At 48.1% G+C, this 41,852-nt stretch carries 37 protein-coding genes, 1 other RNA gene and 2 pseudogenes; 22 read left to right on the top strand and 18 right to left on the bottom strand.

The features are described from left to right. Nucleotides 1-89, bottom strand: a pseudogene (locus tag AKG43_RS12800) (IS1595 family transposase); the annotation flags it as partial. 152 nt (nt 90-241) lie between these two features. On the opposite strand from AKG43_RS12800, the gene AKG43_RS08615 reads away from it, so the two are divergent. The 15 genes from AKG43_RS08615 (at nt 242) to tssE (ending at nt 18,999) form a co-directional block, all read left to right on the top strand. After that, complete coding sequence (locus AKG43_RS08615) at nt 242-760, top strand: RNA pyrophosphohydrolase (protein ID WP_054600166.1); 519 nt, start codon at nt 242-244, stop codon at nt 758-760. Nucleotides 761-850: 90 nt separating this feature from the next. Next, nucleotides 851-1,555, top strand: coding sequence for a YafY family protein (locus tag AKG43_RS08610; protein WP_054600163.1), 705 nt, complete (start codon nt 851-853; stop codon nt 1,553-1,555). An 82-nt stretch (nt 1,556-1,637) separates the two neighbouring features. Next, nucleotides 1,638-2,228 (top strand): glutathione S-transferase family protein, encoded by a 591-nt coding sequence (locus AKG43_RS08605; RefSeq protein ID WP_054600162.1) that lies wholly within the window; start codon nt 1,638-1,640, stop codon nt 2,226-2,228. A 222-nt stretch (nt 2,229-2,450) separates the two neighbouring features. Then, the gene (locus AKG43_RS08600) at nt 2,451-4,433 is read left to right on the top strand and encodes a DNA topoisomerase IV subunit B (protein WP_054600161.1); all 1,983 of its coding nucleotides are present in this window, start codon (nt 2,451-2,453) and stop codon (nt 4,431-4,433) included. Nucleotides 4,434-4,845: 412 nt separating this feature from the next. Further along, nucleotides 4,846-5,568 carry a hypothetical protein gene (locus AKG43_RS08595; protein WP_054600160.1) on the top strand — a complete coding sequence of 241 codons (723 nt, stop codon included), beginning with the start codon at nt 4,846-4,848 and terminating at the stop codon, nt 5,566-5,568. A gap of 290 nt (nt 5,569-5,858) precedes the next feature. Further along, nucleotides 5,859-6,146 carry a co-chaperone GroES gene (gene groES / locus AKG43_RS08590; RefSeq protein ID WP_054600159.1) on the top strand — a complete coding sequence of 96 codons (288 nt, stop codon included), beginning with the start codon at nt 5,859-5,861 and terminating at the stop codon, nt 6,144-6,146. 78 nt (nt 6,147-6,224) lie between these two features. After that, a complete protein-coding gene (gene groL, locus AKG43_RS08585) occupies nt 6,225-7,868 on the top strand; it encodes a chaperonin GroEL (protein ID WP_054600158.1) in 1,644 nt (547 codons plus the stop codon). Between the two features lie 352 nt (nt 7,869-8,220). After that, the gene (locus AKG43_RS08580) at nt 8,221-8,484 is read left to right on the top strand and encodes a PAAR domain-containing protein (RefSeq protein WP_054600157.1); all 264 of its coding nucleotides are present in this window, start codon (nt 8,221-8,223) and stop codon (nt 8,482-8,484) included. Next, on the top strand, nt 8,484-9,659 hold the full coding sequence (locus AKG43_RS08575; protein WP_054600156.1) for a hypothetical protein: 1,176 nt from the start codon (nt 8,484-8,486) through the stop codon (nt 9,657-9,659). The genes AKG43_RS08580 and AKG43_RS08575 overlap by 1 nt, the downstream gene beginning before the upstream one ends. Before the next feature lie 291 nt (nt 9,660-9,950). Beyond that, the gene (locus AKG43_RS08565; protein ID WP_082403038.1) at nt 9,951-13,208 is read left to right on the top strand and encodes an ImcF-related family protein; all 3,258 of its coding nucleotides are present in this window, start codon (nt 9,951-9,953) and stop codon (nt 13,206-13,208) included. After that, a complete protein-coding gene (gene tssA / locus AKG43_RS08560; protein WP_054600153.1) occupies nt 13,205-14,839 on the top strand; it encodes a type VI secretion system protein TssA in 1,635 nt (544 codons plus the stop codon). The genes AKG43_RS08565 and tssA overlap by 4 nt, the downstream gene beginning before the upstream one ends. A 9-nt stretch (nt 14,840-14,848) precedes the next feature. Next, the gene (tssF, locus tag AKG43_RS08555) at nt 14,849-16,621 is read left to right on the top strand and encodes a type VI secretion system baseplate subunit TssF (RefSeq protein WP_054600152.1); all 1,773 of its coding nucleotides are present in this window, start codon (nt 14,849-14,851) and stop codon (nt 16,619-16,621) included. Continuing rightward, nucleotides 16,585-17,688, top strand: a complete 1,104-nt coding sequence (tssG, locus tag AKG43_RS08550) for a type VI secretion system baseplate subunit TssG (RefSeq protein ID WP_054600151.1) — start codon at nt 16,585-16,587, stop codon at nt 17,686-17,688. The genes tssF and tssG overlap by 37 nt, the downstream gene beginning before the upstream one ends. A 351-nt stretch (nt 17,689-18,039) precedes the next feature. After that, a complete protein-coding gene (gene tssJ, locus AKG43_RS08545; RefSeq protein ID WP_054600150.1) occupies nt 18,040-18,585 on the top strand; it encodes a type VI secretion system lipoprotein TssJ in 546 nt (181 codons plus the stop codon). Beyond that, nucleotides 18,586-18,999: a type VI secretion system baseplate subunit TssE gene (gene tssE, locus AKG43_RS08540; protein WP_054600149.1), complete on the top strand. Its 414-nt coding sequence runs from the start codon at nt 18,586-18,588 to the stop codon at nt 18,997-18,999. 765 nt (nt 19,000-19,764) lie between these two features. On the opposite strand, the gene AKG43_RS08535 is transcribed toward tssE, so the two are convergent. From AKG43_RS08535 to AKG43_RS08520, 4 genes are all read right to left on the bottom strand, one after another. After that, nucleotides 19,765-21,288 (bottom strand): DHA2 family efflux MFS transporter permease subunit, encoded by a 1,524-nt coding sequence (locus tag AKG43_RS08535; protein ID WP_054600148.1) that lies wholly within the window; start codon nt 21,286-21,288, stop codon nt 19,765-19,767. 244 nt (nt 21,289-21,532) lie between these two features. Continuing rightward, a complete protein-coding gene (locus AKG43_RS08530; protein WP_369799573.1) occupies nt 21,533-22,711 on the bottom strand; it encodes an efflux RND transporter periplasmic adaptor subunit in 1,179 nt (392 codons plus the stop codon). 397 nt (nt 22,712-23,108) lie between these two features. After that, on the bottom strand, nt 23,109-23,780 hold the full coding sequence (bioD, locus tag AKG43_RS08525; protein WP_054600146.1) for a dethiobiotin synthase: 672 nt from the start codon (nt 23,778-23,780) through the stop codon (nt 23,109-23,111). 175 nt (nt 23,781-23,955) lie between these two features. Then, entirely contained in the window at nt 23,956-25,332 is a 1,377-nt protein-coding gene (locus AKG43_RS08520) for a sodium:alanine symporter family protein (protein ID WP_054600145.1), read from the bottom strand. A 296-nt stretch (nt 25,333-25,628) separates the two neighbouring features. On the opposite strand from AKG43_RS08520, the gene AKG43_RS13550 reads away from it, so the two are divergent. Then, entirely contained in the window at nt 25,629-25,754 is a 126-nt protein-coding gene (locus AKG43_RS13550) for a hypothetical protein (RefSeq protein WP_255351196.1), read from the top strand. 145 nt (nt 25,755-25,899) lie between these two features. Here AKG43_RS13550 and apaG read toward each other — a convergent pair whose 3' ends face one another. The 4 genes from apaG to AKG43_RS08500 form a co-directional block, all read right to left on the bottom strand. Continuing rightward, nucleotides 25,900-26,268, bottom strand: coding sequence for a Co2+/Mg2+ efflux protein ApaG (gene apaG, locus AKG43_RS08515; RefSeq protein ID WP_054600144.1), 369 nt, complete (start codon nt 26,266-26,268; stop codon nt 25,900-25,902). Nucleotides 26,269-26,296: 28 nt separating this feature from the next. Continuing rightward, nucleotides 26,297-26,785 (bottom strand): phosphatidylglycerophosphatase A, encoded by a 489-nt coding sequence (locus AKG43_RS08510; protein ID WP_054600165.1) that lies wholly within the window; start codon nt 26,783-26,785, stop codon nt 26,297-26,299. Then, the gene (thiL, locus tag AKG43_RS08505; protein ID WP_054600143.1) at nt 26,778-27,737 is read right to left on the bottom strand and encodes a thiamine-phosphate kinase; all 960 of its coding nucleotides are present in this window, start codon (nt 27,735-27,737) and stop codon (nt 26,778-26,780) included. Before thiL ends, AKG43_RS08510 begins: the two co-directional genes overlap by 8 nt. A gap of 351 nt (nt 27,738-28,088) precedes the next feature. Beyond that, nucleotides 28,089-28,829, bottom strand: a complete 741-nt coding sequence (locus AKG43_RS08500; protein WP_054600142.1) for an OmpA family protein — start codon at nt 28,827-28,829, stop codon at nt 28,089-28,091. 455 nt (nt 28,830-29,284) lie between these two features. Here AKG43_RS08500 and AKG43_RS08495 point away from each other — a divergent pair, with 455 nt between their 5' ends. Continuing rightward, on the top strand, nt 29,285-30,235 hold the full coding sequence (locus AKG43_RS08495) for a CysB family HTH-type transcriptional regulator (protein ID WP_054600141.1): 951 nt from the start codon (nt 29,285-29,287) through the stop codon (nt 30,233-30,235). A 114-nt stretch (nt 30,236-30,349) separates the two neighbouring features. Here AKG43_RS08495 and AKG43_RS13660 read toward each other — a convergent pair. From AKG43_RS13660 to AKG43_RS08470, 7 genes and pseudogenes are all read right to left on the bottom strand, one after another. Beyond that, nucleotides 30,350-30,511, bottom strand: a pseudogene (locus tag AKG43_RS13660) (signal peptidase); the annotation flags it as partial. A 74-nt stretch (nt 30,512-30,585) separates the two neighbouring features. Then, nucleotides 30,586-30,978, bottom strand: a complete 393-nt coding sequence (gene rpsI, locus AKG43_RS08490; protein WP_054600140.1) for a 30S ribosomal protein S9 — start codon at nt 30,976-30,978, stop codon at nt 30,586-30,588. Nucleotides 30,979-30,987: 9 nt separating this feature from the next. Beyond that, nucleotides 30,988-31,416, bottom strand: a complete 429-nt coding sequence (gene rplM / locus AKG43_RS08485; RefSeq protein ID WP_054600139.1) for a 50S ribosomal protein L13 — start codon at nt 31,414-31,416, stop codon at nt 30,988-30,990. A 251-nt stretch (nt 31,417-31,667) separates the two neighbouring features. Beyond that, nucleotides 31,668-31,845: non-coding RNA, 6S RNA (gene ssrS, locus AKG43_RS12380), on the bottom strand. A gap of 13 nt (nt 31,846-31,858) precedes the next feature. Beyond that, a complete protein-coding gene (locus tag AKG43_RS08480; protein WP_054600138.1) occupies nt 31,859-32,155 on the bottom strand; it encodes a cell division protein ZapA in 297 nt (98 codons plus the stop codon). Nucleotides 32,156-32,171: 16 nt separating this feature from the next. Further along, nucleotides 32,172-32,555: a hypothetical protein gene (locus AKG43_RS08475; protein ID WP_054600137.1), complete on the bottom strand. Its 384-nt coding sequence runs from the start codon at nt 32,553-32,555 to the stop codon at nt 32,172-32,174. Between the two features lie 120 nt (nt 32,556-32,675). After that, complete coding sequence (locus AKG43_RS08470) at nt 32,676-33,665, bottom strand: NAD(P)H-dependent glycerol-3-phosphate dehydrogenase (RefSeq protein WP_054600136.1); 990 nt, start codon at nt 33,663-33,665, stop codon at nt 32,676-32,678. Nucleotides 33,666-33,961: 296 nt separating this feature from the next. Here AKG43_RS08470 and AKG43_RS08465 point away from each other — a divergent pair, with 296 nt between their 5' ends. Beyond that, nucleotides 33,962-35,119, top strand: coding sequence for a cytochrome-c peroxidase (locus AKG43_RS08465; RefSeq protein WP_054600135.1), 1,158 nt, complete (start codon nt 33,962-33,964; stop codon nt 35,117-35,119). Nucleotides 35,120-35,197: 78 nt separating this feature from the next. On the opposite strand, the gene metK is transcribed toward AKG43_RS08465, so the two are convergent. Then, a complete protein-coding gene (gene metK, locus AKG43_RS08460; RefSeq protein WP_054600134.1) occupies nt 35,198-36,367 on the bottom strand; it encodes a methionine adenosyltransferase in 1,170 nt (389 codons plus the stop codon). Nucleotides 36,368-36,594: 227 nt separating this feature from the next. Between metK and AKG43_RS08455 the strand changes: the two genes are divergently transcribed. From AKG43_RS08455 to AKG43_RS13545, 4 genes are all read left to right on the top strand, one after another. Beyond that, nucleotides 36,595-37,476, top strand: a complete 882-nt coding sequence (locus AKG43_RS08455; RefSeq protein ID WP_054600164.1) for a lysophospholipid acyltransferase family protein — start codon at nt 36,595-36,597, stop codon at nt 37,474-37,476. Between the two features lie 15 nt (nt 37,477-37,491). Continuing rightward, complete coding sequence (gene rfaQ / locus AKG43_RS08450) at nt 37,492-38,589, top strand: putative lipopolysaccharide heptosyltransferase III (protein ID WP_054600133.1); 1,098 nt, start codon at nt 37,492-37,494, stop codon at nt 38,587-38,589. 178 nt (nt 38,590-38,767) lie between these two features. Continuing rightward, on the top strand, nt 38,768-39,607 hold the full coding sequence (locus tag AKG43_RS08445) for a GNAT family N-acetyltransferase (protein WP_054600132.1): 840 nt from the start codon (nt 38,768-38,770) through the stop codon (nt 39,605-39,607). A gap of 18 nt (nt 39,608-39,625) precedes the next feature. Beyond that, nucleotides 39,626-39,757: a hypothetical protein gene (locus AKG43_RS13545; protein ID WP_255351195.1), complete on the top strand. Its 132-nt coding sequence runs from the start codon at nt 39,626-39,628 to the stop codon at nt 39,755-39,757. A gap of 237 nt (nt 39,758-39,994) precedes the next feature. Here the strand turns inward: AKG43_RS13545 and AKG43_RS13595 are convergent, their stop codons facing one another. After that, nucleotides 39,995-41,662 carry a calcium-binding protein gene (locus tag AKG43_RS13595; RefSeq protein ID WP_054600131.1) on the bottom strand — a complete coding sequence of 556 codons (1,668 nt, stop codon included), beginning with the start codon at nt 41,660-41,662 and terminating at the stop codon, nt 39,995-39,997. Nucleotides 41,663-41,852 lie beyond the last annotated feature (190 nt).

The following is a 41,852-nucleotide window of genomic DNA, read 5'->3' as shown; positions in this document are numbered from 1 at the left end:
GCAGCAGAACGTGCGGTTACTTCCAATACAAAATATTCAAGCAGTTTTCTTTGCAGACTCTTCTTTAACTTACAGTGGGTTATCTTCATTTTGGCAGCCTATCATGACTGCTAATCTACGTCAGCCCCTAATTTTTTCAGACGGCCCCGAACGGGAGGCACCGCTTGTGGATAAATTTGTCAAACCGCTCGCATTTATGGGAAAATCACGCGATTGGATTTTACGCAAAGGGCGACACAAAATGCTGGATAGAGAAGGATATCGCCCCAATGTCGGTATTATATTGACCAACGACCGCAACGAAGTGTTCTGGGGCAAACGGGTGCGCGAGCATTCGTGGCAGTTTCCGCAAGGCGGCATCAAGCCGGGCGAAAGCCCCGAAACGGCGATGTATCGGGAGCTTCTGGAAGAAGTCGGCCTGCTGCCGCACCACGTTAAGATACTCGGCCGCACGCGCGACTGGCTGCGCTACGACGTACCTACCCATTGGGTGCGACGGGAATGGCGCGGCTCGTACCGCGGGCAGAAGCAGATTTGGTATCTTCTGCGCTTGGTAGGCCGCGAAAGCGACGTGCATCTGCGCGCGACCAGCCACCCCGAATTCGACGGCTGGCGTTGGCATCAATATTGGGCACCGATAGACGAAGTGATTGATTTCAAACGCGGCGTGTACGAAGGCGCATTGAGCGAGCTTTCCCGCTTTTTGCGCGGCTTGGAAACGCTGGAAGAATTTACCCGCCGCCAATTGGAACTCAAATAATCCCTCCAAACGCTTTCAGGCCGTCTGAAAGCGTTTTTTATGTTCAGACGGCCTCACTGATTAAAACCTGCCACAAACATACCGCCCGCCATGACCCGCTCCGAACGCCTGCTCAACCTGTTGCAACTGCTGCGCAACCACCGCCTCCCCGTTACCGCCGACACACTGGCGGAAACGCTTTCCGTGAGCGTGCGCACCGTATACCGCGACATCGAAACCCTGTGCCGTCAGGGAGCAGATATACGCGGCGAGGCGGGTGTCGGTTTCATTCTCCACAAAGATTTTCTGCTGCCGCCGCTTTCGTTCAACGCCAACGAAATCGAAGCCCTCGTGCTCGGCATGCGTTGGGTACTGGCTTATACCGACAACGCATTGGCACAAGATGCCAAATCGGTGTTGGCGAAAGTACAGGCCGTGCTGCCGGAAAACATGGCGGATTTATTGGACAGCCAAGCCTTGTTTCCCGTTCGCGATCATGCGGAATACGGCGAACACGAGCAGCATGTTCTCAACACCATTCGCGCCGCCATCCGCAGCAACCGCAAACTCGAATTCGACTACACCGATGCCGAAAACCGCCCGAGCCGCCGCACCGTGTGGCCGTTTTCCATCGGCTATTTCGACGACGCACGGCTGGTGTCGGCTTGGTGCGAACTGCGGCAGGATTACCGCCATTTCCGTTCCGACCGCATCGGCAAGGCTGTGATCGGCGACATTTATCCCACCCCGCGCATGCTTTTGTTGGACGAATGGCGGCGCAGAGAAGGCATCGACCTGCACCCGTTCGATTTTTGAGGCCGTCTGAAACCCTGCTGACAAAAACTGACACGCGCCGCCCGTAAAATCTTTCTACCCTTCCCGATACTTGGAGAACGACATGAAAGACTTTACCCTCTACACCGTACCCCAATCACGCGGCGGCATGGCTTTGTGGATGCTTGAAGAATGCGGCGCCGATTACGATACCGTGGTGTTGTCTTACGACAGCGTCAAATCCCCCGACTATCTCGCCGTCAATCCGATGGGCAAAGTGCCTGCCTTGAAGCACCGCGGCCAAGTGCTGACCGAATCGGCCGCCATCGTTACCTACCTTGCCGAACAGTTTCCCGAAAAAAATCTGATTCCCGCCGCCGGCAGCGAAGAGCGCGGGCAATATTACCGCTGGCTCTTGTTTGCCGTTCATCTCGAATATGCCGGCGTGGACAAAATGCGCGGTTTGGAAAGCGATGAAAACATCCGCCGCGCCATCGGCTACGGCGACTTAAACACCGCCGTAAACACCTTGCGCCAACACCTCGACGGCCGCGAATATATGGTCGGCAACCACTTTACCGCGCTCGACCTTTACTACACCGGTTTGCTGGATTGGACGGTCAACCACACCGGCGCGCTGCCTGCCGATCCCGTGTTCACAAACTACATCAACCGCCACGCCCAACGTCCCGCGGCGGTGCGTGCTGGGGAATGAAATAGTTGATTTGCTGTCGAAACAGCTTGAGGTCGTCTGAAAGCGTTTTTTATTTTCAGACGGCCTCATCTGCTTCAATACCCGCGTTGCTTTTCCGATGCCGTCTGAACCCCGTTTAAATCATGTTAAAATCCCGCCCGATTGCAAGATTTTCTTATTTTTCAGACGGCCTGCCGCAAGAGGCCGTCTGAAACCGCTTAAACATTTGACTGCGTAACCCTCATGACCACACCCCAATACAGCGAATCCAGTATCACCGTCCTCAAAGGCTTGGAGCCGGTAAAAGAGCGACCGGGCATGTACACCCGCACCGACAGCCCCACCCACATCTGCCAAGAGGTGATCGACAACGCCGCCGACGAAGCGCTCGGCGGTTTTGCCGATGAAATCAAAGTGGAAATCCATGAAGACGGCTCGCTTTCCGTGCGCGACAACGGGCGCGGCATTCCGGTGGGGCTGCATCCGGTGGAAGGTTTGCCGGTGGTGGAGCTGGTGTTCACGCAGCTTCATGCGGGCGGTAAGTTCAACAAGAAAGACGGCGGCAGCGCGTATGCCTTTTCAGGCGGCCTGCACGGGGTGGGCGTATCGGTAACCAATGCGCTTTCCAAACGCCTCGAAGTGACCGTGAAGCGCGAAGGCAAAATCCACCGCATCGTGTTTGCGGGCGGCGCAGTGGTGGAGCCGCTGGCCGAAGTCGGCAAATGCGCAGTGAAAGACAGCGGCACCGAAGTGCGCGTGTGGCCGGACGGCAAATATTTTGAAAGCCCGCAATACAGCATCGCCGAACTCGAACGCCTGTTGCGCGCCAAAGCGGTGCTGCTGCCGGGCGTTACCGTGTCGCTCACCCGCCCCGTCAAAGGCCAGCCCGAGCCGCACGTGCAGACGTGGCATTACCCCAACGGCCTGAAAAGCTATCTGCTCGACTTAATCAGCGAAGCGCAGGAAGCCGTACCGGTGTTTGCTTCGGAAAACTATATTTCAGACGGCCACGACAGTGATTTCAGCACGGGCGAAGGCGCGGCGTTTGCGCTCACTTGGCTGGAAGAAGGTTCGTGCAACAGCGAAAGCTATGTGAACCTGATTCCCACCCCGCTCGGCGGCACGCACGAAGCAGGCTTGCGGCAGGCGGTGTTCCAAGCGGTGAACAACTTCATCAACCACCACAACCTGCTGCCGCGCGGCGTGAAAGTGCAGAGCGACGACGTGTTCGGCCGCGTGGCATTCGTGTTGTCCGCCCGCGTGCTCGACCCGCAATTCCAAGGCCAAACCAAAGACAAGCTCACCAACCGCGACGCGCTCAAGCTCGTCGCCGCCGTGTCGGGCGATCCGCTGGAATTATGGCTCAACCAAAACGTCGAGGCCGGTAAAAAAATCGCCGAACTCGCCATCAAGCAGGCGCAGGCGCGAATGCGTTCGGTGAAGAAAATCGAGAAGAAAAAAGGCAGCGGCGTGGCCGTGCTGCCCGGCAAGCTCACCGATTGCGAAAGCGAAGACATCCGCGAAAACGAACTCTTCTTAGTGGAAGGCGATTCGGCAGGCGGTTCGGCCAAACTAGCCCGCGACAAAGCCACCCAAGCCATTTTGCCCTTGCGCGGCAAAGTGTTGAACAGCTTTGAAGTGCATCAAGACCAACTGTTCGGCAATGCCGAAATCCACGACATCGCCGTCGCCATCGGCGTTGACCCGCACGGCGCGAACGACAACCCCGATTTAAGCGGCCTGCGCTACGGCAAAATCGCCATCCTTTCCGATGCCGACGTGGACGGCTCGCACATCCAAGTGCTGCTGCTCACCCTGTTTTACCGCCACTTCCCCAAACTGGTTTCAGACGGCCATATTTATGTCGCCCAACCGCCGCTGTTCCGCGTGGATGTCAACGCACAAGGCAAAAGCAAACCCGCGCGCAAATTCTACGCACTCGATCAGGGCGAATTGGACGGCATTTTGGAGCGGCTGCAAAAAGAAGGCGTGAAAGAAACCGCCTATTCCATCAGCCGCTTCAAAGGCTTGGGCGAGATGAACCCCGACCAGCTCAAAGACACCACCATGCACCCCGACACCCGCCGCCTGTTGCAGGTGCAGATTCCCGAAGCGGCGCACGAACAAACCCACAGCATTTTCGTCAAACTGATGGGCAAAGGCGAAGCCGCCAGCCGCCGCGCGTGGATGGAAGCCGAGGGCGATACGGCGGAAGTGGATATTTAAAGTTTTCGCCTTAATAAATAGAATCAGCTTTGATAAGCAAGCAGGCCGTCTGAAAAAAGGTTTTCAGACGGCCTTGTTTGTTGATTTACTCTCCAAAATTCAAGACTATTTCGAATGTTCAGCAAAAACACTCTGTAAATTCAATTAACAAATTTCTGTCTTCATTGTTGAGATTTTCTATTAAACTACTAAAGTAAACAGCTTGATTAATAACTTTTAAAGTTTTTTAAACGGATTTATAATTTAAAAATTGCTTTCCAGTTTTGGAGAAAACGTCTTTTTATTATCAATACAAGGGATTATTTAATATGCTATCAATATATTGCTTTTCTATATCTATAATTCATAAGTCATTTGAAAAAAAACATTTGAAATTTATTCAAACGGCTTACCTTAAAAAGGAAATACCGATATGAACCCAGTACGAATATTTATTTTGTCTGCGTTATCGGTTTTATTACTGAACGCTTGTGAAGAAGGTATGGGTGTCAATATCACTCTGAAGTCAAAAGATAAAGAAAAAGACGCTAGCTCTGCCGTATCGCTCGATATAGACGGAAAAGACGTTAAAGTAGGTACTTCTTCGGTAGAGTCGTTTGTGTCGGACGGTAAAAAGATTACGGTTGAATCAAATGATTCCGTTAAACTTAGCCCGAATGAAGCAGACCGTTCAAATAACCGCACTCGTGAACAGACTGCCGATTGGACGCCGCTGTTCCGCGCTTGGGAAAGCACAGGGTGTATAGATATGCCTTCCGAACCCGACCGTTTTTTCAACGGCTTAAGTTCAGGGGTTATCAATCTTCCATATCCTTATTCTGAATACGTTACTTCTGCAATCCATACGGAGCGCGACAAGGAATATGGGGAATATGAAACATATAAACTCGGCATTACGGGCGAATATTACGGCTTGCCTGTTAAAGAAGTATCCAGAACTGTGGGAATTGGAATGGGTGCCAACCAATATGCTTTAATATTAGACGTTCCGGTGGAAACAGCACGCCAAACCCTACAACGGGAAAAAGTAATATACCGTACTCAAGTTGACCCGTTGCTTGACCCCGATTTCGGTAAAGCAAGCATCATCGGAAACGGCGGGAAAACGGTTATCGTATGTGATGCTTCCATGTAAACAACCGTATGGTGGTAAACACACCGCAGGCCGTCTGAAAAATATTTTTCAGGCGGCCTGTATGCGTTTTTAAATTAAAAAACTTCATTCCGTATTGCCTGAATAAGCGGACATGAAAGAAATTTGTACAAAAGCACGCAACAGGGCTTGAATTTACCGTTTACAGCCTTATTTTGCCTTTCGTTCATACTGGAAAATGTTGGGCTTACCCTTCATGCACAACATTTCATTTTTTAACAGCCTGAATATTCAGGTATTTGTTTGACTATTTATGATATTGGAGCATACACATGACCATTCGTCCCTTACACGACCGCGTAGTTGTGAAACGCTTGGAAGCTGAAGAAAAAACCGCATCAGGCATCGTATTGCCGGGCGCGGCCGCCGAAAAACCCGACATGGGCGAAGTGATTGCCGTAGGTGCGGGCAAAGTCGGTAAAGACGGCCAACGCCGTGCGCTGGATGTGAAAGTTGGCGACAAAGTGATTTTCGGCAAATACAGCGGCCAAGCCGTTAAAGCCGACGGCGAAGAGCTGTTGGTAATGCGCGAAGAAGACATCTTCGGTATCGTGGAATAATCGACAAACAATCCCATTCAGGCCGTCTGAAACGGTTTCAGACGGCCTCGTAAAGCATTCATTATTTGGAGAATCAACATGGCAGCAAAAGACGTACAGTTCGGCGCAGACGTGCGCCAAAAAATGGTAAACGGTGTCAACGTATTGGCCAACGCCGTTAAAGTAACTTTAGGCCCGAAAGGCCGCAACGTCGTGGTAGACCGCGCATTCGGCGGCCCCCACATCACTAAAGACGGTGTTACCGTAGCCAAAGAAATCGAATTGAAAGACAAATTCGAAAACATGGGCGCGCAAATGGTGAAAGAGGTAGCCTCTAAAACCAACGACGTGGCCGGCGACGGTACGACTACCGCAACCGTTTTGGCACAAGCCATCGTAGCCGAAGGCATGAAATACGTTACCGCCGGTATGAACCCGACCGACCTGAAGCGCGGTATCGACAAAGCCGTGAACGCTTTGGTTGACGAGCTGAAAAACATTGCCAAACCTTGCGACACTTCTAAAGAAATCGCCCAAGTGGGTTCGATTTCTGCCAACTCAGACGAGCAAGTAGGCGCCATCATTGCCGAAGCGATGGAAAAAGTGGGCAAAGAAGGTGTGATTACCGTTGAAGACGGCAAATCATTGGAAAACGAATTGGACGTAGTAGAAGGTATGCAGTTCGACCGCGGCTACCTGTCTCCCTACTTCATCAACGATGCCGAAAAACAACTGGCTGCTTTGGATAACCCGTTTGTATTGCTGTTCGACAAAAAAATCAGCAACATCCGCGACCTGTTGCCGGTATTGGAGCAAATCGCCAAAACCAGCCGCCCGCTGCTGATTATTGCCGAAGACGTTGAAGGCGAAGCATTGGCCACTTTGGTGGTGAACAACTTGCGCGGCATTCTGAAAACCGTTGCCGTTAAAGCCCCGGGCTTCGGCGACCGTCGTAAAGCCATGTTGCAAGACATCGCCATTTTGACCGGCGGTACTGTGATTTCAGAAGAAGTCGGCTTGTCTTTGGAAAAAGCCACTTTAGAAGATTTAGGCCAAGCCAAACGCATCGAAATCGGTAAAGAAAACACCACCATTATCGACGGCTTCGGCGATGCAGCACAGATTGAGGCGCGCGTAGGCGAAATCCGCCAGCAAATCGAAGTAGCGACAAGCGATTACGACAAAGAAAAACTGCAAGAGCGCGTAGCCAAATTGGCCGGCGGTGTGGCGGTGATTAAAGTCGGCGCGGCTACCGAAGTGGAAATGAAAGAGAAGAAAGACCGCGTAGAAGATGCCTTGCATGCAACCCGCGCCGCCGTTGAAGAAGGCGTGGTAGCAGGCGGCGGCGTTGCTCTGCTGCGTGCCCGTGCCGCTTTGGAAAAAGTGGAAACTTCCAATGCCGATCAAGACGCAGGCGTGCAAATCGTATTGCGTGCCGTGGAATCTCCGCTGCGCCAAATCGTGAAAAACGCCGGCGGCGAGCCTTCTGTGGTTGTGAATAAAGTATTGGAAGGTAAAGGTAATTATGGTTACAACGCGGGTAACGACACTTACGGCGATATGCTGGAAATGGGTGTGCTGGATCCTGCCAAAGTAACCCGTTCAGCCTTGCAACATGCCGCTTCGATTGCCGGTTTGATGCTGACTACCGACTGCATGATTGCCGAAATCCCCGAAGACAAACCTGCTATGCCTGATATGGGCGGCATGGGTGGTATGGGCGGCATGGGCGGTATGATGTAAGAGGCCGTCTGAAAAAGCTTGACCAAACCAAATCCCGCATGCTCGGCATGTGGGATTTTTTTTATGTTGTCTGTTAGGGCATCAAGCCGTCTGAAAGCACGGCATGAACAATAGAGACCTTTACAATCTTTTTGATATGCCTGCACTCGCCACATTGCTACGCCTTGAACTGTATCTATATCGGAGAGTTCCGTAAAGGCATCAGTAATGTGTTGTATTTCTTTCTACTTTTATAGGAAAAAATAAGTGAAAACGAAATAGCCATGGTTTCCGGTAGTGCTGATTTGTGAAAATATGATAAAGCAATGTAGAATGCCGACATTCTATTTATCAGTTTAAAGAAAGATACTATATGAAAGGAATCATCCGTTTGGGTGATGCGACTACTCATGGCGGCAATGTCATCCAAGCCTCATCTCAAATGATTATTGACGGCAAACCGGCTGCTTTGGTCGGCGATATGGTGAGTTGCCCTGTGCCCGGGCATGGCGTAAATCCCATTATCGAAGGAAGCAGTTTTATGTCGTTTCAAGACAAAGCGGTAGCCGTTGAAGGGTGTAAGTGTGCTTGCGGCTGTGCATTGATCAGCAGTATGCCTTCTGTGGGGAGCGACTGATGGATTGGCCGATTCCCGATATTCCCGAAGTGGTGAAGTTGGAAAAATACCGTTTCGATAAGCCTTTATTCTGGTTTTTAGGGCTGTTTGTTTTATTTTTGCTGTGTGTGCCGCTTGTATTGTCTTTATGGCAGGGCAGACCTTATTCATTACTGTTTTGGTGTTTGTTGTTCGGTGTGCCTGTGTTGGTGTGGGGAAGTATACGGCTGATGTTTTTTTCTTGGGAATACAGCCGAAAAAGTCAGTTTGATGCCTGGGAAGTAGAAAAAAACAGAATCCGCCAGCATTGGCAAAATTGGGCTCAAAAAAGTATAGCTGTGGTTGGCTCCGGTATCTATTTGCCCGAAAGCTTAAACATATCCGATATTATGGTTCAACAGGGGGAGTTGAGAAAAGGCAGCCCCGCCGTATTTGACCGTGCGGATAAGGAAAACGAGGAAATTAGGGAAGACATTTTCAGAGGTTTTGTTGAATTTATTGAGAGCACTTTAGCGGTTCTGCCTTATAAGGAATTAACCGTTTATTTGGATTCTGCATCTGAATATTCAAGAAGTGATGATTTTCAAGCTCTTTCTGATTATTTGAATAGTGGCGGTACTTTAGGAGATGTACAAACCGAAGTCGGTTTGTTGGAAAACGGTGCAGATGCCTTAGGTGATTGGATTCAAAATTCATCTGAAAAATTGATTGTGGTTCTATCTTTAGCATTAAATGATGATGAGGAAAATGCTCTGCCTGAAAGTGCAGCGTGGTTTGCATTGGTATCTAAACAATCTGCCGAGAAGCAACAGGCCGGTATTCAAGGCTATGTATCCAGACAGATCGGATTAAGCTATGACGATGATGAGGCCTTGGGCGAGTTGGTCAGAAAAAAATATGCACCTTACGCATTAAAAGGAAAAGAGCCCGGTGCCATGTGGTTGGGTAATATTGCTTCCGATAAACTGCCGGTTCTGTTTGAAAATCTTTACGGAGCAGGGTTGAGCTTTTGGAAGGGAAAAAACAGCATAGATGTTTTTACGGTTGACCGTTATTTTGACGAAGCGGCCAATACCTATTGGTTGGCATTGTGGTTTGCTCTCAACAGCGACACATCGGGCAAAGACATTTTATGGTTGGCCGGCCATGAACAAGGCGCATATTTAGGGCTGATTTCTTTTCCAAATAATGTGTAATCAATTATATCCGGAATATAAAACTAAGTTGTGGTAAAAAGGTTTCAGTAGTTCAATCACGCCAATATCATAAAAATACCGCTTAACATAAACTAATTGATTTTTTCATGCGTGTTGAATAATCTTACGGCTGCGAGGAAAGTTTTTAATCGTTTGTCGTATTGATAAATGGTTGAATAAGCTTGTCTATTAAAGGAATTTTAATAAAGACATTCAAAAAAGGAATCGCAAGATTCCTTTTTTATTTCAGTTTAGTTTTACTCTTGTTGGATTTTTTGGAAATTAAAAATCATGAGACCACTTTTTCTGGGTTTAATCTTGCTTGCTATCAGCATTCTTTCAGGATGCTTGGTTTTCTTTTTCGGAGCCAAAATCGGCCTCGAGGGCTCAATGCAAAAAACAGTTGTTTGGGTATGTTTGGTATTGATAGCCTCATTAATTTTTTTAATGCCGATGGCCATCCGTTATGTGTGGTCCGGCTGGTCGGGAAGATATTCGGGAGCAAGAAAATTAATCACAGAAGAGTTACAAGATGAGTCTTCAGAGTCAATCCGCCTGCTCGGTAATGCGCAACGGTGGGAGCAATTGCAACAGATTTATACTTTGACTACCCAATATAAAAACCACAGAAAACCTTGGATATTCGTTGACGGCTCCGATGAAGTGGTTTTGCAGGCTTTCCCTGAAATTAAACATCACTTATGGGTAGAAAGCCATGCTGCCTTTTGGATTGATATTCATGCACCGGAGCCGCTTGAAGGGTGGGGTGGCCTGCGTGGTAAAGGCGTGCAGCCCGCGGAAGGTATAGTGTATTTATCCAATGACATGAATGAAGCGGAAAATTTTGCCGGAAGCATCAAAACGTTTATGGATAAACTGGGCTGGCTGTTACCAGTAAACATGGTTTATGTGGATAGAAGCAATCAAAATGCCCAACCTTTTTCTATTACTCACAATGTTTTGGAATCGAAACAGGAAAACATTCAGAAAGATTTAGAGAAATTTGCTTTTGAACTATCCGGAATGGGTACTTTTTCGATAGAAGAGCGCCACACATCAGTTGCACCGGCTTTGTTGTCGCAAAAATTGCAGGCTTCAAACGGCATGATTGCGGAAAAACTGTTCTTGAATAAACAAGAAATGGGTAAAACAGACAGTTTGAATACGGTTGCTTTTGTTTATTCAAGGCAACAAGACATGTTGCCCGATTTGATTTATCAGTCTTTTAACAGCATTGTAGGCTTTAACAAAGCCAAAAAGTTGAAATGGACTCAACCGGATAAAATTTATGGCGGATTAAGTGTTTTGGCGGTTTTGGCTGCAACGGGCTTCTCGGTGGCTGCCTACAACAGCCATCAAGATATGGCTGCATTGCAACAGAGCATCGTGCAGTTAAAAGAAAACCCCTCTTCTCTCAATAATCTGGCCGGTTTGATTGATCTGCAAAAACAGATTGTTCATCTTGAAGAGAAAAAATCTACCGTATCAGGAAAAGCACTTGCCGCTGTGGGCTATGATCATTCCCAAGAATTGCTGGATACAGCTTATCTTGAATACGGAAAAGCCGTTAAGGGAGTTGTGGTTGCACCTGTACTGCAGAAATGGACCGAGCATCTGTCTTACTTGGATGAATATTCCAAAACCAATACACATGATAGTGAAGAGTTTTACAATATTCTCAAGGCCTATTTAATGGTAACCGACAGAATAGACAAAGTTGATGCACCATTTCTTGCTTCACATATGCTTCTGATTTTTGATGGATATTTGTCGAAAAGCGAGCAGGTTAAAGAAGTGGTTGCCTTTTTTACACAACGGCTTCCCCAGCAACAGCATTGGATTTCGCCGAGCGATCGCGGCTTGGTAGATAACAGCCGTCAGATTTTGGCTGAATGGATTGGTGATGTACAAACAGAAGAACATGTTTATCGCAAAATTTTGGAAGAAGGAATCCAAAAATTTCCAAGTGTCTCTTTGGCTGAGATTCTGAAAAGAGATATTCAGAACGAATGGATGGTTTCAAAAAAACTGCCGGGTATTTTCACCCCTGAAGCATGGCGTAAATATATTCAACCGGCTTTTGAAGCGGCAGCTAAGAACAATCATGCTGATGATTGGGTATTGGCTGGTAAACTGCCTTCTTCTGAAGTGAATGAGATTGCAATTAATGGTTTGAAAGAAAAGTATTTTTCTGAATATGCATCGGCTTGGTTTGATGTGCTTAACAGTATTTCATGGGTTGGCCGTAACAAGAGTTTGGAAGCTGTTAATCAATTGCATGTTTATGCCGATCCTCAGCGTTCACCTTTGGTAGCTCTGATGGGGGTTATTAAAGAAAACAGCATGATTGATGCGAAAAGAATCCCAATCAATCAAGCGGTGCTCGCTAAAGCCGAGAAAGTTGCCGTAGCAAGAATATCAACCCGTAACCGCCAGTTGGCTTCTGCGGCATTGGAAAGCCAGTCGGAAAGAGTCAATGCTGTTCAAGATCAAGTGCAGGACTACATACAGGGGCCGTTATACGATAAATTTTCGACCTTGTTGCAATTGGTGGATGCCGGAGTGAACCCCAAAAGTGATTTGAGTTTGCAACGCTATTTGGAAAAAGTAACCGCTACCAAGCAAAGATTGATCCAGATTGTAGGCTCATCCGATAGCGGGGGGGCTGCCCGTATAGCCGTCCAAGGAGTTATGTCGGGTGAAGAAAATGAGTTTACCGATGGTTTGCAATATGCACGTTTGGTTGAAGCAGGTGTCGGCGATAAATTGCTTGCCTTTGCAAACAATGTTTTTGTTAAACCTTTCCATGTTTCATGGGGAAGTTTGTCGGGGGCTGCGCAAGAAAATATCAATTCTATGTGGCATCAGAATATCATGTCTGCCGTTGAAGCAGATATGGCCGGTAAATATCCGTTGAGTGCAAGTGAGATTGAAGTGGCTATCCCGGTGCTTGCTAAGTATTTCGAGCCGAATAAAGGAAATTTTGATCAATTTATTCAATCACAATTAAAAGGTATTCTCACCAAGCAAGGGCATCGTTGGGTCGAAGTTCCCGGTCAGGAATTTAGAGTCAATAAAGATTTCCTGAATCAGATTAATAAGATTGGTCAGGTTTCAAATGATTTGTTTGTAAACGGAGAGGCCGGTTACACCTTTGAGTTAAAACCGGCTCCGACTGCGGGCGTCACTTCATTCACTTTAATGCTCGACGGACAGTCATTGAATTACTTTAACCAAGAAGCGGAGTGGAAAGCTTTCAGATGGCCCGGCGATATGGCTGCCTCAGGAGCGTATATTACTTGGGAGAGCGATGCTTCCGGCATCAGAAAAAATATTGAATTCAATGGCCGTTTCGGATTCATCCGATTATTGGATAAGGCTAGGGTAACGCCGATTGATAATGGAACTTATCTGGTTGAGTCGGAAGTGGATCATAATCTTGCCGTTCGCTTCTATATCCGTACCAATACAGGTAAAGGGCCTTTGGGTTTGCTTGAGATGAGAAACATACGCATTCCGAGCCGGATTTTTGAGGTTTCTTCAAAATGATTGTTCCGGATTGGATTAAATCGGTTTTGGGGGACAATCCAAGTTCACAGGCTGAAGAGAGATTGGGGGCTTGGGCAGGCTGGCTGGCTCCTATTTCCGAAGAAGCGCCGGCCGGTAGTGATGTTAGCTACGATGATAACTTTGAAACAGTTAAATCGGAGTTGGCAAAATTAAGCGGGATAGATGTCGAGCTCATTATCCGTTTAAGCCAACAGTTGCTCAAAGAGCAGGCAAAGGATCTGCGCGTAGGAGCTTACTATGCTTACGCCAAGCTGCGTTATGAAGGCTTGCCGGGGTTTTCAGACGGCCTCGAATTGATATGCGGTTTGATCAAGTCATTCGATTCTGACGTTTGGCCCAAGAAACCCCAGCAAAGATATACGGCTTTATCTTGGCTAATGGGCAACAGAACGCTCGATATTTTAGATACGTTGGAGATTAATGATAGAGAGATTTTCAATCGAACATTATCTTCGCTTATTTACTTGCAAAACTTGTGTATGGGCTGGGAAGAAAATGCTCGGCCGGGTTTCGGAGCTATTTTAGAGAAGCTTGAGCAGGCGTCTTTCCGATTCAATAGAGAAACTCCAAACGTTTCAAATGCACAAAAAGCGGAAGAAGGTGACTCTGCTGAGCAACACGCCCAAGTACCCAGCACAGGAGAAAAACAGACACAAATAACACTGCCGTCTGAAACAACAGCGATTAGCTCCAGCAAAATGTTGCTGGATCAAACCCGGGTAATAGCTGTGTTTTTGAGGCAGCAGGAATACGGTTATTGGTCGGCATTTAAAATGGTTAGGGCTGTACGTTGGGGTACTTTAACCAGCAGCCCGCCAGCGGTTGATTCAAAAACACGTTTGAAAGCTCCGAGAACCGATGTTGTAGCTGCCTTGCAAAGGTTAGACAAAGAAGAAAATTGGTTAGATCTGCTGGAAAAGGTTGAAGCGGCTTTTTTAGAGGGCGCAAATCATTATTGGCTTGATTTGCAATACTATGCATGGAAAGCCCAAACTGCTTTAGGCGGTGTTTATGTTAGTCAGACAGCCTCTTTTTTAGCGGATTTTGCTGCTTTTTTGGAAAGATGCAGCGGGTTGTCAGGATTGCTCTTTGATAACGGTATGGCCTTTGCGTCCGATAATGTATTGGAATGGTTGGAGAAACAAGTATTCAAACCAAGCTATGTCAATAGTGCGCAACCATTGGCTCAAGTGATGGAAAGTGCCGTTACAACCGAAAACAACCAATATGATGAAGCGGTAGTGATTGCAGAGGCGTCAGGTATTGAGGCTGCTATGGCATGGCTGTCTGACCACCCCCAGCTTCAACACGGAAAATTTTTATGCCGTAAGCTTTTTTGGATGGCAAAATTGGCCGATGCTTATCAGAAAACCGAATGGTCGTTATATCTGTTGGATAGGGCTGCGGAAGAAATGCAAAGCATGGCCGTAGAAGTTTGGGATAAAGAGTTTGCATTCGATTTGTATAACCTGCAATGCAGTTTTTTACAGGCGAAAGTAAAGCGTAAAGACATGCAGCACGAAAAAAATAAAATCATGGAGCAAATTTCCGATCTTCAAAACAGATTGATCAAAATTGATGCCGCAAAAGCTTTAGCTACCTTGTATTAGGTTACGGATATGTCAGACCCTACCTTAAAATATTTTGAAGAAGAGATGCGTTATCTGCGGGAAGCCGGTTTGGAGTTTTCTAAGTCTTATCCCGACCGCGCAGCGCTGTTGAATATAAATCGTTTGGGAACAAGAGACCCTTATGTAGAGCGCTTGTTTGAAGGATTTGCATTTTTAACAGGCCGTATCCAGCAAAAATTGGATGACGATTTGCCTGAGCTGACGGAAAGCTTGGTAAATATGTTGTGGCCGCATTATTTAAGAATGATTCCTTCGTTAACCGTGCTGGAATTCCAACCTGATTTTAAAACATTGCAAGGTAATCAAACTGTTGCCAAAGGAGTTCCTATCCAATCCGAAGCCGTGAGTATGGAGGATAGGCAAACCCGTTGTATATATCGAACCACCAATGATGTTCTTCTGACACCGCTAAGAATTTTATACAGCACGTTGGATCATGATCTTAACGGTCGCAGCATCATCCGCATACAGTTTAAGTTCGGTGAGCAGATGCAGAGACAGCAATTGGATATTTCCAAATTACGGTTATACATATCGGCTGAGGAACCGGTAGCATTTGCATTACGCCATGCTTTGTTACATAACGTGGATGGCGTAGGTTTGAATTTCAATGGGCATAAATTTTTCCCTGATCACCGTATCACATTCAAATCGGTAGGATTTGGCCCACAAGATAGGTTATGGAATAAAGAGTATAACAGTTTTTCGGGCTATCAAATGCTTTTGGAATACTTTTGTTTCAAGCAGAAATTCTTTTTTATAGATTTGGAAGGCATTAATTTTGAAGATATTCCGGAATCTGCTTCAGAGTTTTCCTTAGATGTAGTGTTGTCTAAAAATTATCCGGTAGAGCTAAAGTTTGATGCGGATGCCTTAAGGCTGCACTGTACGCCTGCTATTAATCTTTTCGAGATGGAAGCAGAGCCGGTAAGGGTTGACCACTTGAATCATGAGTATGTGATAAAGCCTTTGCTTCACGACAGTATGAACGTTGAAATATATTCGGTTGATGCGGTAGACGCGTTTAATCATCATAACGGTGCCCGCTACCAATATGTTCCCTTTTCATCTTTCCAGCATCGGGGCGGTTTAATGAAATACGATGCTCCCGAGCGTTATTTCCATACTAGGGTTAAGCAGGGCGTGGGGGGTAAATACGAAACCTATTTAATGTTGGGCGGACATTCTTGGGAAAAGCAAAATCCTTTGCCGTTTGAAACATTGTCTTTGAAAGTAACCGGCACCAATGGAAAAATTCCCCGCAAAACATTAAGGGAAACACAAATCAGAGACACATCTTCAGGTATTCCCAACATTAGTCAGGTTAGGAATCTGCTGACGCCTACACTATCATGTTATCCGCCTACGGAAGATAGGTTTCAATGGCGTATCTTGTCCCATCTTGCTCCTAACTATTTGTCGTTAATGAACAAAGATACTTTAAAAGGTGCGCTGGCTATATACGATTGGACAGAAGACGAGCTCAATAAACGAAAAATAAACGGCATTTTGGATGTTGCCCATCAGCAAGTTAGAAGGCTTGATAAAGGTGCCGTTCAGCGCGGCGTACACATTACGCTTACGCTGGATGAAGATGCTTTTGAGGGAGATGCAGAGATTTATCTGTTTGGAGAATTACTTAACGAATTTTTTGCCATGTATGCAGATTTAAATCTTTTCACCCGTTTTACGATCAAATCGCTGCCCTCGGGAAAACAATATAAATGGAAAGACAGCAAAGCCACTACCGTTCGGTTTTAAACACGGCTAACTTAGCGGCAGAAGACAATAAAGAAAAGAAAGAGCAAGCCAGTTGGGAAATACCGAATCCCGAAAGAGTATTTCAAAGAAATACCGATAACCTATTTTGCAGCATTCTCGGGCAGAACATAGTTGATGCCGCGGAAAAAATGAATTTTTTCCAATTTTGTTATTTGTTGGAAAAAATGAGCGGAGATGATTCAGACGGCCTCCATCAACATATCAGGTTCCGAAGAGTTAAATCTTTGGCGTTTCCTGCAGGAGAAATTGCAGCCGTAGATACGGAGTCATCTTCAATACCTTCGGTTTATACCACTTTTCTCGGTTTATACGGGGTAGATTCGATATTGCCGGAGTATTTTTTAAATGATATTGCTACCGGAAAAGAAGGATCCGCAAGCCTTGCCGAATTTTTAGATATTTTCAACCACCGAATCAGTGAGTTGTTTTATCAGGCTTGGAAAAAATACCGTTACCCTTTTCAGTTTTTAATTGGAGGTAAAGACAAAACCTCATTAACCTTGCTTCATTTGATAGGGCAAAGTTTAAAAGAAAACAGTAAAGATTTACTCCAACCTTTATTGGATAGCAAGATTTTAGGTTTATTGGGTGTGTTCCACCAGCGTACACGCACGGCAGACGGAATCAAAAGCATCGTGAACTATATTTCTCCGTTTTCAATCGTGGAAGTATCTGAATTTCAGCCCCAATGGATCAATATTGGAAATGATAACAAGTTGAGTAAGGGTGCATTAAAGCTTGATGGAGGAAGTGCAGTAGTCGGGAGTAGGTTTAAAGATTGTAATCATATGATTCATATAGATATTGCACCTTCTTCGTATAAAGATATGGAAGATTTGCTGCCCGGGCAGGATTTACACCGCCAATTAATGGATTTGCTGAAAATTTATTTGGGATACCAAACTGATGCGGCCATATATTTGAATATGAAACGCGAATGGATAGGCCAGACGCGGCTGGGCGGAACACAAATGCTGAAAATCAACACGGGCTTGGGGGCTGCTAAAGAGGATAAGCGCATCAAAATCGGCCACTATACATGCTGATAGAATGTTGATATCCGATTATATGAAATATTGGTATTGCCGGAAAATGCTCCGCTTGCTTGTGACAAACATGACGTTTTTCTGACGATATATACTGTGATTGTGGTGTAAAAACAACTATATATTGCAAAATAAAATACCAAACGCTTTGGAATAAAGGGCTTAAAGGTTGTGTCGGTTTATGTTAAGCAACAGAAGTGTTAAAAAATTATCATCATACGTTAAGCGGCCGAGTCTTGAGCTAAAATATCCGGCTGTTGTTTGCTTAATTAGCTATTGCATCTCCGAATGATAATATAAGCAAACGTTTTACCACTCATTAATTTAAATAATTCAATAACGGGTTAAACCATGAAAGCAAAGCTTAACTTCAAGAAATATACTCAAATCGTTATGTATGGCCTGCTGTTGGCAGGCCTTACCGGCTGCGGTGCATGGCAAACTGTTAAAGACGGAACAGTAAAAACATCCAGCAGTATATTTTTTAGCAAACTCAAAGTGTTAAAGCTGGATATTATTGCACGCCATGGTGTGAACCAAACGGAGAGGGGGCAATCGTTATCTACGGTAGTCAGAATTTACCAACTCAAAGACAATCAAAGCTTTGATGCTGCTGCTTATCGTGATTTGTTGAATCAAGATACTGTTTTATTAGGTGATAATCTGTTGGCCAGCAAGCAGCTGACATTTCGGCCCGGAGAGGCTATCAGCGTAGATGAAGAAATTCATCCGGATACCAAGTATGTTGGTCTTGTGGCGTTCTTTAACCGCGCGGATGACAGCCAAACTTGGAAGGTTCTTATTCCCAAGAAAAAATTCTCCAACAAAAAAGCCTTGGTCATTGAGCTGAAAGAAGTTGGCCTATACATGCAAGACGGAAAGAAAGCCGATAAATAAATGGAAGCCGGCCTGTATGAAAAGTTGACCGGCTATTATTCAGACGGCCAAAGAATGGAAGATTTGCCTGACAGTTTGCAGCTGGTAAAAAGCGTATTAGACAATATGCAGCGTATTCTCAATACGCGCAGCGGAGCGTTAAAGCATATTCCTGATTACGGTATTCCTGATCTCAGTATGGTCTATAAAAATCTTCCTTCAAGTGCTAAAGACTTGCGCAGCCATATGTATGCCACATTGCTTAAATACGAGCCGCGCTTGACCGGATTGGATATTAAACTGACCGAATCTAAAGATAATTTGATGATTTTGTGTTATCAGTTGGAGTGCAGAATTGAAAAAGTAGGTTCGGTTGTGATTGATACTTATTTTATGCCCGAAGGCGTGGTTAATGTGCGGCAAACCAAGCGTTGAGCAAAATATGTGAATGATTGAAAAGTGATCTGTTATCAATAAATAAGGTTGTGGAAAGTTTTATTACGATGAATAATCGCTGAAGCTGCATAAGGTGCTTCAGCGATTTATTTTTGTCTGTTAATGCAATATTGACTTTATTCTTAGAAAAACCTTTGCAAAATTCCTATGGTTAATCAACTTAAGAAAGAGTAAATAAATCATACTCGGGCTTGAGCCGAGCGCAATGTAATTGTTACCGAAATTAAGTTAGTTTGGCTATATGGCTTGCCGTGCTGTGGGTGTGTGTGTGGTGTTGGAAAAGGTCGGGTTATTTACACTTTTTATACCAAACAGCTTTTGTTTTTTGCAGGAATGATGGTTTCGTGATTTTTGAGTATTCTCTAGAACGATGCGGCTTCGCCGTGCCTTTCGGCATTCTTGACAACCCTCAAAAATCCCAAAATGGGTCTGCATGCAAAAAACGGAAAGTGTAAACAACGCTAGAATTTCCTACAAGATGGATCGGGCTGGGCTTGGTTACAGCCGGTGTGCTGGTGTTGGCTTTGAAACATTAACGTGGAAGCTCAAGCCGATAATGTTGTCTTACAGCACTTTATCTGCTCTTGATGGCTTTGTTTCAATATAGTCAGCCAACTTAATTCCACCACGGTATTGCTCGCATTAGCTCAAAGAGAACGATCGGCTATATATCAAAATGACGGCCGTCTGAAAATATGTTTTTCAGACGGCCTTGATGATGCGGCCACGGTTTGCGTTTTCTTGTTAATGATGGCCGGGCGACGAACCGAAAGGCGGTTTGGCCAGCCAGATAACGGCAATCATCGCAATGAATAAAAGGCTTGAAACCCAAAAAATTTCATTGGAACCCATGATAAAACCCTGTTGCGTAATGGCGCGGGTAATGCTTTCCAGGCTTTGCTGTGAAGACATGCCTGTTTGGGCAAGGTTTTCTACTGCAAGGTGGGTTTCGGTTGAATAAGGGGTAATGTGTTCCGTGAGCCTGGTGTGGTGCAAGCCTTCTCTTCGCTCCCACATGGTGGTAACGACCGATACGCCGACCCCGCCCATAAATACCCTTAAAAAATTCGATAAACTGCTGGCAGAGGCAATTTGCGGCCCCTGCATCCGCGATAGGGTAATGGTGGTGAGGGGGAGGAAGAACATGGCCACACCTAATCCTTGCCAAAATTGCGGCCAAATTACGTTCGACATATCCATGCCGGTGTAAAAGTTGGTGCGCCAGTAAAAAGTACAGGCAAAAACCAAAAAGCTTGCGGTAACCAGCCAACGCATATCGATGCGGTGGCCGAATTTTCCGATAATCGGCGACAGCAAAATAGGCAGAAATCCTACCGGTGCGGCAACCAGCCCGGCCCAGGTTGCGGTGTAGCCTAAGTTGGTTTGCAATACCAAAGGCAGCAAGGTAAGCGTGCCCATATAAAGCATGAAGCCCAGCGAAGTGGCGATAACGCCTACGGTGAAGTTGCGGTCTTTAAACAGCGATAAATCAACAATCGGGTGCTTTTCTCCCCATTCCCACACGATGAAATAAGTGAGGCAAACAACCGCGATAACGGCAAGAATGATGATTTCTGCCGATGCGAACCAATCCAGCTCTTTGCCGCGGTCGAGCATCATCTGTAAAGCACCCACACCGATAACCATCAAGGCCAAGCCTGTGTAATCTATGGGCGTTTTTTTGATTTCCGTTTCTCTCGCGCCCAGCTGCCTCCATGCGATCCAGGCCGCTGCAATGCCTACGGGTATATTGATGAAGAAAATCCAGCCCCAATGCCAGTTATCGGAAATCCAACCGCCCAAAATCGGCCCCAGCACCGGCGCAACCACAACCGTCATCGCCCAAAGTGCGAGGGCGAGTGTGCGTTTTTCCGGCGGATAAGAGGCCATCAGCAGGCTTTGGGACAAGGGAATCAGCGGGCCGGACACGAAGCCCTGCAACACTCTGAAAAATACCAACAAGGGCAAGTTGGGAGCGATGCCGCACAGCCATGAGGTAATAACAAAGCCGATAACCGCAGTCAGAAAAATTTTCACTTCGCCAAAGCGTTTGGCGAGAAAGCCGGTGAGCGGCACGGAAATGGCATTTGCTACGGCAAACGAGGTAATCACCCATGTGCCTTGGGTGGTTGCCGCGCCTAAGTCTCCGGCGATAACGGGAACGACAACGTTGGCGATGGTGGTGTCGAGCACTTCCATAAACACCGCCAAACTTAGGGCCAGCGTTACCCATACCAAACTGGCGCCTTTTAAGGGAGGGTGGGTCATCATTTCATAACTTCCATGGCGGATCAGGTTGCGTAAGGTTCAAAACATCTTGAAGTCTGTGCAAACATCTGCGGCGTGCTGCTTAGTGTTAAAAATGCGTTGATTGATTATATTGTAATCGTATGCTTTTTAAGCGAAACCTGAATCCAATGTTGTACATGATTGTGAAAATATGCTGACAACGAGGCCGTCTGAACAGGCTATTCAGACGGCCTCATGGACATGAATGCCGACCATGCCGGCACTACTTGGCATATTTTTCGAAAATCTGCTCAATTAAGGCATCGGCGGCCGACCAATCCACGGCATCCGCTTCTGCGGCAGAAACCTGTTTGTCGGCTGCCTCTGCCATGGTTTTGCCGTTGCCACTGTTGGCGGTATCCACTTTTACCGACATCGACAAACCCACGCGCAAGGGATTGGCTTTTAATTCTTGCGGATTGAGGCTGATGCGCACGGGAACACGCTGAACGACTTTAATCCAGTTGCCGGTGGCGTTTTGCGGCGGCAACAGTGAAAACGCACTGCCCGTACCCGCCGACAAACCCATGACTTTACCGTGATAAACCACGCGGCTGCCGTATAAATCGGCGGTCATGGTAACCGGTTGGCCGATGCGCATTTTACGCAATTGAACCTCTTTAAAGTTGGCATCAACCCACAAATTGTTTAACGGTACGACCGCCATCAACAAAGCACCCGGTGCGATGCGTTGGCCGACCTGAATATTGCGTTTGGCAATTTGCCCCGCCATCGGCGCACGGATTTGGGTGCGCTGTAAATTCAACCAAGCATCTTTGATGTGGCTGATGGCCGTCTGAACGGCAGGTTGCTGGCGGAGGGGAATGTTTTTGCCCAGCAGGGCTTGTGCGGAATCTGCTTCGGCTTCTACGGCTTTCAAAGCGGCTTGAGCCTGTACGACGGCGGCGCGTGCATGGCTGAGTTCTTCGCCTGATACGGCATCGGTTCCCTCCAAGCTTTCGCGGCGGCGCAAGTCGGCCTGTGCTTTAGCCAATTCTGCTTTGCGGATGAGAACTTGGGCTTTTGCTTGGGAAGTTGCGGCGGTTTGCCGTTTGTTTTGGCGGATGGCTTGAATCAGTTCGTTTTGCGCGCGGTCATATTCCAGCTGGAAATCGGTATCGTCCAGCACGACCAGCACATCGCCTTTTTTGACGATGTCGGTGTCGTCAACCGCTACGCGCCGCACCGTGCCGCCGATTTGCGGGGTAATCTGCACCAAATGGCCGGCTACATAAGCATCATCGGTTTTTTCTTCGTGCTGCCACACCAAAAAATAAACCAGTGCAAAGCCCAATGCCAATACGATAAAAAACAGCGTAACCAGAGTGAGATTACGCTTACGGCGGGACAACTGGCGCCGTCTGTTTATATTGTCAGCAATATTTTGCGGAGTATCCATCATCCCGTTCCTGATTTTTGAGCCGATAAGCATTTCAGACGGCCTGTTGCGTCTTGATGCTGCCCCAACAATTTTTCTTTTTAAACAGTTAACTTTTAGAAAGTTATTGATATGGAATCACTATAAAAAGTGTGGGTATTTTATCTCCCAGTCATTTAATCAGGCAAGTGACTGTATTGGTATGGATTAAAGTGTTTAAAGGTATATGAGTTGGATAGAAAAGCCGTAAAAAAACTCAAGTATTGGGTCTTTACCACCGTTATTTGCGGCGTATTGCTGCGTTATATGCTGCTTTGAACTGTATAGGCACTAGAGAATTGTGCAAAGGTTTCAGGCCGTCTGAAAAATTTGCCGGAACATGTGTTTCAGACGGCCTGACGCTCAAGCGTGCAATTCACGGCTACCATAAGCAGGATGGGGAAAAATAGTGTAACAACGCTTGCGGTTCAGCCGAAGGAGCATGGGGAACAACACCCAGCAGCGGCGCGGGAATACGTGCCTTTAATGTGGCAAGGTAGTCTTCAAAGCGGTGGGGAGCCGCATCGACACAGTTGGCTACCCAACCGGCTAAGGGTAAGCCTGCTTGCAAAACGGCGCGTACAGTCAGCATGGCATGGTTGATGCAGCCGAGTTTCATGCCCACAATCACAATAACCGGCAGTTTTTCTGCTGCCACCCAATCTGCGAAATCTACTTGACTGCCCAACGGTGTAAACCAGCCGCCAGCGCCTTCAACCAATATCCAGTCGCCTTGTTGCTTTAAAGCGGCCAAGCCGTTGCTTAATACTTGCGGATGAATGTCCACATCTTCGTCGACGGCGGCCAAGTGCGGTGCGGTGGCTTCGCGAAAGGTGTAACAGTTATGGGCGGTATAAGGCAGGCAGACATTCGAGGCCGTTTGCAGGCTCAACACATCGGCGTTACAGCCGGTGCTGTCGGCTTCGGAAGCCACGGGTTTGAAGCCGATGGCTTTTTTTCCGTTTAGGGCGGCGGCGCGCAGAAGTAGGGTGGAGCAGAGGGTTTTGCCGATTCCGGTGTCGGTGCCGGTAACAAAGTAAACACGAGGTTGCATTAATTTCAGACGGCCTCTAGGCAATATCGGAAGTTCAGGATTATATAGTAAGAGACCTTCGCAAAGGTTTCTGCCTGTATTTGAAAATGCAGATTTCGTATCAAAGACTTCCCCCATCCAGACACGGGTACGATAAAAAAACGACCCGGATTGACCGGGCCGTCTGAAAAAAAGATTAATGCAGCTCGCCGCTCTTGCGTTTGGCTTTAAAGTCTTGTGTTTCTTTCACAATCACGCCGGAAAGCAGAATCAATGCAATCAAGTTCGGAATCGCCATCAAACCGTTGAAGGTGTCTGCTGCCAGCCATACCAAATCCAAGCTCGCTACCGTACCGATCATGACCGTGGCAACATAAATCACGCGGTAAACATTGGCAAAACTGTCGCCAAACACATACGCCGCACATTTTTCACCATAGTAGCACCAGCCTAAAATAGTGGAGTAGGCGAAGAAAATCAGGCCGATGGTCACTACCCAACCCCCGGGGCCGGGGAGCAGTTGGTCGAACGTGGTGGTGGTCAGCGCAGCACCGGTAATTTCAGGTTTGACAAATACACCGTCTGCCCCAATTAAGCCCATGACCAAAATAATGCCGGTGATCGAACAAACGATGATGGTATCCAAGAACGTGCCGGTCATCGATACCAATGCCTGACGGACAGGATGGTCGGTTTTGGCAGCTGCCGCAGCAATAGGCGCCGAACCCATACCCGCTTCGTTAGAAAACACCCCGCGTGCCACACCGTAGCGGATAACGCTGCCGAGTGCGCCGCCGGCCACGGCTTGGCCGGTGAAAGCATCGGTCAAAATCAGTTTCACGGCGGGAATCACCAGCTCGAAGTTCATTAAAATAACCACAATACCGCCGGTTACATACAATACGGCCATTAAAGGCACAATCAGCGAAGAGGCGGTGGCGATGCTTCGGATACCCCCCAATACCACAATGGCGGTCAGGATAGTTAATGCAATGCCCGTGTAGAGCGGGTCGATGTTAAAACTGGTTTGAACGGCTTGTGCCACAGAATTCGATTGTACCGAGCTGCCGATGCCGAAAGATGCAACAGTACCGAACAAAGCAAAAGCATAAGCCAGCCATTTCCATTTGCTGCCTAAGCCACGCTCAATGTAATACATCGGTCCGCCGGACATTTCGCCTTTTTTGTTGGTTACACGGTATTTAACGGCCAACACGCCTTCGCCGTATTTGGTGGCCATGCCGAAAATGGCGGTGATCCACATCCAAAACACCGCGCCCGGCCCGCCTGCAACCACTGCGGTGGCAACACCGGCAATGTTACCTGTTCCGATGGTGGCGGAGAGGGCGGTCATCAAAGCACCGAAATGGGAAATGTCTCCGTCGTGATCGCTGCCGTCTTCTCTTTTGCGGTGCGGCATAAAGGCTTGCTTAAGCGCATAGCCCAACATGCTGAATTGCAAACCTTTTAGCATAACGGTTAGCAATATGCCCGTGCCAACGAGCAATACCAGCATAGCAGGCCCCCAAACCCAGCCGCCTACCGTATCGAAAAAGTTTTTCAAGGCATCCATATTTGCTCCTGATTGTTAACATTTTGTTCTAGTTTGCACATTTCAGCACAAGGCGTAAAGAATTGCAAGCAGGGGTTAAGCCCTTTCAAAGCTTGCTTGAGGCTTGCCGGACGAATAAAAATATTACTTTGGCAAGCAAGAACGAGAGTGCCATGTGGCGTTCGTTTTGAAAACGACAAGCCGAAACCCTTGCAAAACTGCCATCTGTTGCGTATTTTTGCGTTGTGCGGCTTATACAACCGTTTTGTTTGAGCTAAGGTGTATCAACGCTGCAGTAAAAGTGAAGTTGATTGGCTATGATTGTTGCACTTGTTGCACTGCTACTCTTGAAATGTATCTACACTTGGGGTTTCGCAAAGGTAACAGGCCGTCTGAAATATTCAGACGGCCTGTTTGGGCTGTCGGATGATGCAACAGAATAACCGGATTAGATTGATAGCTCATGTATTGGGAATGCTTTAAATGGGTCGGTTTAGTCCTTGCGGAGTAGCGGCTTTGTTACAGTTGTTTCAAACCCGTCGCAGCGTGCCAAACAACATGGCATCACTACACAGCCGTAGAGTTTTTTTAATGCACGACCACGTCGGCCCGCAGATCGAATTTCGGAATCGGCACAGAAAAGCGTTCGCCGTAGCTGTCTTCAAATTCGTAACTGCCTTCCATGCAGCCCCACGGAGTATTGAGATGGGCACCGCTACTGTAATAGTAGTGTTCGCCGGGATAGAGTACGGGCTGTTCGCCAACCACGCCTACGCCGGATACTTTTTCCACTTCTCCGTGCGCGTCTGTAATACGCCAATGGCGGTTGCGTAGGGTAATCACTTCATCGCTGTGGTTGTGAATAGTGATGTCGTAGCTGAACACATATTTGTCTTTGGCGATATTGCTTTGTTCTGCCAAAAAGCTGGGTTCTACAATAATTTCAATTTCATCCATATTTTTATTTCCATGTATTCAGACGGCCTTATATCAGCCATGCTCCGATTTTGAGTGCCCATACAGTAAAAACGGCAGCCACTATGTCGTCAAGCATAATACCCAGCCCGCCATGTAAGCGCGCATCAAGCCATTTTATCGGCCAAGGTTTAACTGCATCAAAAAAACGGAACACTAAAAACGCAGCCAACCACCATGTCCACTTGAACGGTACGAACGCCAAAACCGTCATCATGGCAACGATTTCATCCCACACGATGCCGCCGTAGTCGTGTATGCCCAGTTCACGTTCGGTTTGGCTGCAAATCCGTATGCCCCAGACGAACAATATCGCACAAAATGCCGCCAACCACCACCCTGAGATACCGATTAAATGCAAGATAAATGCAATCGGTAAAGCAGGTAAAGTACCGAATGTGCCGGGTGCGAACGGAGCGAGACCGCTGCCGAAACCAAACCCTAAAAAACACACGGGCCGTGCTTTCAGCCATGCCAAATCCGGTTTGAAGTTAGCCAAAATGATCAAAACCTAAAGTAGTTAAAGTTATGGTATTGCCGTTTGAATCTAAAATGTTCAGACGGCCGCTGTCGTTGATTTTACCGATGCGGGTAACGGTTGTTCCACAGGCATTCCCTGCTTCTATCACGGCATGTCTGCACGCTTGCGGGGCGGTAAACAATAATTCGTAGTCGTCGCCGCCGGCAAAGATGTAATCATACAGTAAAGATGGATCCAATAGTTTGCGCAGTTCGGGCAAAGTAGGAACAGAATCTGCATAAATTTCTGCACCGACGCCGGAAGCTTTTAAAATGTGTCCCATATCTTGCGCCAGGCCGTCTGAAATATCTTGGGCTGCATGGGCAAATGAAAGCAAGGCCTTGCCTAATTCAACCCTCGGCGTGGGGCGTAAACGGATTTTTTCGCATAAAGCAAAAGTTTCATCGGGCAGCTGTATTTTCCGCCAATGATGATTTAAAGCAGCTGCGGCCAAACCGATTCTTCCGGAAACCCAAATATCATCACCAATACGCGCGGCATCACGTCTTAATGCTTTTCCCGAAGGCAGCTCTCCGATTATTGTAACATTGAATACCAAATCACCTTTAGTGGTGTCTCCCCCAATCAAAGTTATACCAAATCGTTTTGCTAAGGCAAACATACTGTCACAAAATGCCGTGAGCCAGTTTTTGTCTAATTGAGGTAGCCCCGCGCTTAACAGAACCCATCTAGGAGTCGCTCCCATGGCTGCCATATCAGAGATATTTACAGCCAAAATCTTGTGAGCTAGGTCTTCAGGACAAACATCGCCAAAGAAATGCCGATCCTTAAGCAGCATATCGCTGCTGAAACATAAGTCCCATCCCGGGCGAGGGCGGATAATGGCAGCATCGTCGCCAATGCCCAGTAATACATCTGTATCGGTTGGTTGGGTAAATAAATAATTTTTGATGAAGTCGAATTCTTTCATGGCTGATAAAGACCGGCTGGTATAGCCAATCCGCTTAATTTTTAATACAAGACAGCAAGATGCGGACAGTACAGGTACGAAACCGATTCTGTTGGCGCTTCAGCGGTTCGCCCAATCGCTCTCTTTGGGATAAGGCGCAGCAACACCGTAGTAAAAGTTAAGTGGATTGGCTATAGATATATTGAAAATAATGCATCGAATATATCTTATAGCAAATAAACTTTATTTCTGCTACGGCGTTACTGCACTGTATCAAAAATAAGTTTATTCGCTATATTTCTTGGCATGTTTTCTAAGCAAAAGAAAACCCCGCATAAAGCGGGGTTCAGAGTAAATTTCTGTCGTAAAAAATTACGGACGGGTGTAGCCGTGATATTTAGAAGCAGGGCCGGGAATCCAACCGCCTTCAGTAGCAGGGCGCTCGCCTTCAACATGGCCGGGAGCTACTTGTTTGGTAACCAAAGTGCGGATCTTAACATCTACACGACGGTCAGGTTCGATACACGCAATCAGAGCAGCACGTTTTTGAGCTTTAGATACTTTTTTGCCCAAGTTGGCTACTTCTGCTTCACAAGAAGCAGTCATGCGTGCTTGAGATTCGCCCAAACCTACAGCAGAAATCTTGCCAGAAGAAACGCCACGGCTAACCAAGTAGTTGGCCACAACATTGGCACGACGTTCAGACAGATTTTGGTTGTATTCGTCTGAACCCATGAAGTCGGTGTGACCTTCAACGCGTACAGCTTCAACATTGGTGTTGCTCAAGCGTTGCGCCAAGCCGTTCAGAGTTTCGGCAGCTTCAGGACGGAGATTGTCTTTGTCGAAACCGAACAATGTTTTAGCAGATAAAGAAACGGTTTCATCGGCATATTGAGGAGCGGTAGATACGGCTACGGCATCGTTACACTCAATACGGCCTTGAGTTTCTTTGTTGAAATAGGTATTTTTCCAGCACTCGCCGTAGTTGTTGCGTACAACAGTTTGTTGGCGGTCTACGGTGTAACCGTGTTTGGTATGCGGTTCGCTGGCCATTGCGGTGCCTGAAGCCACCAATGCAACGAACAAGGCGCTTAATTTCAGCTGTTTGGTCATTTTATTCCCTCATCAAAGATTGTTATGCAGCGGTTAAAGTTTGCTTATCCGCTGCAAATCACCAAATATACAGGCCACTGTTGTAAAACGGCGGCAAATCGGATATATCAGTTTGCACTATAAAGAAGCTGGGGGCAAACTGTCAATAGCACGACGCCGGCACACAACGGCAAAGACCCGCTTCCTGTTCATAAATCATGCCGAAAAATCAATCTTGTGTCATTTATTTATCGATAAATCAGGAAGTAGGGTAATTAGTAGTTGTACAAAAGATACACAAACATATCCGAAAGAATATGGCCCGTTGATATAATTAAAAGATTGTTTATTAAAAAACAAAAGCTTTACTGTGCATTTTTATGTGATAGGACAGATTTTGTTAAAGTATGCTACATTCTGGTTGGATTGTCGTACATAGCCCACAAATTTCTATCTCATTATTAATTAATATTTATATGAAGTTACAGCAATTACGTTATGCTCTTGAAGTTTCTCGTCATAATTTGAACGTATCGGAGGCGGCAGAAGCGTTGTTTACTTCGCAGCCGGGTATATCCAAGCAAATCCGCTTATTGGAGGAGGAGCTCGGCATTCAAATTTTTATACGCAGCGGGAAACGGGTGGTTTCCGTTTCTCAGCCGGGTAAAGCAGTTTTGGAGTTGGCAGAGCGTATTTTGCGTGATGTGCAGAATATCAAAAATATCGGTCATGAATTCACCGATCAGGATAGTGGTTCGTTAACTATCGCCACTACCCATACGCAAGCAAGGTATGCCTTGCCTAAGGTGGTATCGGAATTTGTGAAAAAATACCCTAAGGTTAAACTCAGTATCAAACAAGGTAATCCATCGGCCATTTCTCAAATGGTTGTCAGCGGCGAGGCTGATTTTGCTATCGCAACAGAATCTTTGGAAGAAGGTGATGAATTGCGGAAATTATCTTGTTCCGAGTGGACTCATGCGGTTTTGGTGCCTGACCATCATCCTTTGTTGGAATGTATGAATCCGCTTAGTTTGTCGGATTTGGCCCGCTTTCCTTTGGTAACCTATGAATTTGCGATAAATAATAACAGCAATATTTCCCGTGCATTCTATAAAGCTCGACTGGATATGCCTTCTGTTGCATTGTCTTCTGCGGATACCGATGTTTTGAAAACTTATGTGAGATTGGGTTTGGGCGTAGGTTTGATGGCGAAAATGGCTTACGACAAACAATTGGATCGGGATTTGCATCTTATTGATGCTTCTCATTTATTTGAACCCTCCCAAACTTATATCGCTTTACGCCCTGATACATATTTGCGTGGTTATACTTATGATTTTATTAATTTATTTGCACCGGGCTTGAATAGGGAGAGAATTGATAAAATCTTGTATCAACCGGTGGAAGAAGATTTTTCGATATAGGCGATATGGGTATGAATGATGATTTTATTTCAGTATTGTTGTGAATGAAAAGAGAAGTAATGCTTGAAGAAGAGTAATTTTTAACGTTTGGATGGTAGGTGTACTGCCAGTGTGAGACCTTTGCAAAACTCCCAAATGCGGATGCAGTTCAAGGCGTAGCAGCACAGCGAGTGCAGACATATCATATAGATAGGCAAACGAGCGAGCAGCGCACAACGCAGAAATGCGCCGCAGATGGGAGTTTTGCAAAGGTCTCAGTGTGTGATTGCAATACATTTGCTGCCCAAAAGAAAAATCCCTGTTTGTAAACAGGGATTTTTGATAATGTAAACGTAAATAAGTAATAGGAATTAACGTTTTGAGAATTGTTTTGCGCGACGTGCTTTGCGCAGACCCGGTTTTTTACGTTCAACTTCACGTGCATCGCGGGTAACAAAGCCGGCTTGAGATAATGCAGATTTCAAGGCTGCATCGTAATCAATCAAGGCACGGGTAATGCCGTGGCGGATAGCACCGGATTGGCCGGTTTCGCCGCCGCCGGTTACATTTACTTTAATGTCGAAAGATTCGGCATTTTCAGTCAGAACCAAAGGCTGGCGTACGACCATGCGGCTGGTTTCGCGGGCGAAAAATTCGTCAACAGGGCGGCCGTTTACGATGATTTGGCCGGTACCTTTTTGCAGAAATACACGAGCCACTGAACTTTTGCGGCGGCCGGTGCCGTAGTAATATTTACCGTTCATGTGGTGTCCTTAGATATCTAAAACTTTGGGTTGTTGTGCAGCATGGCCGTGCTCTGAGCCGGCGTATACTTTCAGTTTTTTGATCATGGCATAGCCCAAGGGGCCTTTGGGCAACATGCCTTTAACGGCTTTTTCCAAAACGCGCTCAGGGAATTTTTCTTGCATTTCGGTAAAGTTGCGCTCGTAGATGCCGCCGGGGAAACCTGAGTGACGGTAATATTTTTTGTCTAAAGCTTTATTACCGGTTACGCGCAGTTTGTCTGCGTTGATGACGATAATGTAGTCGCCGGTATCAACGTGCGGGGTGTATTCGGGCTTATGTTTGCCGCGCAGGCGACGGGCGATTTCTGCGGCAACGCGACCCAATACTTTATCTTGGGCGTCAACCACAAACCACTCGCGCTTTACTTCATGCGGCTTGGCTGAAAAGGTTTTCATAAGGGGTAATCCAGATAGATATAGAAAGCTGCCGATTTTATAGATGATTCGGAAGTCTGTCAATCTGATTTGAGTTGCTTGGGAAAATACGTTGAAGACTTTAGAATGAAAGCTGAATGGTGTTGTATTGGTTGCTGTTTCTGTGTGCTTGAGTGTGGCTTGAGTTGAATGGTTTGTGAGAGTTTATGTGTTTGGTTGTTGATTTTTTATCAGGAGAAAAAATGCCGCCTAACGGCAGCATTTTGTTTTGGAGAATCCCCGCTGGTGTCGTTTAGGCTGAATCCGCTTGAACCTTGCTGACAAGGCGGTCACCACGGGCAGTTTCGGGTGCATCTGTAAAGACGCTCGCGCCCACTGCATCTCCCGGCAACCTAAAGCGAACGTATTGGTTCAAAGGAATGTATGCCTTCGCGAACACCGCAGGGAAAAAGCTTTTGGCTTGCTATGCCGTTTTGGATAAAACTTTATCGCAAGCATTAATCATGTCTGTTATTTTACGCTCAAAATCGCCGATTGCCAAATCATCTTTCATCGACATTTTTAGGAGGTCGTGAACGACGTTGAGTGCGGCCATGATGACGATTTTGTCGGTTTCGACGATGCGGCCGGTTTGTTTGATGGTGTCAAACTTTTGGTTCAGCATGTTGACGGCTTGCAGAAGGGTGTTTTTTTCTTCTGACGGTGTGCCGATGGTAAATGAGCGGCCCATGATGTCGAGGCTGACTTGTTCGATACTCATTGTCGGGTATCCTTATTTATTGGTTTGCTTCGGGTTCTTGCGGCAGGCGTGCCAGCAGTTTGCGGAGGTGTTCGGCGCTGGCATTCAATGCGTCGCGGTATTTTTGGTTTTCGGCGGTAAGATCGTCGATTTTATTTTGCATTTCGTCGGTAACGGTTTGAATGCGGTTCTGCATTTCGTTTTTGAGGTTGCTCATTTGTACCATGAGGGCTTCGCTCAATTCGTCGACGGCAGCTTGGTGTTCGTTTTTTTGCTGTTCTTGTGCCATTTGGTGTCGGGCTATTTCGCTTTTCAGGCGGGCGATTTCTTCTTGATGGCGTTTGTTTTCGCCCAGCTGGGTTTCGAATTTCTGTACCAGCTGGTAAACATTGATTTCGAGTTTTTCCAGAGATTGATTCATGTTGTGTACCGCTCGGTTGATATGGGGGCAAGCATAGTAGGGATGGATGGGACTGTCAAATAAGGCCGTCTGAACGTGATGTTTTTCAGACGGCCTGATATGTGACGGGTAAGTAAAGGGTTATTCGAAGCGGGTTTCGCGTTCCATTAACCGTTCGACAACTTGGCGGGCATTGAGTTCTTTTCGGAGCAGCTGGAGCAGGGTGTGGGTAATCGGCATGTCGATTTGGTATGTGCAGGCGGTGTTGAATACTTCTTCAATGGTGCTGACGCCTTCGGATACGTGGCCGATTTCTTTTAATACTTGGTGGAGTTCTTTGCCTTCTGCCAAGCCTAAGCCGACTCGGCGGTTGCGTGAAAGTGCGCCGGTGCAGGTAAGAATCAGGTCGCCGATGCCGGCCAGCCCCATCATGGTTTTGGGTTGTGCGCCCATGGCGACGGCAAGGCGGGTGATTTCGGCGAGACCGCGTGTGACGAGGGCGGCGCGGGCGTTGAGTCCGTATTCGAGGCCGTCTGAAATGCCGGTGGCGATGGCCATGATGTTTTTGACGGCACCGCCTACGGCTACGCCGATGATGTCTTCACTGCCGTAAAGGCGCAATACGTTGCTGTTCAGACGGCCTATCAGTTCCTCTGTCCATTCTTTGTTTTCCGAAGCCAACACAACGGCACAAGGCAGTTGTTTGGCCAATTCTTGGGCAAAGCTTGGGCCGGATAAGACGCCGATTTTGGTGTTGTCGGGTACGACTTCTTTAACGACTTGGAAGGTGAGCAGGCCGGTGTCTTGTTCGAAGCCTTTGCAGGCTGTAAGGATGGGCAGGTGTCCGGCGTTGTGTTCGACTAAAAGTTTGACGCTGTCGCGCAACCCTGCAACGGAGGTAACGATTAATACCAGTTCGGTGTTTTTCAGGGCTTCTTGTAAGTCGGTATGGACGCTGAGGGTGTCGGGAAAGGAAAAGCCCGGAAGGTAGCGTTTGTTTTCTTGGTCTTGCCGAAGGGTTTGCATGTGTTCGGCATTGCGCGACCATAACGAAATACGGTGGCCGTGTTGTGCGAAATGTAGGGCAAGCGCGGTTCCCCAAGAGCCTGCGCCTATAACGGTGATATTCATATTGGTATTCTCATTGTTGGAATGGGCTAACTTTAAAACAATCACCGTAGGGGTGCAAGTTTGGTAAAGCAGCAATGGCGGGCGGACGGGTAAATGGAAGACGGTATGAATCGACGGCAGCCGTTTTAATAATGGCTATTGATGTGATTTGTAATTTTTATAGATTGCAAAACATTGATTTTAAGCAAATCAAGAAAAAAGATGATGTTTATACTGAAAATGTTTGTAAGGATTTTGTTGTTTAACCGTCTTGGTCAATACCGATATCAAATAACCATAAATATTAAGGAACCACCATGAAAAATGTTTTGAATAAGGGCAGTGTTGCCCTTGCTGTATTGTTGGCTCTTTCTGCTTGCGGTGAAAAAGAAAAACCTGCGCAAACCGAAGCGGCTTCCGCGCCTGCTGTTGCTGCCTCTGCGGCCTCTCAAGCGGCTGTGGACAACAGTAATGCTTCGCCCGAAGACAAAGAGTTGTTGAAACAGGCTCAAACATTGTTCCAGCCGCTGCCCGATGAGGTTGAAATGCAGAAAGCCCATCCTATTACGCCTGCACAGGTTAAGCTGGGTCATCAGTTGTGGTATGAGCCGCGTTTGTCGAAGGGTAATACGGTAAGCTGTAATTCTTGCCACAGCCTTGCCACCGCCGGTGTGGACAATCTGCCGACCAGCCCGGGGCACAAGGGTACTTTCGGCGAGCGCAACTCTCCGACTGCATTGAATGCGGCCTTGCTGGGCAGCCAGTTCTGGGATGGCCGCGCGGCAACGGTGGAAGAGCAGGCCGGCGGCCCGCTGTTGAATCCGGTGGAAATGGCCAATACCGACCAAGCATCGGTTGAGAAAAAAATCGCAGGCATTCCCGAATATCAGGCTTTGTTTAAAGAGGCGTTTCCCGAAAAAGGCGGTGCGGTTTCTTTTGAAAACATTACCCATGCGATTGCGGCATTCGAGCGCACTTTGCTCACGCCGACGAAGTGGGACGATTATTTGAAAGGCAATATCAATGCCTTGAATGAAACCGAACGCCAAGGTGTACGTTCGTTTATCAACAACGGCTGTATCGCCTGCCACAAAGGGGTAACGCTGGGCGGAGATTCTTTCCAGAAATTCGGTTTGGTCAAAGGCCCTTATTGGCAGTTTACCGGCAGCAAAAAACATGACGAAGGCCGCTTTGAAGTGACTAAAGCGGAAAGCGATAAGTTTGTGTTCCGCGTGCCGGGTTTGCGTAACGTGAGCCGTACTTATCCTTATTTCCATGACGGCAGCGTGTGGGAGTTGGATAAAGCGGTGAGCATTATGGGCGAAGCCCAATTGGGTAGAGAACTGCCGAAAGAAGAGGTAGAAAAAATCGTAGCGTTTTTGAATACCTTGTCGGGTTCCGTGCCTGAATCTGCGCGCACTGTGCCGGAGTTGCCGGTGTATTCGGAGAAGGAAAGCCGTCCGAACAATAATTAAGAACGTAGTGTCTGAATAAACTTGAGGCCGTCTGAAAACGAATGTTCAGACGGCCTCAAGTTATTCGGCTCGGCAGGATTACAAACCTGCGGCCGCTTTTAATGCCGGCACTTTGTCGGTGCGCTCCCAAGTAAACTCGGGTTCTTCGCGGCCGAAGTGGCCGTAGGCGGCGGTTTTGCTGTAAATCGGGCGTTGCAGGTCGAGCATCTGCACAATGCCTTTCGGGCGCAGGTCGAAATGTTCGCGTACCAATTTAATCAGTTCTTCTTCGTTCAATTTGCCCGTGCCGAAGGTGTCGATGGAAATCGAGGTCGGTTCTGCAATGCCGATGGCGTAGGAAACCTGCACTTGGCATTGGGTGGCCAAGCCTGCGGCAACAATGTTTTTGGCAACGTAGCGGCAGGCATAAGCGGCGGAGCGGTCGACTTTGGTGGGGTCTTTGCCGGAAAATGCACCGCCGCCGTGGGGGGCTGCGCCGCCGTAGGTATCGACGATGATTTTACGGCCGGTTAAGCCGCAGTCGCCTTGCGGGCCGCCGATGACGAAACGGCCGGTGGGGTTGATCAGATATTTGGTGTCTTCCGTGAGCATGTTTTTCGGCAGCACGGGTTTGATGATGTGTTCGATCACGGCTTGGCGCAGCTCTTCATGCTCGATTTCCGGGGCGTGTTGTGTGGACAATACCACGGTGTCGATGCGTTTGACTTTGCCGGTTTCGGCATCGTAAACGGCGGTAATTTGGGCTTTGGCATCGGGGCGCAGCCACGGCAGGCGGCCGTCGCGGCGCACTTCGCTTTGGCGTTGCATCAGGCGGTGGCTGTAATAAATGGCAAACGGCATCAGCGTGGGGGTTTCGTCGCAAGCGTAGCCGAACATCAGGCCTTGGTCGCCCGCGCCTTGGTTTAAGTCCAAGCCTTCGCCTTCGTTCACGCCTTGGGCGATGTCGGGAGACTGTTGGTCGTAGCACATCATGACCGCGCAGCCGTTGGCGTCAAAGCCCAGCTCGGAAGAATTGTAGCCGATGCGTTTGATGGTTTCGCGCGCTACTTTGATGTAATCGACGTGTGCGGTGGTGGTTACTTCGCCGGCAAGCACGCACAAGCCGGTGTTGACCAGAGTTTCGGCAGCCACGCGGGCAGTCGGGTCTTGCGCCAAGATGGCATCGAGAATGGCATCGGAAATCTGGTCGGCCACTTTATCGGGATGGCCTTCCGATACCGATTCGGAAGTGAATAAATATTCGCTCATGGGGGAATGCTTTCTTAAATAACGAAGCCGCAGGCCAAAAGGATGCGGCGGGTAGAAAATAAACGCTGGGATTATAGCAGAGAACGCCGTTTTGGGGCGGGGCATGCCGTCTGAAAAAAGCGGAATCAAAGCGGTGCAGGGGCGGAAGCTTTTTGTTTGAAGAGTGGTTTGGCCGTGCCTTTTTTCTATTACAATAGCAGCATTTTTCTATCACCTTTTTTATGTTCATGCAGAAACTGATTGCTTTGATTTTCCGCCTGTTTGCTGCGTTGCCTTTGCCGTTGCTGCATGTTGTCGGCCGCGTGGCGGGCGGATTGGCGTTCCGTGTTTCGGCTTCGAACCGGGAACGCATCCGCAAGCATTTGGAGATTGCCGGCATCCGTTCAGACGACCGAATGGTAAAAGCGGTGTTGCAGGAAACCGCCAAGGGCGGTTTGGAGCTGCCGGTGGCTTTTTTCAGACGGCCTGAAGAAGTGGCGGCGCTGTTTAAAGAAGTACACGGCTGGGAACATATTCAGACGGCCTTAGACAACGGCGAAGGGTTGTTGTTGATTACACCGCACATCGGCAGCTACGATATTGCCGGCCGCTACATCAGCCACCGCTTGCCGTTCCCGCTTACGGCCATGTACAAACCGCCGAAAATCAAAGCGTTCGACGAAGTGATGCAGGCAGGCAGGGTGCGTGACAAAGGCCGCACCGCCCCGGCGAATATTCAAGGTGTCAAGCAGATTATCAAAGCTCTGCGGGCCGGCGAAGCAACGATTGTGCTGCCCGATCATGTACCCGACCCGCAGGAAGGCGGAGAGGGCGTGTGGGCCGGTTTTTTCGGCAAGCCTGCTTATACCATGACCTTGGCCGCCAAATTGGCGCAGATCAAAGGCGTGAAGGCATTGTTTTTCTGCGGCGAGCGTTTGCCCGAAGGACAAGGATTCGTGCTGCACATCGAACCGCTGCAAGGCGGCTTGACCGGCGATAAACAGCACGATGCGGCGGTCATCAATCAAAATGTCGAAAATTGGATCCGCCGGTTTCCCGAACAATATCTTTTCGCCTACAACCGTTACAAACATCCGGCAGGCGCACCGCCGCCGCCTGATGCCGTCTGAAAAAGGTTTGTCAACATGAGTTCTCACTACGAGCATGCGCCTAAAAGCGTTTTGGTTATTAAATTGCGGCATCACGGCGATGTGCTGCTGACCACGCCTGTTGTCGATAAAATCAAACAGGCTTATCCCGATTGCGCCGTCGATATGCTGGTGTATCGCGAAACGGCGGATATTTTGCGCGACAACAGCCAGATACGCCGTATTTTTACGATTGACCGCCAATGGAAAAAGCAGGGAGTGCGGCAGCAGCTTGCCCATGAAACGGCACTCTTTTCCGATTTGAAAGCACAAGGTTACGACTGGGTGTTCAACCTTTCCGACCAATGGCGCGCGGCAGCGGTGGCCAAGTTGTGCGGCAAACGCAGCGCGAGCCTGCGGTACGGCAAGCGCGATAATGCGCTGTGGCGGTTTTGCCATAACGAATTGAGCGAAGATCTCGGCCATGAGCACCATATTGTCGAAAACCATTTGGCGGTGCTGCGCCCGTTGTGGCGGCTCTATAACGCTTACCGGCCTAAAGTGCGCATGGAGATTGATACCCTTACCCGCGAATCGCTGCATGCCAAGTTAACGGAACGCGGCTGGCAGGGAGAGGCTTATGTGTTGATGCACCCCGGTTCGCGCTGGCAGTTTAAATGTTGGGATAACGGTAAATATGCCGAACTGCTGCAACGCCTGCTCGACAGCGGCCGCAATATCGTATTAACCGCAGCTCCCGATTCTCAAGAGCAAGCTATGTTGGCAGACATTACAGGCCGTCTGAATATTCCCGAAGGAGTAAAAGTATGGCAGCTGTCGGGATGCCTGAACTTGCGCGAGCTGGCCGCCGCCATTCACGGCGCGCAACTGTTTATGGGTGTGGATTCCGTTCCCATGCACATGGCTGCTGCGCTCGACAAACCGCAAGTAGCCTTGTTCGGGCCGAGCTGGGTCAGCCGCTGGCGGCCCTATTCCGACAAAGCAACGGTCGTGTGGGCGGGAGATTTCGGCGAGCTGCCCCATCCGGACAGCATCAATACAGACGATCCTACCCGCATGTTGGAAGCGATACCCGTAGATGCGGTATGGCGGGTGGTGCAGGAAAAGCTGGCAGAAGCAGGTGAGGCCGTCTGAAAACAGCGTGCGGCGGCAGCCTCCTTTCACGCACCATTTTATTCCGTCCGACGGGCTGATGCTTTAGATTGATACCGCACTACGGTATAATCGTCGCCACAAAGAAGAGAATTATCCGGTATTGCGCCATTTTGTTTTATTCCGCGCCGAACAACAATATAGTTAAAGCGAGCCGCCCATGTTAGTTTGCAATCCCTATGAAATCATCATTCACGGCACCACCAGCAACGGAAAAGTGTTCCGTCCGAGCGATTGGGCTGAGCGGCTGTGCGGTATCTTATCTTCTTTTGATAAGGGCAACCGGCTGTCTTATCACGAGTGGGTACATCCGATATTGGTCGATAAAATCCGCTGCGTGGCGGTAGACAAAAAGCTCGAAGAAATCAACCCCTCGATGTTCCGCTTTTTGATGGATTTTGCCGCCGACAACGATTTGCGTGTAATGGATTGCCAATCGTTAATAGATGAGCAGGCGGCGGCTAAAGAAACGGCGGCGCAAATACCGCCGGTAGCGGCGGTGGCGGGCGGAGCGGTCGTGCAAGAGGCCGTTGCGGAGCAGCAAAAGGCAGAAACCGTACAGAGCGTGTTGCGTGAAATCGGCGAAGAAGAAACTGCCGTGGCCTTTGCCGCATTAAGCATTTTGCGCACTACGCTGAACGATGTATCCCGCTTTGTCGAGCAGGTTAACACCCACCAACGTCCGCAAGGCTACCGGTTGTTGGGTATTTTTGAAGAAGGCAAAACCAATGCCGTGGCCGTATGCGGTTTCCGCGAGCAAACCAATCTCGCCAGCGGCCGCCATATCCATATCGACGATGTGGTAACGATTCCGCAAGGACGCAGCAAAGGCTATGCCGCGCGCTTGCTGGCCGAAGTTCAAAAAATTGCCGAACAATCCGGCATCCGTAAAATTCATGTCCAATCCGATGTAGGCAGCGAGCGCACACCCGCCCACCGTTTGTATTTTGAAAGCGGGTTTGAAATCGACGCGTTCCATTTTGTCTGCAAAGTAGATTGACGGTTTGAGGAGGTAATCATGAAAGTATGGTATGGGGCAATATTGGCGGTGTTGTTGGCTTCGTGCGCACAATCCGGCTCCGGTTCACGGCAGATATACGGAGAAGTGAAAGGCGGCGTGGAAACGTCGCACACCCGTATCGGTCGTTAATACGCATGTCTAACATATATTGATTAGAGGCCGTCTGAAAAGGTTTTCAGACGGCTTTTATTATTAAACTTAAGTTAATAGACTGTATCCGATGTCTGTAAAGGTTTTGTTTGTTGGCAGGAAAACTTTGCAGGCAATAAAAATCCCCCGAAAACCGCCTTAACAGGGCAGTTTTCGGGGGATGTTTTCAGCGGTTTACAAATTGCGGCGGCCGTCCGCAATATGTGTGCCGTTTATTTAGATAATGCCTTCGTTGTTATTCGGCAGAGCTACCGAATCGTAGCTTGCGGTAGCGTAGCCGGTGTCAACGCCTTGAGCACTCAAGGCTTTGTCGATGGCTGCGGTATCCCATACGCTGCCGTCGTCGAAGTTGAATTCTTCGATGCGGTAGGCAGAGCTTTCAAACCATTTCACAACGGTGAGAATATCTTTATCGTTGGCTGAGATGGTCAAGTCGTTACCGTTGCGGCTGAATTCCAGATCGGAAGAGTGCAAACCGTGCCAGAATTCGATCACGTCGTGGTTGCCGGCAGTGGTATCGTAATCGCAGATAACATCTTTGCCGTAACCTTTGTTAAACACATAAGTGTCGTTGCCTGCGCCGCCTTCGAGGTAGTCGTTGCCTGTTCCGCCGTCTAACCAGTCGGAACCGCCTTTACCGATCAGGCGGTCGTCTCCGCCCATGCCCCGCAACTCGTTGTTGGCACCGTTGCCGATGATTTCGTTGTTGAGGCTGTTGCCGGTACCGTTCAGGTTGGCATTGCCCATCAAAATCAGGTTTTCAACATTGTCGGGCAGTTCGTAGTTGATATAGGTGCGAACGGTATCCAAGCCTTCTCCGGGCAGTTCGATCACTTTATCGCCTGCTTGTTCAACCAGATAAACATCGTTACCTTGGTTGCCGCGCATGATGTCGTCACCTACGCCGCCGTTGAGATAGTCGTTGCCGTTACCGCCATACAAGGTGTCGTTACCTTCTTGGCCGTAGAGCGTATCACCGTTGTTGTCGCCGTAAATGATGTCGTCGCCGCCTTTTCCGTAGATCACGTCGGCGCCGCCGCGACCGTCAATGATGTCGCCGTGTTGGGTGCCGTAAATGGTGTCTTTATGGTCGGTGCCGATAATTTTTCCGTCAATGATGTTGCCGGGGTTTTTATCGATGCCGCCAAAGCTGTTGTCGGGATTCGGGTTGTTGTCTTTGCAATCTACGCAATCATCAGGCTTCGGCTCAGGCTTCGGCTCAGGCTTCGGCTCAGGCTTCGGCTCAGGCTTCGGCTCAGGCTTCGGCTCAGGCTTCGGCTCAGGCTTCGGCTCAGGCTTCGGCTCAGGCTTCGGCTCAGGTTTCGGCTCAGGTTTCGGCTCAGGCTTCGGCTCAGGTTTCGGCTCAGGTTTCGGCTCAGGTTTCGGCTCAGGTTTCGGCTCAGGTTTCGGCTCAGGTTTCGGCTCAGGTTTCGGCTCAGGTTTCGGCATTGGCTCGGGCTTGGGTAAAGGCTGCCAGCCGTCAGGATTTTTAGAATCGGGATTGTCCGGTTTGGGTTTCCAATTGCCTTTGCCTTTGTCGTCATCGTCCCAATCGGGTTTGGGGTGGGGTTTGGGTTGTGGCTTGGGCTTCCAACTGCCTTTGCCTTTGTCGTCATCGTCCCAATCGGGTTTAGGCTGTGGTTTGGGTTTGGGAATCGGTTTCCAGCCGCCTTTTCCGTCTTGACCCCAGTCGGGTTTAGGTTGTGGTTTGGGTTTGGGCTGGGGGTATAAGGGCGGGTAGTAATGATCGGGATAGCAATCGATCCATCCTCCTTTTTTGCCTTTTCCTCCCTTGTCTTTACTTCCGCCTTTTCCACCCCAGCCGTAGCCGTAATAGCCGCCGTATCCGGGTTGGAAGCCATAAGAAGAATAACCGTAACTCATTTTGAATCTCCCAATAAGGTTTCGTTGTTAAATCATTTACTTCAATAAAATTGCCTTTAAAGTAAATGACGGAATTTGTATTTTTATTCTAACTTTAAAGTGGTTTTTTTCAGTTTCATTTTATTCAAATGGCAGATTTGAAGGCCAAATGGTTATGTGTTAACGGTTATGAATATTTTTATATTAATAA

This window comes from Neisseria sp. 74A18 (genome assembly GCF_001308005.1).
GTDB classification, from domain to species: Bacteria; Pseudomonadota; Gammaproteobacteria; order Burkholderiales; family Neisseriaceae; genus Neisseria; species Neisseria dumasiana.
The sequence above is the reverse complement of the archived record's forward strand: the minus strand, read 5'-3'. Positions and strand labels throughout refer to the sequence as shown.

Bases quoted from the DNA above. Each gene is read 5' to 3' on its own strand.
- AKG43_RS08615 (WP_054600166.1), top strand. From the start codon at position 242: ATGCTGGATAGAGAAGGATATCGCCCCAATGTCGGTATTATATTGACC.
- AKG43_RS08610 (WP_054600163.1), top strand. From the start codon at position 851: ATGACCCGCTCCGAACGCCTGCTCAACCTGTTGCAACTGCTGCGCAAC.
- AKG43_RS08605 (WP_054600162.1), top strand. From the start codon at position 1,638: ATGAAAGACTTTACCCTCTACACCGTACCCCAATCACGCGGCGGCATG.
- AKG43_RS08600 (WP_054600161.1), top strand. From the start codon at position 2,451: ATGACCACACCCCAATACAGCGAATCCAGTATCACCGTCCTCAAAGGC.
- AKG43_RS08595 (WP_054600160.1), top strand. From the start codon at position 4,846: ATGAACCCAGTACGAATATTTATTTTGTCTGCGTTATCGGTTTTATTA.
- groES (WP_054600159.1), top strand. From the start codon at position 5,859: ATGACCATTCGTCCCTTACACGACCGCGTAGTTGTGAAACGCTTGGAA.
- groL (WP_054600158.1), top strand. From the start codon at position 6,225: ATGGCAGCAAAAGACGTACAGTTCGGCGCAGACGTGCGCCAAAAAATG.
- AKG43_RS08580 (WP_054600157.1), top strand. From the start codon at position 8,221: ATGAAAGGAATCATCCGTTTGGGTGATGCGACTACTCATGGCGGCAAT.
- AKG43_RS08575 (WP_054600156.1), top strand. From the start codon at position 8,484: ATGGATTGGCCGATTCCCGATATTCCCGAAGTGGTGAAGTTGGAAAAA.
- AKG43_RS08565 (WP_082403038.1), top strand. From the start codon at position 9,951: ATGAGACCACTTTTTCTGGGTTTAATCTTGCTTGCTATCAGCATTCTT.
- tssA (WP_054600153.1), top strand. From the start codon at position 13,205: ATGATTGTTCCGGATTGGATTAAATCGGTTTTGGGGGACAATCCAAGT.
- tssF (WP_054600152.1), top strand. From the start codon at position 14,849: ATGTCAGACCCTACCTTAAAATATTTTGAAGAAGAGATGCGTTATCTG.
- tssG (WP_054600151.1), top strand. From the start codon at position 16,585: ATGGAAAGACAGCAAAGCCACTACCGTTCGGTTTTAAACACGGCTAAC.
- tssJ (WP_054600150.1), top strand. From the start codon at position 18,040: ATGAAAGCAAAGCTTAACTTCAAGAAATATACTCAAATCGTTATGTAT.
- tssE (WP_054600149.1), top strand. From the start codon at position 18,586: ATGGAAGCCGGCCTGTATGAAAAGTTGACCGGCTATTATTCAGACGGC.
- AKG43_RS08535 (WP_054600148.1), bottom strand. From the start codon at position 21,288: ATGACCCACCCTCCCTTAAAAGGCGCCAGTTTGGTATGGGTAACGCTG.
- AKG43_RS08530 (WP_369799573.1), bottom strand. From the start codon at position 22,711: ATGATGGATACTCCGCAAAATATTGCTGACAATATAAACAGACGGCGC.
- bioD (WP_054600146.1), bottom strand. From the start codon at position 23,780: ATGCAACCTCGTGTTTACTTTGTTACCGGCACCGACACCGGAATCGGC.
- AKG43_RS08520 (WP_054600145.1), bottom strand. From the start codon at position 25,332: ATGGATGCCTTGAAAAACTTTTTCGATACGGTAGGCGGCTGGGTTTGG.
- AKG43_RS13550 (WP_255351196.1), top strand. From the start codon at position 25,629: ATGATTGTTGCACTTGTTGCACTGCTACTCTTGAAATGTATCTACACT.
- apaG (WP_054600144.1), bottom strand. From the start codon at position 26,268: ATGGATGAAATTGAAATTATTGTAGAACCCAGCTTTTTGGCAGAACAA.
- thiL (WP_054600143.1), bottom strand. From the start codon at position 27,737: ATGAAAGAATTCGACTTCATCAAAAATTATTTATTTACCCAACCAACC.
- AKG43_RS08500 (WP_054600142.1), bottom strand. From the start codon at position 28,829: ATGACCAAACAGCTGAAATTAAGCGCCTTGTTCGTTGCATTGGTGGCT.
- AKG43_RS08495 (WP_054600141.1), top strand. From the start codon at position 29,285: ATGAAGTTACAGCAATTACGTTATGCTCTTGAAGTTTCTCGTCATAAT.
- rpsI (WP_054600140.1), bottom strand. From the start codon at position 30,978: ATGAACGGTAAATATTACTACGGCACCGGCCGCCGCAAAAGTTCAGTG.
- rplM (WP_054600139.1), bottom strand. From the start codon at position 31,416: ATGAAAACCTTTTCAGCCAAGCCGCATGAAGTAAAGCGCGAGTGGTTT.
- AKG43_RS08480 (WP_054600138.1), bottom strand. From the start codon at position 32,155: ATGAGTATCGAACAAGTCAGCCTCGACATCATGGGCCGCTCATTTACC.
- AKG43_RS08475 (WP_054600137.1), bottom strand. From the start codon at position 32,555: ATGAATCAATCTCTGGAAAAACTCGAAATCAATGTTTACCAGCTGGTA.
- AKG43_RS08470 (WP_054600136.1), bottom strand. From the start codon at position 33,665: ATGAATATCACCGTTATAGGCGCAGGCTCTTGGGGAACCGCGCTTGCC.
- AKG43_RS08465 (WP_054600135.1), top strand. From the start codon at position 33,962: ATGAAAAATGTTTTGAATAAGGGCAGTGTTGCCCTTGCTGTATTGTTG.
- metK (WP_054600134.1), bottom strand. From the start codon at position 36,367: ATGAGCGAATATTTATTCACTTCCGAATCGGTATCGGAAGGCCATCCC.
- AKG43_RS08455 (WP_054600164.1), top strand. From the start codon at position 36,595: ATGCAGAAACTGATTGCTTTGATTTTCCGCCTGTTTGCTGCGTTGCCT.
- rfaQ (WP_054600133.1), top strand. From the start codon at position 37,492: ATGAGTTCTCACTACGAGCATGCGCCTAAAAGCGTTTTGGTTATTAAA.
- AKG43_RS08445 (WP_054600132.1), top strand. From the start codon at position 38,768: ATGTTAGTTTGCAATCCCTATGAAATCATCATTCACGGCACCACCAGC.
- AKG43_RS13545 (WP_255351195.1), top strand. From the start codon at position 39,626: ATGAAAGTATGGTATGGGGCAATATTGGCGGTGTTGTTGGCTTCGTGC.
- AKG43_RS13595 (WP_054600131.1), bottom strand. From the start codon at position 41,662: ATGAGTTACGGTTATTCTTCTTATGGCTTCCAACCCGGATACGGCGGC.